This window comes from Clostridioides sp. LIBA-7602 (assembly GCF_056688945.1).
This window is the reverse complement of record NZ_CP196993.1, coordinates 57,672-115,111: the sequence shown is the minus strand read 5'-3', so window position 1 is coordinate 115,111 and position 57,440 is coordinate 57,672. Positions and strand designations below refer to the sequence as shown.

Annotated in this window: 75 protein-coding genes and 4 pseudogenes (2 of these 79 cut by a window edge); 16 read left to right on the top strand and 63 right to left on the bottom strand. The window is 25.5% G+C overall.

Going from position 1 to position 57,440, the window contains the following annotated elements:
* From ACTG45_RS21240 to ACTG45_RS21080, 33 genes and pseudogenes are all read right to left on the bottom strand, one after another.
* A protein-coding gene (locus tag ACTG45_RS21240; RefSeq protein WP_479920364.1) for an NERD domain-containing protein crosses the window boundary here: on the bottom strand, positions 1–41 show its beginning. It extends 709 nt beyond the left edge of the window; the window shows 41 of its 750 coding nt (coding positions 1–41); it begins with the start codon at positions 39–41; the stop codon falls past the left edge of the window.
* 151 nt (positions 42–192) lie between these two features.
* Positions 193–1,608, bottom strand: coding sequence for a cell wall-binding repeat-containing protein (locus ACTG45_RS21235; RefSeq protein ID WP_479920363.1), 1,416 nt, complete (start codon positions 1,606–1,608; stop codon positions 193–195).
* A gap of 96 nt (positions 1,609–1,704) precedes the next feature.
* Entirely contained in the window at positions 1,705–1,878 is a 174-nt protein-coding gene (locus tag ACTG45_RS21230) for a hypothetical protein (protein ID WP_479920362.1), read from the bottom strand.
* Between the two features lie 156 nt (positions 1,879–2,034).
* On the bottom strand, positions 2,035–2,568 hold the full coding sequence (locus tag ACTG45_RS21225; protein ID WP_479920361.1) for a dUTP diphosphatase: 534 nt from the start codon (positions 2,566–2,568) through the stop codon (positions 2,035–2,037).
* Positions 2,569–2,583: 15 nt separating this feature from the next.
* A complete protein-coding gene (locus ACTG45_RS21220) occupies positions 2,584–3,075 on the bottom strand; it encodes a crossover junction endodeoxyribonuclease RuvC (protein WP_227866550.1) in 492 nt (163 codons plus the stop codon).
* Positions 3,066–3,647, bottom strand: coding sequence for a guanylate kinase (locus ACTG45_RS21215; protein WP_479920360.1), 582 nt, complete (start codon positions 3,645–3,647; stop codon positions 3,066–3,068). The genes ACTG45_RS21220 and ACTG45_RS21215 overlap by 10 nt, the downstream gene beginning before the upstream one ends.
* A 2-nt stretch (positions 3,648–3,649) precedes the next feature.
* Complete coding sequence (locus tag ACTG45_RS21210) at positions 3,650–3,964, bottom strand: hypothetical protein (protein WP_021383081.1); 315 nt, start codon at positions 3,962–3,964, stop codon at positions 3,650–3,652.
* 33 nt (positions 3,965–3,997) lie between these two features.
* On the bottom strand, positions 3,998–4,840 hold the full coding sequence (locus ACTG45_RS21205) for a PD-(D/E)XK nuclease family protein (protein ID WP_479920359.1): 843 nt from the start codon (positions 4,838–4,840) through the stop codon (positions 3,998–4,000).
* Positions 4,841–5,176, bottom strand: coding sequence for a hypothetical protein (locus ACTG45_RS21200; RefSeq protein ID WP_479920358.1), 336 nt, complete (start codon positions 5,174–5,176; stop codon positions 4,841–4,843).
* Entirely contained in the window at positions 5,169–5,414 is a 246-nt protein-coding gene (locus ACTG45_RS21195) for a hypothetical protein (RefSeq protein WP_021383104.1), read from the bottom strand. Before ACTG45_RS21195 ends, ACTG45_RS21200 begins: the two co-directional genes overlap by 8 nt.
* Before the next feature lie 33 nt (positions 5,415–5,447).
* Positions 5,448–6,509 carry a CHC2 zinc finger domain-containing protein gene (locus ACTG45_RS21190; protein WP_479920357.1) on the bottom strand — a complete coding sequence of 354 codons (1,062 nt, stop codon included), beginning with the start codon at positions 6,507–6,509 and terminating at the stop codon, positions 5,448–5,450.
* Positions 6,510–6,518: 9 nt separating this feature from the next.
* A complete protein-coding gene (locus ACTG45_RS21185; protein ID WP_479920356.1) occupies positions 6,519–8,093 on the bottom strand; it encodes a DnaB-like helicase C-terminal domain-containing protein in 1,575 nt (524 codons plus the stop codon).
* Positions 8,093–8,626 (bottom strand): hypothetical protein, encoded by a 534-nt coding sequence (locus tag ACTG45_RS21180; RefSeq protein WP_479920355.1) that lies wholly within the window; start codon positions 8,624–8,626, stop codon positions 8,093–8,095. Before ACTG45_RS21180 ends, ACTG45_RS21185 begins: the two co-directional genes overlap by 1 nt.
* Before the next feature lie 63 nt (positions 8,627–8,689).
* On the bottom strand, positions 8,690–9,247 hold the full coding sequence (locus ACTG45_RS21175; RefSeq protein WP_167641153.1) for an ERF family protein: 558 nt from the start codon (positions 9,245–9,247) through the stop codon (positions 8,690–8,692).
* A gap of 37 nt (positions 9,248–9,284) precedes the next feature.
* Positions 9,285–10,178, bottom strand: a complete 894-nt coding sequence (locus ACTG45_RS21170; protein ID WP_479920354.1) for a hypothetical protein — start codon at positions 10,176–10,178, stop codon at positions 9,285–9,287.
* Positions 10,179–10,224: 46 nt separating this feature from the next.
* Entirely contained in the window at positions 10,225–10,893 is a 669-nt protein-coding gene (locus tag ACTG45_RS21165; protein ID WP_021383055.1) for a hypothetical protein, read from the bottom strand.
* 11 nt (positions 10,894–10,904) lie between these two features.
* Positions 10,905–11,156 carry a hypothetical protein gene (locus ACTG45_RS21160; protein WP_021383145.1) on the bottom strand — a complete coding sequence of 84 codons (252 nt, stop codon included), beginning with the start codon at positions 11,154–11,156 and terminating at the stop codon, positions 10,905–10,907.
* Positions 11,157–11,207: 51 nt separating this feature from the next.
* Entirely contained in the window at positions 11,208–11,465 is a 258-nt protein-coding gene (locus ACTG45_RS21155) for a hypothetical protein (RefSeq protein WP_479920353.1), read from the bottom strand.
* Between the two features lie 119 nt (positions 11,466–11,584).
* The gene (locus ACTG45_RS21150; RefSeq protein WP_021383026.1) at positions 11,585–11,902 is read right to left on the bottom strand and encodes a hypothetical protein; all 318 of its coding nucleotides are present in this window, start codon (positions 11,900–11,902) and stop codon (positions 11,585–11,587) included.
* A complete protein-coding gene (locus ACTG45_RS21145; RefSeq protein WP_479920352.1) occupies positions 11,902–12,153 on the bottom strand; it encodes a hypothetical protein in 252 nt (83 codons plus the stop codon). The genes ACTG45_RS21150 and ACTG45_RS21145 overlap by 1 nt, the downstream gene beginning before the upstream one ends.
* Before the next feature lie 102 nt (positions 12,154–12,255).
* Positions 12,256–15,327, bottom strand: a complete 3,072-nt coding sequence (locus ACTG45_RS21140) for a PHP domain-containing protein (RefSeq protein WP_479920351.1) — start codon at positions 15,325–15,327, stop codon at positions 12,256–12,258.
* Between the two features lie 56 nt (positions 15,328–15,383).
* Positions 15,384–15,515, bottom strand: coding sequence for a hypothetical protein (locus tag ACTG45_RS21135; RefSeq protein WP_021383042.1), 132 nt, complete (start codon positions 15,513–15,515; stop codon positions 15,384–15,386).
* Positions 15,516–15,549: 34 nt separating this feature from the next.
* Positions 15,550–16,047, bottom strand: a complete 498-nt coding sequence (gene nrdG, locus ACTG45_RS21130) for an anaerobic ribonucleoside-triphosphate reductase activating protein (protein WP_021383028.1) — start codon at positions 16,045–16,047, stop codon at positions 15,550–15,552.
* 15 nt (positions 16,048–16,062) lie between these two features.
* Positions 16,063–17,082, bottom strand: a pseudogene (gene nrdD, locus ACTG45_RS21125) (anaerobic ribonucleoside-triphosphate reductase); the annotation flags it as partial.
* A gap of 141 nt (positions 17,083–17,223) precedes the next feature.
* The gene (locus ACTG45_RS21120) at positions 17,224–17,922 is read right to left on the bottom strand and encodes a hypothetical protein (RefSeq protein WP_021383031.1); all 699 of its coding nucleotides are present in this window, start codon (positions 17,920–17,922) and stop codon (positions 17,224–17,226) included.
* 211 nt (positions 17,923–18,133) lie between these two features.
* Positions 18,134–18,382: pseudogene (gene nrdD / locus ACTG45_RS21115) on the bottom strand (anaerobic ribonucleoside-triphosphate reductase); the annotation flags it as partial.
* Positions 18,383–18,588: 206 nt separating this feature from the next.
* On the bottom strand, positions 18,589–19,320 hold the full coding sequence (locus ACTG45_RS21110; protein ID WP_479920350.1) for a GIY-YIG nuclease family protein: 732 nt from the start codon (positions 19,318–19,320) through the stop codon (positions 18,589–18,591).
* 113 nt (positions 19,321–19,433) lie between these two features.
* A pseudogene (nrdD, locus tag ACTG45_RS21105) lies at positions 19,434–20,288 on the bottom strand (anaerobic ribonucleoside-triphosphate reductase); the annotation flags it as partial.
* A gap of 289 nt (positions 20,289–20,577) precedes the next feature.
* Positions 20,578–21,096 carry a hypothetical protein gene (locus ACTG45_RS21100; RefSeq protein ID WP_021383058.1) on the bottom strand — a complete coding sequence of 173 codons (519 nt, stop codon included), beginning with the start codon at positions 21,094–21,096 and terminating at the stop codon, positions 20,578–20,580.
* Between the two features lie 53 nt (positions 21,097–21,149).
* The gene (locus ACTG45_RS21095; protein WP_021383054.1) at positions 21,150–21,557 is read right to left on the bottom strand and encodes a hypothetical protein; all 408 of its coding nucleotides are present in this window, start codon (positions 21,555–21,557) and stop codon (positions 21,150–21,152) included.
* 218 nt (positions 21,558–21,775) lie between these two features.
* A complete protein-coding gene (locus ACTG45_RS21090; protein WP_223153065.1) occupies positions 21,776–22,012 on the bottom strand; it encodes a hypothetical protein in 237 nt (78 codons plus the stop codon).
* A 37-nt stretch (positions 22,013–22,049) separates the two neighbouring features.
* Positions 22,050–22,274 carry a hypothetical protein gene (locus ACTG45_RS21085; protein WP_021383150.1) on the bottom strand — a complete coding sequence of 75 codons (225 nt, stop codon included), beginning with the start codon at positions 22,272–22,274 and terminating at the stop codon, positions 22,050–22,052.
* A 36-nt stretch (positions 22,275–22,310) separates the two neighbouring features.
* Positions 22,311–22,484, bottom strand: coding sequence for a hypothetical protein (locus ACTG45_RS21080; protein ID WP_021383053.1), 174 nt, complete (start codon positions 22,482–22,484; stop codon positions 22,311–22,313).
* A gap of 180 nt (positions 22,485–22,664) precedes the next feature.
* Between ACTG45_RS21080 and ACTG45_RS21075 the strand changes: the two genes are divergently transcribed.
* Positions 22,665–23,018 (top strand): helix-turn-helix domain-containing protein, encoded by a 354-nt coding sequence (locus ACTG45_RS21075; protein WP_044212557.1) that lies wholly within the window; start codon positions 22,665–22,667, stop codon positions 23,016–23,018.
* A 487-nt stretch (positions 23,019–23,505) separates the two neighbouring features.
* On the opposite strand, the gene ACTG45_RS21070 is transcribed toward ACTG45_RS21075, so the two are convergent.
* The 30 genes and pseudogenes from ACTG45_RS21070 to ACTG45_RS20925 form a co-directional block, all read right to left on the bottom strand.
* Entirely contained in the window at positions 23,506–24,219 is a 714-nt protein-coding gene (locus tag ACTG45_RS21070) for a LytR/AlgR family response regulator transcription factor (protein WP_021383099.1), read from the bottom strand.
* Positions 24,220–24,430: 211 nt separating this feature from the next.
* Positions 24,431–24,787: a hypothetical protein gene (locus ACTG45_RS21065; RefSeq protein WP_223153063.1), complete on the bottom strand. Its 357-nt coding sequence runs from the start codon at positions 24,785–24,787 to the stop codon at positions 24,431–24,433.
* 31 nt (positions 24,788–24,818) lie between these two features.
* The gene (locus ACTG45_RS21060) at positions 24,819–26,588 is read right to left on the bottom strand and encodes an RCC1 domain-containing protein (RefSeq protein WP_479920349.1); all 1,770 of its coding nucleotides are present in this window, start codon (positions 26,586–26,588) and stop codon (positions 24,819–24,821) included.
* Between the two features lie 506 nt (positions 26,589–27,094).
* On the bottom strand, positions 27,095–28,273 hold the full coding sequence (locus ACTG45_RS21055; protein ID WP_479920348.1) for a hypothetical protein: 1,179 nt from the start codon (positions 28,271–28,273) through the stop codon (positions 27,095–27,097).
* An 80-nt stretch (positions 28,274–28,353) separates the two neighbouring features.
* Positions 28,354–28,620 carry a helix-turn-helix domain containing protein gene (locus ACTG45_RS21050; RefSeq protein ID WP_479920347.1) on the bottom strand — a complete coding sequence of 89 codons (267 nt, stop codon included), beginning with the start codon at positions 28,618–28,620 and terminating at the stop codon, positions 28,354–28,356.
* A gap of 29 nt (positions 28,621–28,649) precedes the next feature.
* Positions 28,650–29,036: a retropepsin-like aspartic protease gene (locus ACTG45_RS21045; RefSeq protein ID WP_021383052.1), complete on the bottom strand. Its 387-nt coding sequence runs from the start codon at positions 29,034–29,036 to the stop codon at positions 28,650–28,652.
* Position 29,037: 1 nt separating this feature from the next.
* Positions 29,038–29,283 carry a hypothetical protein gene (locus ACTG45_RS21040; protein WP_479920346.1) on the bottom strand — a complete coding sequence of 82 codons (246 nt, stop codon included), beginning with the start codon at positions 29,281–29,283 and terminating at the stop codon, positions 29,038–29,040.
* A 68-nt stretch (positions 29,284–29,351) separates the two neighbouring features.
* A complete protein-coding gene (locus ACTG45_RS21035) occupies positions 29,352–29,618 on the bottom strand; it encodes a helix-turn-helix domain containing protein (RefSeq protein ID WP_227825339.1) in 267 nt (88 codons plus the stop codon).
* 504 nt (positions 29,619–30,122) lie between these two features.
* On the bottom strand, positions 30,123–31,658 hold the full coding sequence (locus tag ACTG45_RS21030; RefSeq protein WP_479920345.1) for a hypothetical protein: 1,536 nt from the start codon (positions 31,656–31,658) through the stop codon (positions 30,123–30,125).
* Between the two features lie 3 nt (positions 31,659–31,661).
* Entirely contained in the window at positions 31,662–32,591 is a 930-nt protein-coding gene (locus ACTG45_RS21025; RefSeq protein ID WP_479918877.1) for a hypothetical protein, read from the bottom strand.
* Between the two features lie 129 nt (positions 32,592–32,720).
* Positions 32,721–33,341, bottom strand: a complete 621-nt coding sequence (locus tag ACTG45_RS21020; RefSeq protein WP_479920344.1) for an integrase — start codon at positions 33,339–33,341, stop codon at positions 32,721–32,723.
* A gap of 350 nt (positions 33,342–33,691) precedes the next feature.
* Positions 33,692–34,312: a hypothetical protein gene (locus ACTG45_RS21015; RefSeq protein ID WP_223153059.1), complete on the bottom strand. Its 621-nt coding sequence runs from the start codon at positions 34,310–34,312 to the stop codon at positions 33,692–33,694.
* Positions 34,312–34,821: a hypothetical protein gene (locus ACTG45_RS21010; RefSeq protein ID WP_284182611.1), complete on the bottom strand. Its 510-nt coding sequence runs from the start codon at positions 34,819–34,821 to the stop codon at positions 34,312–34,314. Before ACTG45_RS21010 ends, ACTG45_RS21015 begins: the two co-directional genes overlap by 1 nt.
* Positions 34,822–34,912: 91 nt before the next feature.
* The gene (locus ACTG45_RS21005) at positions 34,913–35,290 is read right to left on the bottom strand and encodes a hypothetical protein (RefSeq protein WP_479920343.1); all 378 of its coding nucleotides are present in this window, start codon (positions 35,288–35,290) and stop codon (positions 34,913–34,915) included.
* Positions 35,291–35,309: 19 nt separating this feature from the next.
* Positions 35,310–36,026 (bottom strand): Fic family protein, encoded by a 717-nt coding sequence (locus tag ACTG45_RS21000; protein WP_479920366.1) that lies wholly within the window; start codon positions 36,024–36,026, stop codon positions 35,310–35,312.
* A gap of 277 nt (positions 36,027–36,303) precedes the next feature.
* Positions 36,304–37,113, bottom strand: coding sequence for an ORF6C domain-containing protein (locus tag ACTG45_RS20995; protein WP_479920342.1), 810 nt, complete (start codon positions 37,111–37,113; stop codon positions 36,304–36,306).
* Between the two features lie 170 nt (positions 37,114–37,283).
* Entirely contained in the window at positions 37,284–37,514 is a 231-nt protein-coding gene (locus ACTG45_RS20990) for a hypothetical protein (protein ID WP_479920341.1), read from the bottom strand.
* Positions 37,507–38,031: a hypothetical protein gene (locus ACTG45_RS20985; RefSeq protein ID WP_479920340.1), complete on the bottom strand. Its 525-nt coding sequence runs from the start codon at positions 38,029–38,031 to the stop codon at positions 37,507–37,509. The genes ACTG45_RS20990 and ACTG45_RS20985 overlap by 8 nt, the downstream gene beginning before the upstream one ends.
* Positions 38,032–38,238: 207 nt before the next feature.
* Positions 38,239–38,385 carry a hypothetical protein gene (locus tag ACTG45_RS20980; protein WP_479920339.1) on the bottom strand — a complete coding sequence of 49 codons (147 nt, stop codon included), beginning with the start codon at positions 38,383–38,385 and terminating at the stop codon, positions 38,239–38,241.
* A gap of 229 nt (positions 38,386–38,614) precedes the next feature.
* The gene (locus tag ACTG45_RS20975; RefSeq protein ID WP_167640929.1) at positions 38,615–38,803 is read right to left on the bottom strand and encodes an AbrB/MazE/SpoVT family DNA-binding domain-containing protein; all 189 of its coding nucleotides are present in this window, start codon (positions 38,801–38,803) and stop codon (positions 38,615–38,617) included.
* Between the two features lie 94 nt (positions 38,804–38,897).
* Positions 38,898–39,170 (bottom strand): annotated as a pseudogene (locus ACTG45_RS20970) (plasmid stabilization protein); the annotation flags it as partial.
* 314 nt (positions 39,171–39,484) lie between these two features.
* Positions 39,485–39,688 carry a helix-turn-helix transcriptional regulator gene (locus ACTG45_RS20965; protein WP_479920338.1) on the bottom strand — a complete coding sequence of 68 codons (204 nt, stop codon included), beginning with the start codon at positions 39,686–39,688 and terminating at the stop codon, positions 39,485–39,487.
* A gap of 241 nt (positions 39,689–39,929) precedes the next feature.
* Positions 39,930–40,136, bottom strand: coding sequence for a helix-turn-helix domain-containing protein (locus ACTG45_RS20960; protein ID WP_021383090.1), 207 nt, complete (start codon positions 40,134–40,136; stop codon positions 39,930–39,932).
* An 83-nt stretch (positions 40,137–40,219) separates the two neighbouring features.
* Positions 40,220–40,375: a hypothetical protein gene (locus tag ACTG45_RS20955; protein WP_154106815.1), complete on the bottom strand. Its 156-nt coding sequence runs from the start codon at positions 40,373–40,375 to the stop codon at positions 40,220–40,222.
* A 101-nt stretch (positions 40,376–40,476) separates the two neighbouring features.
* Entirely contained in the window at positions 40,477–40,791 is a 315-nt protein-coding gene (locus tag ACTG45_RS20950) for a hypothetical protein (RefSeq protein ID WP_021383066.1), read from the bottom strand.
* A gap of 128 nt (positions 40,792–40,919) precedes the next feature.
* On the bottom strand, positions 40,920–41,108 hold the full coding sequence (locus ACTG45_RS20945) for a helix-turn-helix domain-containing protein (protein WP_022620714.1): 189 nt from the start codon (positions 41,106–41,108) through the stop codon (positions 40,920–40,922).
* Between the two features lie 204 nt (positions 41,109–41,312).
* Positions 41,313–41,471: a hypothetical protein gene (locus ACTG45_RS20940; RefSeq protein WP_022620715.1), complete on the bottom strand. Its 159-nt coding sequence runs from the start codon at positions 41,469–41,471 to the stop codon at positions 41,313–41,315.
* A 152-nt stretch (positions 41,472–41,623) separates the two neighbouring features.
* Positions 41,624–41,833, bottom strand: coding sequence for a helix-turn-helix transcriptional regulator (locus ACTG45_RS20935; RefSeq protein WP_227831842.1), 210 nt, complete (start codon positions 41,831–41,833; stop codon positions 41,624–41,626).
* Positions 41,834–42,308: 475 nt separating this feature from the next.
* Entirely contained in the window at positions 42,309–42,509 is a 201-nt protein-coding gene (locus tag ACTG45_RS20930) for an AbrB/MazE/SpoVT family DNA-binding domain-containing protein (RefSeq protein WP_479920337.1), read from the bottom strand.
* A gap of 193 nt (positions 42,510–42,702) precedes the next feature.
* Positions 42,703–42,846 (bottom strand): hypothetical protein, encoded by a 144-nt coding sequence (locus ACTG45_RS20925; protein ID WP_227831932.1) that lies wholly within the window; start codon positions 42,844–42,846, stop codon positions 42,703–42,705.
* Positions 42,847–43,961: 1,115 nt separating this feature from the next.
* Here ACTG45_RS20925 and ACTG45_RS20920 point away from each other — a divergent pair.
* The 15 genes from ACTG45_RS20920 to ACTG45_RS20850 form a co-directional block, all read left to right on the top strand.
* Positions 43,962–44,876: a ParM/StbA family protein gene (locus tag ACTG45_RS20920; RefSeq protein ID WP_021383103.1), complete on the top strand. Its 915-nt coding sequence runs from the start codon at positions 43,962–43,964 to the stop codon at positions 44,874–44,876.
* Positions 44,877–44,889: 13 nt separating this feature from the next.
* Entirely contained in the window at positions 44,890–45,159 is a 270-nt protein-coding gene (locus ACTG45_RS20915) for a hypothetical protein (protein ID WP_021383071.1), read from the top strand.
* Between the two features lie 189 nt (positions 45,160–45,348).
* On the top strand, positions 45,349–46,290 hold the full coding sequence (locus ACTG45_RS20910; RefSeq protein WP_223153134.1) for a hypothetical protein: 942 nt from the start codon (positions 45,349–45,351) through the stop codon (positions 46,288–46,290).
* Between the two features lie 179 nt (positions 46,291–46,469).
* The gene (locus ACTG45_RS20905) at positions 46,470–46,718 is read left to right on the top strand and encodes a hypothetical protein (protein WP_223153133.1); all 249 of its coding nucleotides are present in this window, start codon (positions 46,470–46,472) and stop codon (positions 46,716–46,718) included.
* 8 nt (positions 46,719–46,726) lie between these two features.
* Positions 46,727–48,166 carry a hypothetical protein gene (locus tag ACTG45_RS20900; protein ID WP_479918866.1) on the top strand — a complete coding sequence of 480 codons (1,440 nt, stop codon included), beginning with the start codon at positions 46,727–46,729 and terminating at the stop codon, positions 48,164–48,166.
* Positions 48,167–48,284: 118 nt separating this feature from the next.
* Entirely contained in the window at positions 48,285–48,563 is a 279-nt protein-coding gene (locus ACTG45_RS20895) for an HU family DNA-binding protein (protein ID WP_021383106.1), read from the top strand.
* Positions 48,564–48,722: 159 nt separating this feature from the next.
* Entirely contained in the window at positions 48,723–48,908 is a 186-nt protein-coding gene (locus ACTG45_RS20890) for a hypothetical protein (protein WP_021383067.1), read from the top strand.
* 80 nt (positions 48,909–48,988) lie between these two features.
* Positions 48,989–50,188: a metallophosphoesterase family protein gene (locus tag ACTG45_RS20885; RefSeq protein WP_167640917.1), complete on the top strand. Its 1,200-nt coding sequence runs from the start codon at positions 48,989–48,991 to the stop codon at positions 50,186–50,188.
* Between the two features lie 131 nt (positions 50,189–50,319).
* On the top strand, positions 50,320–51,147 hold the full coding sequence (locus tag ACTG45_RS20880; protein ID WP_021383133.1) for a hypothetical protein: 828 nt from the start codon (positions 50,320–50,322) through the stop codon (positions 51,145–51,147).
* Positions 51,137–51,910 (top strand): terminase large subunit domain-containing protein, encoded by a 774-nt coding sequence (locus tag ACTG45_RS20875; protein ID WP_021383135.1) that lies wholly within the window; start codon positions 51,137–51,139, stop codon positions 51,908–51,910. The genes ACTG45_RS20880 and ACTG45_RS20875 overlap by 11 nt, the downstream gene beginning before the upstream one ends.
* A 663-nt stretch (positions 51,911–52,573) precedes the next feature.
* Positions 52,574–53,683, top strand: coding sequence for an IS200/IS605 family element RNA-guided endonuclease TnpB (gene tnpB, locus ACTG45_RS20870; RefSeq protein WP_479920336.1), 1,110 nt, complete (start codon positions 52,574–52,576; stop codon positions 53,681–53,683).
* Between the two features lie 144 nt (positions 53,684–53,827).
* Positions 53,828–54,814, top strand: coding sequence for a terminase-like family protein (locus ACTG45_RS20865; protein ID WP_021383019.1), 987 nt, complete (start codon positions 53,828–53,830; stop codon positions 54,812–54,814).
* Positions 54,783–56,267 carry a hypothetical protein gene (locus tag ACTG45_RS20860; protein WP_479920335.1) on the top strand — a complete coding sequence of 495 codons (1,485 nt, stop codon included), beginning with the start codon at positions 54,783–54,785 and terminating at the stop codon, positions 56,265–56,267. The genes ACTG45_RS20865 and ACTG45_RS20860 overlap by 32 nt, the downstream gene beginning before the upstream one ends.
* Complete coding sequence (locus ACTG45_RS20855) at positions 56,230–56,457, top strand: hypothetical protein (RefSeq protein ID WP_236877256.1); 228 nt, start codon at positions 56,230–56,232, stop codon at positions 56,455–56,457. The genes ACTG45_RS20860 and ACTG45_RS20855 overlap by 38 nt, the downstream gene beginning before the upstream one ends.
* 12 nt (positions 56,458–56,469) lie before the next feature.
* On the top strand, positions 56,470–57,440 hold the 5' portion of the coding sequence (locus tag ACTG45_RS20850) for a hypothetical protein (protein WP_021383059.1). Its footprint extends 412 nt past the window's final position; only the first 971 of its 1,383 coding nucleotides appear in the window; it begins with the start codon at positions 56,470–56,472; its stop codon lies off the right edge, out of view.

Sequence of the window (57,440 nt, the reverse complement as noted above, 5' to 3'; positions counted from 1 at the left end):
TCTTCTGACATAAATACTTTTTCAAATATTTCCTTAAACATCCTCACCATCTACCTTTCGACATATACTTTAATTATAGCAGCTATATATGCCTTAAGTGATAGTGTTAAACTAATTTATATTATTTAAAAAGTTACTTAAGCAAATATATAGAAAAAATCAACTACTCTAATAAGCAGTTGATTAATTGGATTATTCAGTATACGTATATTCTGATATTTCACCTGTATAAATGTTTACTAAATATGGTTTATAACCACCTGCATTATGTTCCATACCATTCATATCTATATATGTATTAAATGGACGAACATATATTTGCGTATTATTTTCCATATACTGAGCTTCTATATGGTTTGGTAAAAATCCATGTTCTTTCATAAATAAGTCTCTTACTAAATCTTCAGCATTTTTGAATGATACCACTTTTTCAATATGTAAATCTTCATATAAAAGTTTAAACTCTGATATATTATTTTTATTTATACATAGACGTTCAGAATATTCTTGACCATCAGATACATAACTAAAAACATAATAATAATTATTTCCATATTTATAATTATCATCAACTAGGTATGCTCCATCGTATGGTATATTATTTATATCATCAATTTCATAACATTTATACCATTTTTTTGCTAATACTTCCGCTTCTTCAAGTCTAGTTTTTTTAACTACACCTGTGTTAATATCTCCAATTCCATTAGTAATATTTAAACATTCTTCAACTAAATCTTGTCCTACCTCTCCAAAAGTTGTAATTTTAGTTGCATTTTTTAAAATTGATTTATTGCTATTATTATCAACTATAACTACAGGATTTTTTAAAGAAGATGCTAAAAGTGCATTAGTTAAATTTTTAGAATTAGCTACATAAAATTCTTTAACCCCACTGTAAAATTTATTTATTATTTTTTTATTTGTATCAAATCTATCACTTCCACCTAATCTAGTAGCATTTGTATTTTTAACTACTTCATCATTTATTGATGCAGTACCACCAATAGCATATGTTTTTACTCCACTAGTTGAAAATGGAACATTCTTACCATCTGTTAATATTATTGCTGCTTTATCTCTTGCTGCTACTGAAGCTATACTTATTGCATCTGGCTCTCCTTTATATGCATTTGTCAACATAACAGTACTAACTTTTTGTTTAGAATTTATTTCTCTCGCAACATTATAACTTGTATCTATTCTGTCTTTCCCTTCTATTCTTATTACCTTAAATCCTTTAGATATAAGCATGTCCTCTACCGATTTATTTATAGATTTTACCCCACCTATTAAATAAACTTTTTTTATTTTATTTAGTCTATTCATTGTTGCATCTGGAATACTATCATCTTCAGATAAAAGAATTGGTGCATTTAATACTCCAGATAATCCACTTGAACTTAATCCATCTGCTATAGAGTCACTTAGATTAACAAGTATAGCAGTATCATAATTTTGTTTATCTGCTATTAAACCTGCTGTTTCATAAACTGAAGATATAGAAAATTCTTCAACTGAATCAAGTGCATAAGATTGTTTTGGAGAACTAACTATTAACATTGTTATAAATAACCCCACTGATAATAATTTTTTTGGTAATTTCATTATAATATCCCCCTCATTTGTTTAAATTAACCTTTATCTAAATAGTAGTACATAAATACAAAAAAGTCATCTAAATTAATAGATGACTCAATTATTTTATGCTACTTTTTCAATATATTTTTCATTAATTACATAAGTCTTAAACTTATATACTACTATAATATCCTGCATGTTCTCTAGTGTCATTATAACTCTAACACATTTATTCCTAATTTCTTTTGGTAATTCTAAGTCATTTATTAAATTTACATAATCATCATATCTGTACATTTAATATTCCTCCCAAAGTCAGTCTAGCATATATTATAGTACTCTAACTTCACTTTTTCAATAGAAAATCTTAATCCTGTATAGATATTTTCTAAATGATATAAAGTATGACACTTGTCATCATAGTAATAATTATATTTTTCCAATATTATATATTTATTCATATTTCTTTATACCAGTACTTCCAAATCCATCATTTCCTCTTTCAGAAATGTTCAATTCATCTACAACTTTTAAAATAGCTCTTGGTACTTGTTGAAATACACCTTGAGCTAATTTAGTATGTTTAGGAATTAAAATATCAAATTGTTCTTCATTATATGTAATTATTTTAATTTCACCTCTATAGCCTGAATCCACTGTACCAAATCTTATGGTTGGATATACTCTATTATTTTCTCCTTCATTGAAAATAATAATATCGTTTTTTATTTTATTTCCAGTACAAGATACTTTCTCATCTTTTATATATTCTATACCATTTAAACTTATGCCACTTCTTGGTCTAACTTGCATTTCATATCCATATGGAATTTCTAGTGCTATACCTGTAGAAATTGCTACTGCTGATTTAGCATAAATTATTGTATCTTCTATCGTATATAAATCAATACCACTATCACCATTTTTTGCATAAGATGGGACTATTGAATTTTGACTTAATTTTTTTATTTTGATATTTATACTCATCAATTACTTCTCCTTTTATTTAAAATTTATTTTATTTAAATAAGCTATTCCAAGAGCTATAGCATCATATATATCGCTTGTCTTTACCTTACAATTCCTATCAATGTATTCTCCAACATCAATTATATTTTTTCTTATATATGTAGCCACTTCTTCTTTTTTAGCCTTACCATTATTCATAAGATATTTTCTAATAGAAACTGGATACATATATTCAATCTCTATATTATTTAATTTAACAGTTCTCATTATTGCTCCTAAGAGTTTTCTTAAACTAAGAATTGTTTTAGAATTTCTGGAAGTGAATTGGTCTTCAACTAAGACTATTTGAATATTATAAGTTATAATTAACTCTTGAATAGTATTACAGATATAGCACATTCGCTCATCTTCAGACTTGAATTTATCCTTTTTGGTTGTTATTTTTCCATATTCTAATACTTTTTTATTTCTATTTATAACTGCCCATCCAGTTGAGGACATGGATACATCTAAGGCTAAAACCATTCGATTCCCTCTTTCATATGTATTTTAACTTGCTCTACTGCATTAATTAGGTTAGTATTGTTTGGTATTGCAATATAATTTTCATTATTTAGAAAGTCTTTAAATTTAAATTTATCATCTTTTAATCTTCTCTCAATTTCCTTAAAATTATCACCTCTACTAATAAGCCTTTTTCTTAATGCAATTTCATCTGTATTTATAAAAAATGGTGCTAACTTAGTTTTTGTTCCCATAAAATATTTTTCTAGTGCCTTATATCCACTTGCATCTACTATAGTCAAAGCATATTTTTTATTCTTTAATTCAGACTTATGTATACCATATAACCAAGTGCTGCCATCATGAACTATATATTTTCTCATTTCAATAAAGTTACTTTTTTCTTCCTTAAAGAAATTATTATCTACAAAATGATATGCTTTATTGATGATTTCTAAGTAATTACGAGGAGGTCTTGTTGTATGTGATATTAGAATTGGAATATTGAATTGCTTTGAGATTTCACTTACTATACTGTCTTTGCCTGAACCTGAATATCCTAAAAATACAAACATATTTTTTAATTTTTTCATATTTATAGTTCTACCTTACATTCAAACACATTAGGATTATCAATAATCACTTGATGAAGCCCTTTACTTAATACATCTACTAAATATTCCTCATCTTCACTCTCTATACATCTATCTCTAAATATACAATGAAATAGCTCATGTAAAAATGTAGCTTCTTTTACTCTTTGTGATTGTAGATTATTAGATAACTTTATTGTTTCAGTTCCATAATCTGCTAATCCATAACATAATTGATTGTTTACTAGAATAGGCTCTTCAGTCTCCTCTATTTTATAAAACAATCCCCCTACTTTTACTTCTTTTGGTATATTCATTGAGTACTCTCCAATCTTATTAAAATTCATATTTTATTGTGATTTAGATTTTCTAAAACCTTTATTTACATTATATTTGCAACCTTTTCCATAATGAGAACATAGGGTTTTACAAAAAAACTGATTACTTTTGTCATCGTTTTTGCACCAAACACTCTCATCGTTGAAATCTAGCTGTTTTATCTGTTTAACTGTATCAGTAACAAAGGCAATTAATTGTTGTTCTAATGCTTTAGTATATTTAATTTTCACTATAGCTCTTTCGTAATTTCTTATATTATCAATCTTATTTCTTTCAATTAATACTCCTTTTTCATTTTTAATGTACTTGCACATATCAAAGGCTACATATTCAATTATTTTATCTGGATATTTTTCTTTAAGATACATTGCGTATAAGATAAGCTGCATTGATTTTTTATGTAAGTCTTTTTTAGAAAATTTACTACTGGATTTGTAATCTATAACATAAACTTTATTACCTATTATATAATATAAATCTATGTATCCCCTCATTGTAATTCCATTAATATAATACTCAAAGTATTCTTCTATACAGTATTTATCACACTCAATTGGTACAAAATATTCTAGATAATGTAAGATACATTCTAAATAATTAATTCTTGAATTTGGTGTAGGAAAGTTGTAATCCATTAGATTTGCATATTCTATAACTTCATTATATTTTTGAATAGCTTCTTGATTTGTCATTTTTCTTTGTTGTAATTCTTCTAGTAATCTATGTAATTCATTACCATAATAACCATAGCAATTTTGTTCTCGATCTAAATTTTTAATATATGTAAGATAATATTGAAATGGACATGTATAGAATGTATTTAATTTACTAAAACTATATAATTCTCTAGACATCTATTTTACCTTTCTAGTTTCCTTTTCTATCTGACTTTTAATTTCTTTATATAATTCATCAGATATGCTAGCATTTATATCTATACTTTCTTCTTTTATAGCTTCTTTGAACTTATTTATAAATTTATTAGTTATATCAAATCCTGCCAACATCATAGAAAAGAAAATCCCCACAGAAATTATTATTTTCATTACATTTTCAAATATACAATATGAATTTAAGTAATATTCAATATTGACATTTTTTGCAAAATATACATTACAAATAAAATTAAGAATTAAAAAAAGAGTTAATAAATACAATGCCCTATACTTATTATTAATCATACTATTCATTTTTATCACTTATCCTTCCAATTGACTTTAACTCCCAAGAATATATCATTATTTCAGATGCTTTATATCTCTTACTTGTATCTAATTTAATGAATAGTTCTTCTACATCCTTAATTTTTCCTGTACAACATTTCATTTTTTCATCTTCATCCAACTTATACTCTATTTTTACTAAATCACCTGTATATAATATCTCACCATTTTTTAATAATATTTCTTGCCTAACTTCTTGTATCATATAATCATCTCCTATTAATATAATTTGCTATTTTCATTTACTAATAAAGTTATCTATATCAATCCTACTCTTTAATAATTTTTCAAATATATATTTTCCCAAATCACTAGGACTATCTTTATAATCCAATATATTATCTTCATCCCAAATTACACTTATTTTCATCACATCCCTAATATCTTGAACTAACTTATATATCTTAGCTCTCCATGCAATATATTCTTCATCTCCTTTAATTTTAAATTGCCTATCAAAAGCTATGATTAATTCTTCAATACCTAAATCTATTAACATCTTTTTTTGCTCTCTACTAAAATTACTTCCACATATAGCTACAGAAGGATTATTTTTATAAATAGTTGCCATCTGCAATACTGATTTTTCACCTTCAAATACTATTACTTTTTTAGCTTGTTTAATAGCTTGTTTATTTATATTTAGCCCATACAAGTTAAGACTTAACCTATGATTATAGCACTTATTGTCATACCATAATGGAATATATTTACCAAAACTTTTAGCTTTATCTTCATCTAAATTTCTAACTCTAATACCAATTGGTCTACCTTTGTCATGCCAACAGAAATGTGGAATTACTATTTGATTTTCATATGGATTATAATGTATTTGATATGTTTTAAGAACCTCAAAAGATATGTTTTCATTTTCCCACTCTTCGATTGGGACTTGTTGAAAAGTTTTATATATATATGGCTTTTTAGGGGTAGGAAGTAATTCTATTTGTATATCTCTAATATTATCTATTTGTTTTACTTTTTTCCTTATTCTAAATCCTTTTCTTAGCATTGGTTGATTTGAAATACCAAAGAAATCTTTTATTTCATTAATAGCGTCTTTAAATTCATATTTATTTATATGTATCAATAAATCTATTAAGCTACCTATATGACCACAAGAACTATAGCAATGAAATGTTTTGCTTTCTGTATAATAAAATAATTTATATGAATCACCATTATGACATAAACAAGTATTAAATATTAACTGTCTATCATTGCTTTTAGGAGATAAGTCCGAACCTAAATATTCCATAAAACTTATCACCTCTTCATTAGTCAAATCCTTTATTTCCATAGTCATCACCTAGTATGACAATTGTCCTCTATAGACTTTTTCACACCTTCCTATTTCTTCAAATCTACCAGTCTTACCATAAAATCTTAGTAGAATCACATCTCCATCTTGACCTCTTCTTGACTTATTTAAAAATAATAATCTGTATTCTTTTTGTAAATCTTTTATATCAAACTGAATATACTCTCTTTCAGTAGTCTTTTTTAGCTTATTATATTTTAGTCTATATGGTTTTAAAAAGAATTTTTTATTATTTGAATCTAATTCTAAATCATTAACTACTTTTCTCATAAGCATTAATAATCCACACACATTCTTTACCGCTTTAGCTTCTGCTAAATCTGAAGCTGATAAGTAAGAACTTTTATTCTCTTGAGCCGTTACTAATTGCATAGATAGAAGTGTTATTACATTGTATTTATTTCCAAAGTTATCTAGTAATTTGGAGTTTTCTATTAACCTTCCTGTATAATTTGCATCTGATGAATTTTCTGACTTGAATGTATCAACTGCTATTACAGTAAATCCCTCATGTGCTACAAGTTCTTTACTTTTTCTTAATATCTCAGATATCTCAAACTCTTCCATATATATAAATTTTAAACTTTCTTCAAATCCTCTGTCTTTTAAGAACATTTCTATCTTTTCCATAAGCTCTTCTTCAAACTCTGTGAAGTCTCCATTGTCAATTTTATTTCTATCTAAATCATGATAATTAAATATGTTGTATGCTATAAATGACACTAACATACTTTTAAAATATTGAGATTTTTGTTCATTCGCAAATATAACTACTTTTTCACCCTGATATATCATAGCTAATATATAATTAAAGAACAATAATGTAGTTTTTCCTATTCCTGAAAATCCAGATATTATATTTATACCCCCACCTTTACCAAGTCCATTAGTTCTATTTGATAATATTGGTAAACTATATATATACTTAAGTTCTTCATTATAACTTAACCCTATTTCTTTTTCATTATATTCAAAGATGATATTATAAGACGTTCCTGCTTCAGTTTTTTGTTTTAATTTTTCTCTATCATCTTTGGTAAGTAAAAGATTTTCTACCTTCATATTATTTTTTATGGAATTTACACTACATGAAGATATTAGCCCCTCATAAAATTCTTCAACTTCTCTACAACTCATAGGTTGGAATAATTCAAATGGAATAAATTTTAATTCATTATGATCCATCTCTTTTGTTATATTAAAACCTCTTTTATCTAAAGCAATTAATAGATTATTTTTAGCTAAATCATCAATATATGCTGATATATTAGTTTCTTTTCCATACTCCATAGCAGATGATAAGCTATTCCAACCACCATATTTTTCATATTCAGATTTAAGTTTATTTGAAGATATAAATTTAGCTACACTCGCTTCATCAAGCTCACTATGAGTTTTAGACATTGTTCTTCCTAATGAGAAAAAGAATTTTACTTTATCTATTATGAAGTCATTTTCACTAATTTTATATTCACTAAAAAGAGTTAATGATTTTAGCATTGTTCCTAAAACTAAAGTTTCTATAATACCTCTATCCTTTGTTATTTTTTCATATGCACTCATTAAGTCACCTCTTTAATTTTTTCAAATAGACTTTTTCTTTTATTAGTAAGTACCTTTTTCGGAGCAATTACTTCATAATATTTTTCACTTTCTTTGTATATCTTTTCATTTTCTCTTTCATCTTTTATTTGCTTATTTCTAATTGTTATATCTCTAATACAACCTTTTAATATAGTAAATACATAGCATAATTTAGGATATTCTTCTTCTATATCTTTTCTGTAGTTAAGCAATTCTATGATTTCATCTTTTTTTTCAAGCATACAGTCATATAATTCTTCTCTTGTATAACCACTTTTTATTATCTCTTGTAACATCTTATTTTTTTGATTACTTATAACTGTATAGCCGATAATATAATCTATACCAAGCTGACATTGTTTCCAGAAATATATGTCCTGCTGTTCTTCTCTATATTCCTGTTCATTACAGTAATATCTATTCTGCTTATTTCCACCAGATGTAATATGTTCTACTTTATAAGCATCTTTTGTATCTAATTTTTTCTTACAAACCTTACACTTACAATTCAAACTTTCCCCTCCTTATGCTATGTATTTATTGCTACCTCATTTAAGAGGTAGCATTTTTTTTACTTACACTCTACTTTTCTTAACTGTTGTATTTTCTTCTTCAGATTTGCCTTTTGATTTGTTTGTTAGAGAATTACCATCATCGTCTTCCTCAAATGATAATGCTAGTACTGATTGAACTGCATATCTTCTTAAGTAAGTTTCTAATGCCCCTCTAGCTTGTATATCATTAGTCTTAGCTGGTTTAAATGGTGCAGAATTTGATTCTATGTATTCTCCTGATGAATGTTTAAGTTTAGTTTTTATATAGACTTTATCATTACCTGCATCTTCTGCTGACTGCATTAGTATTAAATCATGTTTTGCTAATAATGGATTTACTACTTTAAGAATTGTATCCAGATTTGCATATTTAGACCTAAAAAATGGATTTGTATTGTCTTTTTGAATTGACTCTATCTCTAAATGGAAAGCTATTAATGCTTTTGTTATTTCAATTTGGCTATCACTTTCTTTTAATCCTTCAATCTTATCTGAATATAAATTTGATATATTCTTTTTTATTTCCTCATTCACTACTTTTTTAATATCATCCATAATTGTAGTTTCTTTATTTTCCATTCAATCTCTCCTTTTAATAGTTTATTTAATTTATAATTTAGAATGGTACATCATCATCACTTATTTCAACTGTCTTACCATTTTTATCAATATCTCTTTGTTTTTCTTTTTCATCTTTTTCTTTTATTTTTTCTTTCATTGCTTCTATGTTTTTATCTGTAAATGGATAATTTTTATCGCTTAATATTTCATCTCTTTCTTTCAAAGGTTCGTCTCCACCTTCTATTTCTAAAAATGTAAAAGCACTTTTTTTGATTCTTGAACCGAAGCCAGCCGATTTACTTGTAATTATAGATTTTACTGTACCTTCAAGAAGACCAACATCTCCCACCTTATATAAACTTTTAAATCCTTCTATCATATCTTTGTTATGTATTCTAAATGTCAGATTGCAACCTTGCTTACCATACTTATTAATTAGACCCTTAATCTCTAAGTACTCACCTAAGTCATCTTTTTTTTCTTCTATATTTTCAATTAATGTATATACTCTCCAAACTTGACTTGCCTTTATTGGTTTTACTATTTCTCCCTTGTCATCAAGTGGATTACCTTTGTCATCATATTTTTCTCTGTTGCAAAAAGTTCCTGATATCTGGAATCTCTCTTTCTTTTCACCATCTTTATAGTATAAGTTATTATCTAATGAACAAACACATCTAACTATATCTCCTTTTCCATTTTCTGCTCTAGTTTTTATTTCATTAGCGATTGTCTCTATCCCTAAAAACATTTGATTTGGTGAGCCATCTGACTTAAACATTGATGTAAAGTAGTCTACATTCACTGATTCATTTGGTGCCGTTTCAACTTTTAAAGTAAATCTTATTACTTCTTGGCCAGTTCCTTCATTCATTCTAGCTATATTTAATATATCTAAAACTTCTCCTGATACAAATACTTGATTATAGTTTATTCTTTTTTCTGCCATTCACACTTCTCCTTTATATTTAAAATTTAATTGCTAACAAAACTTATTACATCATTAAGTCTTTATATTTTGGTAATGTTTTAAAAAAATCACATAAGAATCTCCATTCTTCCATTTTATGATTTTCTCTTTGACTTATCATAGATTTTATTTGTAGATAATTTAATGTAACTCTTGCAGTTAACATTAAACCAGATGGACAATTTGATATTATTATTTTCCAAAGATTTTCTTTTGTGGCTTCGACTTTTTCTCCATTTCTGAGAATAATATTATTAGAGTTATTCAATTTCAATTCTTCAAAGTTATTATACTCATGAATTAACTCACTTAGAAAACTTATTGTATTTTTATCAACATATTTATTACACATATCATTAAGATTAAATTTAGATAATCTATGCATTTTACTTTGACTTGAAACATAATCGTTATGATGATATCTGTCCCATTGTCTCCACATATATTCTGACCATTGTAAATCCATTTGGACTATTATCCCTTTAGAAAAGCAATCATGACCTGAACCTTGTTTTGATTTGCCTAATTGATTTGCTCGTTTTAAATCTTTTTCTGAAATGTTTACTTTTTTCATATCTATTACCTGTTGTTCATACATCGGATAACCACTTGCAATTATACTTTCTTTAATTCCATAAACATACACGTTTGAAACATCAATAATTCCTGGCATTTTTATTCCACTTACATTCAATTTATCAACTCCTAACTTTCTACTATAATATAGCCTTCTTTGTAATGTCTTCCCATATTGTTCACCCTTTTATAATACTTATAATTATTCTCTCCATCTAATCTTGGTACAAATACATCTATAGCATTAGAGTTGCTAAAATATTTGTTAGAGCCTCTATCTTTAACAAGTTTTAAATTTCCATCAACTAATATTTTAGTTCCAAATTTAAGATGATTATTGGCCACAAAACCATATTGTAAATTTTCTCCTGTAGCCGTCACAGCTCCATACTTACTATTTTCACAATTTAAAGAAGTATAATAACTTACTTCTCATGTCACAGGAATTAGTTTTTCTATTTTTATTCCTAGTTCTTTTTCTAAATTAATTCTTTTAATTTCTAATTTATATTCAGAACTATTCTTATATTTCTCCCATTCATTTTTATACATTAAATTAATATTCCTTGCTGTACCTGCCATAAGTTCCTTATTCATGTTATTATTAACAACATCTTCTGCATTGGCAAATACATGTATTGTACTACCAGCTATTAAAGCTCCTGTTATTAGCATGTTCTTACACCTCATAGATACCCCCTAATCATATTAAAATTATCATTTTAATTACTTTTTTATCCAACAATAATATCTTTTCTTTATTTTTACCTTCTCTATTTTATCTGTAGCTATATTGTATAATATACCTTCTAAGTTCTCAATAGTTTTTTTACATTTTTAGAATTTATATATTTCTCTTTTAACCCTTTATTATTTCTTATATTCATAATATCATTTATATACTGTATATCATTAGATATTCTCATCAAACTCGTAAGAAAATAAACAGAATAGCTTCTAGGAATTCTTCTCCTAATAACTAAATCTATAGCTGTTTTAGCAGCATTATAACTTTTTAAATGAGTATGACCTTCTTCAAATTTTTTATTTGTATTGTAGACAATATATCCAGTTTTAGATTTGATAATAATATATTCTTTTTTCTCATATATTTTATTTGTATCCATTATAAATCCTCGATTTTACGCCATATCATTTCTAACTTTCCATGTTTTCTATTTAATCTTCTTCTAATTTCATATGCAGATTTAATTTCTTCTTTTACATTTTGCCACTTCTCTAAAACTTCTTCACACTCCTTATTCTCTTTTTGCAAAAAGAGTATTTCTTCATTTAATTCATCAATTTTCATACTTAATTCTCTATTTTTTTCTAATAAATCATAGTGTCTTTGTTCATCTATAATTATTGAAATCACTACCTTTCACCTGCCTCTTATATGCCATTTTGAGATTGTAATGTACAAATATAAACAGTATTTTATACAAAGCCTTAGGAAGCCATATACGAGGTCATATTTTTAATTTTCTATTTTCCAATATTCTTGAATCCACCATTCTGTCTCTGTATGACTTTTAATCCATTTTCCATTTACTTTTTTACTTTTAGCTTTTTCTTTAGTTGATTTTAAATATATTAAATCATAAATGCCAATTTTATTATCCTCGAAAATAGCTTTATTTACTTTGAAAATTTTTGTATTACTTGAATTTATATTATACAATGTGACTTTAGGAGAGTATTTAGTATCTATATCTATTACTAAACAATATCTTGGATTTGAATTACTATCTTTTATGTCACACGAACCCACAAATTCAAAATAAGCTTGTATTTTTTCATTGATTGGTATATCAGTATTTTCAATTTGACTTTCGAGATATGAACATAATTTTTTTGTATCAACTTCTTTAAATATTTTTTCTGTTTCTTTATTAGAATATTTCCTCATAATTTCCATTTTGCATGGTAAACTATCTTTTTTAAATTGTTTTTTACTATATATTGAGTTATAGATATCATAAGTTTCTAAAAGTTTGTTGGACTTTCCAAATTCCTCAAATAAATCTAATTTAATTAGTATAGATAATTGTTTAGAGTTTATATGTCCTTGTAAGTCATTCAATAGCTCTAAAAATGAATCATATTTATTATCTTTAAGAGAATATAGATATTCTCCTATATCAGAATTTAAAAATTTAATGGATTCAATTCCCTTGTAAATACTATTTTTATCTCTATTAAAGAAGTATTCAGATTTTGAGAATCTAAATTTAGGATTTTCTAACTTAATACCAAAATACTTTATTTCATCTGTTAATTTTCTTGTTCTTTCTGTATCTTCATTATATAAGTTGAATGCTACAGTATAATATTCTAATGGATAATGTGACTTAAGGTATGCACAATATAAGCTGTCATATGCGTATGAAAGACTATGTGAAGCATTAAAGGAATACGAGGCGGCATCATTTACAACTTGCCATGTGTCCTCGAAATTATTTTCAGTTCTGACTTTTTTAATCCAGTTATTTTTTAGTTTAGTATGCAATTCTTTTAACTCTTTTTCTTTAAATTTCTTTTTTGCTATTTTCTTTATAATATCATAGCTCTCAGATTCCTCTATCCCTAACCATATTAGATACTTCATTATAGACTCTTGATACATAAGGTAATGGTAACTATCCTCTAATAATATATCTAGTTCTTTAACATTAGTTGTATATGGATTTCTATTAATAAAATTATCTAATAAAGATGCAAACCCTGGTCTAATACTAGCTACAAATGCACTTGTTTCAGCCACACTTGATATTTTGTATTTAGATGCTAGACTTGTAGCATAGTCTGAGTCTACTTGATTTATAGTACAAGTTAATTTATTCTTATATATCTCATAGGTTTTACTATCTAATAAACTATTCAGCTCTTCAATTGTAGGAATATTAATATTTGCCAATTCACAAGTTTTTCTAATTAGTGACCATACTTTAACTGTTAAATAATCATTTTTTAAGTACTTATATTTATCACAATAATATCCATCTATATTACAACATATGCCATCCTTAGTTTTTAATAGCCCTACTTCTTCATCTATTGGTTTATCATATATAAGCATAGAACAGGGTGAGAAGGAAATGCTTTCTACAACTCCTACAAATACCTTTGATTCCTTTATTATATCTCTCCAAGAATTATCATTTATATATTTATCTAGGTTTTTAGCCACTTCATCATACTCTGATAATTTCATATCATTTGCTTTACACCATAATCTAAATGCTGATGCATCTTGTAACGGCTTATAACTTATCATCCAAGCACAATTTTCTTCTCCCAGCAAGTCTCTAGTTGCTTGTATAAATGGTTCTGCATCTTCAGCATTTAAATCTATATCTGGTAAAGATTTTGCTAATAGTATTCTTTCAACACTCATAAATCTAGTAGGGAATAATGGTACTGGAGCATTTAATCTATCTATTTCAGTAAGCCCTAAAAGGTTAGTTATTATGAATGAAGGTGCTGAACCTCTCCCCGTTTTAGTAAGAAGACCATTATATTCTTGTTTGGCTCTTTGAACTATTTTATAATCTATAATAAAGTAATCCTCCATATGAGTTTTCTCTATAATATCAAATTCATATCTTATAGCATTTAAGTATTCATTCCATCTATTTTTAGGTATATTTTTTCTTTTCTTTAACCATTCTTTATTTAAAATTTCTTTTAGTTCTTTATTTGGATTTTTAGATATTGATGGCAATTTTATATCTTCATTTATCAGTGTGACTTCTTCGCATTCATCAAATATTAGAGTATTTTTTAATGCTATTTCAACTTCTTGCTTTGTTAATACATTTTGTTTTTCATATCTTTTAAATATATCATCTGAACTTGGATAATCTAAAATAAATCCATCTTCTTCAGGATAATTTATACCTTTAGCTTTAAGAAATTTAGTTCTATATTTTGATTCTTCTGGATAAATATAATGGCTATCATTGGCATGTATTATATCTATATTATATTTGTTACTTAACGCTAAAACATCTTTGTTATGTAAAGCTTGAGTTTTATGAGGGTGGGATTGCACTTCAAGAAAGAAATTACCTTTGAAATGGCTCTTTAGTTTTATTATTAGTTCTTCTCTATTTTCAAGTTTTAATACTCCAGCTACACATGCAGTAGTAATAACCACATCCTCTGGTTTAAATATCTCAAATAGTATCTTTTCATCTATTCTAGGTTTATAGTAATACCCATTTGTATTAGCTAAACTTAAAGCTTTATTTATTTGCTTATAGCCATTATTATTTTTAGCAATTATTATTAGATGATAATTTCCTCTATCTTTCTCATTTATATTATTTACATAGTAAAATTCTGCTCCAACAATCATTTTTAAATTGCTTTTATCACATAAAGTTTTTGCTTCATGTACATTTCCTTGATATCCATGTTCTGTTGTAAAATATGTAGTATGGCCAAGCTCTATTGCCCTATCTATATATTGTTGTGGCTTGGTAATTACATCTAAGGTTCTAATATTTGAGTATATTTTATGGCTATGATAATTATTATATCTCAATTAATCACCTCTACCTCAAAGTCTCTTTTAACAAATTCTATCTCCACTTAAATATTTTAATGTTTTTTATTCTTTTTCCATTCACTAAATCTTCTATTCATTTTGAAATTTTCAAATTCATAATCTAAAAATTTCTTTTTTTTGAATTGCTCCTTTAGAAATTTATTTGTGAATTCTTTTTTAGTCAAATCAATCACCTCCAAAGAGGGAAAGATATCCCTCTTATTTATATAATACTATCTGATTTTCTTTTAATGATTTTTGAACCTCTATAACTCTTTGATTTGATGAGCCTCTATATTTTAATGAAATGTCTCTTTTTGAAATGTCAAATTTACCATCTATTAAAACATCAATATAATCTAAAAATATTTTTCTTGATAGATCTCTTAATATTTCTTCAAACAAGTAACCTGACCAAAGCCAGATATTTTTATTCGTCTCTATTTTAACTCTTTTTAAAAAATCAATTAAATCATTATCCTTTATTTGTTGCAATGGTTCTCCACCTAATATATTTAAACCTACTATATTATCATTTTTTAGATATAAAATAATCTTATCTTCCACTTTATTAGACCATACATCTCCGTAATTAAAATCTTGTAAATCTTTATTAAAACATCCCTTACAATTATGGGTACATCCAGATACAAAGAGTGTTGTTCTTACTCCTGGTGCATTTGATACATCAAACTTTCTTATTTCAGCATATTTCATATTCATAACCCTTTCTTATAAATGAAGTACTCTGTCTCCTATTTCTTGAGTACGACCTTTATTCCAAAAGTTAGTTCCTATATAACCACAAGTCCTTCTCATAACCTGCATTTCAGTCTCATCTCTATTTCCGCATGATGGACAATACCAAGTTAAATTTTCATCTAGTTTTATTTCTCCAGTGTATCCACACTTATAACATATGTCTGGCTTTGTATTTATCTCTGCATATTGAATATTATGATATATGTAATTTATGATTTGTTCAACTGCTTCAAGATTTCTGCTCATATCAGGAACTTCCACATATGAAATACATCCCCCTGAACTTATACTATGAAACTGAGATTCAAATTTTAATTTACTAAAAGCATCTATTTCTTCACAAACATGAACATGATAACTATTTGTATAATATAATTTATCTGTTACATTTTTTATCTCACCAAACTTTTGTTTATCTATCCTGCAAAATCTATATACTAAATTTTCTGCGGGAGACCCATATAAACCAAATCCTAATTTAGTTTCCTCTTTCCATTCCTCACATTTATTTTTCATGTATTTCATAACATCTAATGCAAATTTTTCTCCTTCTTCTTCTGTATGACTTATACATAACATAGCTTGAACCATTTCATATATTCCTACATATCCAAGGCTTAAAGTTGAGTATCCATTTTCTAAAAGTCTATCTATCTTCTCTCCTTTTTCAAGTCTAGCTATAGCTCCGTGTTGCCAATGTATAGGTGATACATCTGAGAGTGTTCCTTTTAGCATGTTATGTCTAGTTAAAAGAGCTTCTTTGCACAATTCTAATCTTTGGTCTAATATCTTCCAAAATAAATCCATATTCTTATCAGCTACTATTGCAATTTGAGGTAAATTTAAAGATATTACACCTTGATTGAATCTTCCATACCATTTATAATTTTCATTTTTATCTTTATATGTGCTAAGATGACTTCTACAACCCATAGGTGGGAATGTATTTCCTTCATAATTAGTACGCATAATTTTAGCTGATTGATAATCCAAGTAATCCTATATTTCTATAGGCTCTGACTATATTATATTCTTATATTCTATTAACAAATATAAGAACCCTCGCACTTCCAGTCGGGATTTCCACCCATTTACCTGTACTCTACTTGCTTCTCCCCATAGATATTTCTTCTATGTTCTGCTTTCGATAGTCGATTGAGTTTTTATTGTATAAAATATCTTCCATGTATTTAAGTAAAGTCTATTTTCTTGAACTGATTGATATAATGAAGTTGATTTTCCTTCAAAATATTCGTTAGCTAATTGTACTAAAGAGTCACACTCTATTATTGTTTTATCAAATATATTAACAGCCATAACTGGATATATGTCATCTTTGTTTTTAGCATTTATATTCATAGGAACGAATCTAACATTCCCTATCTCATACCCTTTAGAATTATCTATCCTATCTATGCTAAGATTATTTTCTCCATATATTTTATATGATTGTTTATACTCTTCAAAGCAAAATCTAGCATATTCTGTATAGTCTTTAAATTTAAATTTACCATTATATCTTTCATAATCTTTTGAGTTTGGATTGCAGCATCTTTCTTTTGCATATCTATAAAAACTTCTAAACTGTCTAAGATTTTTATCCCCTATTTCTTCTCTTATAATATCATTATAATATTTAGAACAAGCCTCAGTATGTAATGTTTTACCTTCATTTAGCTGTCTTCTTATAGAATTCAATATATTAGTTTTTATAGCCCCACATTCACAACATTTATAAGTACATTCATATTCATCTATACTTATTATTTCAATTCCATACTCTTGATATTTTTCTTTTAAATCTTTATACATGGTCTTATTTTTTCTCACTTTAATATCCTCCAAACTATATTTTAGAAGATATATTACACAATAACTTACCACAGGATTAGCATATCTAATTTTAGACTTAGCTTTCCCTGTTAGCACAATCATTAGTCATCATTTACTATGACTACTATACGTTGATTGCACACCCTATGTTTATAGGTTCACGAGGTTATTCGAAATACATTTCTGTATTAAGTCCCAATTATCTCTTAGGAACTAACCTTTTGGTTGTGCATTCAGCAGCTAATTTTGTGATGTAGTCATATTTGCCACCTTCTAAACAATTATCCTCATCAAGAAGATAAACTAGTTTAGGGAAAGCCTCCCCTATTTCTTGTCCTTTGTAATTTTTCATTCCTTCTAATCTTTGTTTTATCATTTCCTCACAAATAAGAGCCATCTCTTCTTCGTATTCATTTCCACTTTCTACTTCAAGATAAATTGTTGCAAATGGTGCTTGCACACCCAAATTATATTTCTATAACCACAGACTATCTCTTTACCATATTAGTTAAACTAACTTAGGTAGATGGCACTTCCCATATAAGAATTTCACTTATATAGTACATTCTTCATAATCCCAAAAGGATTGTATGAATTAGTCGTTACACCTTCAAAGAAATTTCTTTCTAAGCTTGGCTCGGTATTGACATAGTTAAAATAGTTTTATAAATACTTCCATCTAAATCCTGCAAATTTCTTTCGTTGGCCTTTACAAACTTTATTTAAATTTCCACTTTTCTTTCCTTTATAAAAAATCTCTGCTTCTGCAACACTATTAAAAATTTCTCCAGTATCAATATTTTTTACAGGTATGTTTTTAATTCTACTTACTGAATTTGGCTCTATAATCTCTCCTTTAGCATCTAGATATCTATAAATATTATTGTTCGTTGAGCCTCTTGAACCCCTACATACTGCACAAATGTGAGATAAATTAATGTTCTCTTTTAATGCACAAAGACTAGCACTTTCATATATATTTCCAGTTGTAATATTTTTAACTCTTTTAGAGGTTTTATTAAGAACTCCTTTTTTCCCATACATATGATTTAATTTGCCCATTTGAGAATTTGATATTTTCATCTTAACATCTTCAGTCAAAAACGAATTTTTCCCTCCGCCTTTTAAATTATATCCATTTTGAGTAGTAAGACTTTTATATTTTTTTATATAATAACTTTCTCTTTCATTTAAATCTTCAATATTAGAGGCTACATATAAAATTTCCCACTTGAAATTTTCTTTTCCATACTTATTTATAGCATTAGAAAAAGCATACCTATATCCATACTTATAACTATTTTCATGTTGTCTTTTTCTTGTTTTTAAATCTAATATAGTTTGACCTATATATATTTTATTGTTTATCAAATTAGTAACTTTATATATTATCATAAAACACCTATCTTAACCTTAGTTTTCACCGATAGCAGCTTATTTAAGCCACACCCTGTATTTACAGGTTCACCACCTCATAATCTATAATGTTTCCACTATAGACGGCCAAGTCGACCATTCGTTGTCATCAAAGTTGAAAGCTGATATCTAATCGTTTGAACTCCTGCTTTTAAATCATCTAATTTTCTATCATCAGCCAATTCTTTAGCTAAATTTTCGTCTTTATATTTATCTAAATATTTCTTATAGTATTTATCATATGTTTTTCTTAGATAGGGTGCTAAATGCTTTACTGTGATACTCTGCCCACCATATTGATTACTAGCAACTTGAGCCATTATTTGAGTAGTTACAGTACAAGCAGTACTAAATGACTTTGGAGATTCTACTAATTTTTCATTTATTACTGTTCCATTATCTAACATATCTTGAATATTTATTAAGCAACAATTAAATATTGATTGTAATGTATAATCCATGTCATGCCAGTGTATAACTCCTTCATCATGAGCTTGAACTATATGAGGTGGTATCAATTTTCTTCTAGTTATATCTTTAGAAACCTCTCCAGCAATTAAATCTCTTTGAGTTGATGCGATTATTGAATTTTTATTTGAATTTTCTCTTAAAATATCCTCATTCGTCTTGCTTATTAAACCTAATATGCTTTCATCTGTTGTATTAATCTGTTTTTTGAACGATTGAACAGCTCTATAACCTTCATATGCTTTAGCTGTATCTTTTTGACCATAATGTATAAGTCTATCATATACAAAATCTTCTATTTGATGAATCGTAGGAATATTTTTCTTATTATTAAATTCAAATTCAGCATCATTTGCTATTAATTTTGAGATATCCTCTATGTAAATTCCACTTCCATTTTTCATTGCCTTTTCTATCGCAATCTGTATCTTTGTATTATCAAAAGGTACCTTGCTCCCATCCCTTTTAATTATTTCCATTAAATCACTCTCTTTCTAATATTTATTTTCAACCTTTAAATAATACCCTTTTTACATACATGTTATCAATAATATTCTGTTTCCATAAGTGGTAAATATTTGACTATATAAAAATTATATTATACTGGTAAGATTCTTTGAGTTGAAATTTGATATGTACTTGATTCTTTTCCTGTTGTAAACAATATAATTGCTAAAATAATACATAATGCTAAATAAATCACTTTTTTTATTATTTAATCCTCCTTACTTAAAAATTAATTTATAATATATCAATATACTGAACCATCTAAAAATTTATATCACTTTCCTTCAATATGTATTTATTAATTATTTTTATTATTGTAATCAGACCTTTATTAGTTATATCAATCTTAGTTGATATTGAGTTTTTATATGAAAAAATATGAAGTAAATGTTTATTTTCACTTTTATATATTGATATTTCTGTGTCATCTACATATTTTGTAAATTTATTTTTATTATAATTAAATCTACATATCCTTAAATAATCATCTATTTCTTTACTGATCATAAGTTCAGATTGTTTTATACACATATCTTTAAACTCATTTTTTACTCTGTCATTTTCTTTTTTTACAATTTCTTTATATCTATTTAAATCAATTTTTTGAAAAGCTATGTCTTTTATATAGTCTTCACATTTATCTATAAACCTCTTAAATATAGCTATTTTCATTGTTCCATTCACAAATGCAACTACTTCATTTCCTTCTTCTAGTTTTTTAATTTCTGTTCTAAAAATCATTTCCTCTTCATCTACACTAGCTACTATTATCATACTCATATATACACTCTCCCTTCCATTGCAAAATCTACTTTATTTTTTAATTAACATTTTTAATGTTCCTTTATTAAACCTGGCATAATTTTATTTACAGTTTTACAAGAAATCCCTAATTTAATTGTTTTTGTAGCTATACCAATTATAAATTCTTCAAGTTCTTTATTTTTTTCTAAAAATAATTGTATTGTTTTTATATCAACATCTCTTCCAGAATTATTTTCAGATAGATAATCAATCATATCATATATGCTATATATTTTTTTACACTCAATATTCCCTATTTTTTTAGATAGTTTCTTTTTAGATAGCCCAGTTAAAATACCTGCATCTAAAAGAAATTGTAAACAGGTTACAAACATACCATTATTTTTATTTTTTTCTAATATATTTATTTTTTCTTTTCTGCTTGATGTACTTTTTAGTTTTTTGAAGATGTTTTTTACAAATAATGCTTCTTGCATTTTTTCCTCCTTAAATCTACTGGGTATATTATTCGTCATATCATCTATTTTATTTATTTTTTTATTACTTGAAATTTTTATTTGTACATTTCTCCACATTTTTTACATTGATAAATAAATCCTATTTTCGTACTTAATTTAAATATATCTCCACCACATTCACATTTTTTTATTCTTATCATTTTCTTCTTCATATTTATACTCCTCAAAAGAAATTGTTAGCTAAATGTTGTATCTAATAATCTTGATACTTTTTTTATTTTCCAATCTACAGGCAATATTCCATTATCAATTAATTCTGATAGTAAGCAATTATATTCATCAATTTTTACCATATGTCCAATTGGACAGTTTTTGCAGTGCTTAGACTTGATACAAACATATTTTATAGTATTTAAAGCAACTATAGTATTTTTTATATCATCTTGTGTTAATTCTATTTCTTTATTATCCATTTTTCATCATTCCTTTAAATTTATTAAATTTTAATATTTACAAGGCTTCTACCGCTTCTTGAAATTTTAAATCTAATACATATTTTAATAACTCTTTATCATATTTATAATTTAAATACTCATCTATAGAGGCTGTATAAGCATTTTCTTTTTTATATTTTTTTATATACCATTTTTGAAATTTAATATAATCTTGCTCTGTGAGATATTCACTTGATAAGTTCAAAAGACTTCCTTTTTTATTTAATATTTCTCTGATCATATGATTCTCCTATTTTTGATATATTCATTTCATTTACTAATGAATCTTTTTATTCTGGCACTTAATCTTATTATACTTATGACATTCTATATTTTTTCTATTTGATATAATTTCCAAAGATAATTTATAAACCAAATTTTGATTTATATTTTTCAATTTTTTAAATAAAGACAACATTTTTATTAATTCTTTATGTTTTTCATCAACCATAACTCGCCTCTTCCTTGACTTTGTATATTTTTATATTTACTTTGTTATAATTACATTGTATATCTTATACTGTACAATGTCAATATATTTTATACTTTGTTTACCTAATACACTGAATATATTGACTTTGTCAATACCGAATTGTATAATTTAATTAATGGAGGTGATATATTGAACACAATGATATATAATCTAAAAAAATTAAGAAAAGAATTAGGATTATCACAAAAAGAATTTGGTGATAAATTAAAATTAACATCTGCGTCAATATCAAAACTTGAAAATGGAGAGAGAAATATCACTGAAAGACATATTTACCAAATATGTGAGGTTTTTAATGTAAATGAAGATTGGTTACGAAATGGAAATGGAAAAATATTTAAAAATATAGATGATATTGAATTAGCAGCAATGATGGGTAAGACATTTTCAAGTAATGATGAATTCTTGAAAAAAGTCTTTTTAACATTTGCAGAACTTACAGATGATGAAAGAGAAGTTGTACAAAAAATAATAAATAAACTAAGTAAATAGCCCTAGAAGGGCTATTTTATTTTAGATATAAAACTTTTAATTATGAGTAAAGAAGATAAATCCATTTTTTTGAGCATCTTAAGTATTTCTTCTGTAACTTGCTTTTTCATTAAATCCCCCCATATAATAAATAAAATAATTATAAAGTTAATACTTTTTACCCAATCATCTCCTCACTCTATTCCCATTTCAGGAACATTTGTTCTTAAAGAAACTAAAATCCCTCAGCATTTAGTAAAATTGAAGTTATCTGCATCTGAAATGAATATTTCATATATGTATTTTTTTAATAAATACCTACTCTATTAAAGTAGATTGCTTGATTAAATAATAAGATTTTTTTTAGAAAAGTTCAATACTAAAATCGCAAATGATAACAAAAAATACAAAAATATTAATTTTTTTCCTATTTTCCTACATAATAATATTATAACTCTTTCTCTATAAATCATCAAGAACATACATTCGATTCTTTTAAACAAATTATTTACCAAATTCTATCTCTCAATATATTTGATAAATAAAATTTTAATTCTTTTGCTTTTCTAGGAGCTACCTTAATTTTTATATTATTTTCTGTTAAATATACAAAATTATAGTTCAAATTATTAACTTGTAACAAATTTATAAGATAGCTTTTGTGACATCTAAAAAAAATCCCTTCTTTTAGCTTTTCTTCAAATATATCAAGTTTTTCATTTATTATATATTCATCTGTTTTTGTTATAACCTTTAATTTTCTTTTAACAATCTCTGCAAATAAAATATCTCTTTCTTCTATTATTATGATTTTTTTCTTTTTTTTTATATAAATAACAGCCTCTCTTTTTCTCCAATCAATAGCAAAATCAATCATTATTTTTTCAAAATTTTTGTAGTATATTGGTTTTATTAGGTATCTAAATGCATTTATTTCATATTCTTTAACAACATCTTCATTAGATTCAGTAGTAAATATAATCTTAACATTTTTATTTCTTTTTCTAATTTCTTTTGATATTTCAAATTCATTTTTATCTTCTAAGTTTAGATCCATTAAAACTAAATCTACTTTTTTAGAATCTTTTTCTAAAAGTTCTTCTACATTTTTAAATAATAAAACTTCATATTGTTTTATTTTTATTTTCTTTAAAAAAATCTTAATAAAGTCATGAATGATATCTCTTTGCATATCATCATTTTCACAAATAATTATTACCATAATAATCACTCCTCAAAATATATATTTAATAAATATTATATATTTTTGATATCTGAGTTTTGGTAATTATTGTAATTTGTTGTATTATAAATACTTTTTTTATCATTTTGTGTCTGTAGAACTAATTTTTATATTAATATAATTTATCGTTATATAAAAAATACTCAGTACTGATTAAAGTACTGAGTATTAGCATATAAGTTTAAATATTTTATAATTTTGGTAATTCCTCATTTGTAAATTGTTGTTCAATTTTAACTTCATTGATTTTTTCACTTATATTATTATTTTTTAACAACATTAATATTTCTTTTTGATATTGTGTTTGGTCTGTGGAATTTTCAACTAGCTCTGCTAATCCTTTTAAAACTAAACATATAACGATTCCACTTACTATAACCCCAGCACCAATACCAATCATAGTAGAACTATATTGTTCATAAGTATCTGATAGGTAATCATATGGAACTTCTACTTTTTGACACATGATTATTATACCTGATAATACTTGTATACCTGCTAATAAGACGCCCATATTTGATAAACATCTTGCTATGTAATTTTTCATTTTTTATACCCCCAAATTAAAATATCTATTTTTATATTTCTTCATTGTATTCTTCATCTATCGTATTATTTATTCCTCTTATAAAAATCACATTATCTTTTCTTATACCTACTAAAAAATTATCAATAGGGTCATCAAAATTTATATATTCCACATCTTTTAAATTTTTTATATTATCCAGATTTTGGCCTCTACTAGATGTTAAAATATCTCCATTTGAATTAATCCCTATAATAGAAATTCCTTCATGATTATCTATTATTTCAGCAGAAATAATGTCTTTCCAATCTTTAATGATTTCATTAAATTCTTCATCTGTACTTATTATTGTTCCATCTTCTTTTATACCTACTATCCCACATAATCCAATATGTATATCCTTTATATCCTTCCAACTTTTAATATCATAAGGACCACCTGATACAACTACTGTTCCATCATTCTTTATTCCAAAGATACTATAAGACCCACATTTTATTTTTGATATTCCTTTCCATTTATCTGTTTCTTTTCTATGAGTTGAACTATCATATCCTGTAAGTAATACTTTTCCATCTTTTTTTATTCCTATTACTGTTGTATTTTTCATATACTCAATAGTTGATTTTGTTATTTCTATACTTACTATATCAGACCAATTTTTCACATCGCATTGACCATATTCATTATTTCCAGTGGCAACAACAGTACCATCTTTTTTTAATCCTACAAAAGTTCCACTATCACATTCTATATCTAATATATCTATCCATTTACTAATATTATCTGAATCTGAATCTTCAAGTCCTTTAGAAACAACAGTACCATCTTTTTTTAATCCTATTATTGAATCCTCATATGATGCTATAGATATTATATCTTCCCAACCAGATATAGAACTGCTTTCACCATTCACTTTTCTATGTGTTACTTTTCCATTATGTTTTAGCATATATACATTATTTTTTTCTGCAGATATTTTTTTATTATATTCATTTTTATATTTTATTTCATTAAAAAAAACATGCTTATTAATAATATCTTTACCAATAAAGATAATAAAAATTAATAATATGCTGATTAGTAACATTGACTTTTTTTTATTATTTTTATTTATATTCTTTAATTTATGTTTTTTACATTTATTATCTTTCTCAAGCTTGATTTCTATTTCTTTTTTCTTTTTTAAGCTTTTTGTGTGAAGAGACTCTAAATAATTTTTATTTATCTTTTTTATTTGTAGTGTTTTACTTCTCTTACAATTATCACATCTATCTTTTTCTATTTTATTTATTTTTCCGCAACAACAATTCCATGCTTTTTTTTCTATTATATTAGGCATATACTTAATTTCATATTCAAAATCATATTCCTCATAATCTTTTTTAAGTTCTCCTAATAATTCTATTTTTAACAATCCTATTTTATCTAATTCAGCTATAATTAAACCTTCTTCTCTTTCGTATTTATGAACTTCATTATTTAAAAATACTACTTTTTCTAATATAACATTTATTGTTCTTGTTTTATTATCATTTATTCTTATAGCAATGTCATCACCAAGACATTCATGAGGTTTAATGTTTATATCTTGATAAACATGCTTTAAATTACCATCTATCAAATCTCCTGCATCATTAAAACATTCTATTTTAAAATATGCAGACTTTATCTCCTTATCAGATATATTACACAATTTTAGTTGTAATAATAAATCACCAGTAGCATTATCCTTTGTTATAGCCCCTTTGATAAGTTCTAATGGCCATTCTGAATGCCAAACATCAAATTCCAAATATTTTAATATTTCAAATCTATTCATTCCCCAATTTCTCCCTCTATATGATTATTTTCCTCAAGATAATTATAGTATACTTACAGAAGACTTTGTAAATAAAAATAAATAAAAAACAACTTAAACTATTATTTCTATCCTTATTCAGTAAGTTAAAACAAAAATTAACATCAATAATTAAAATCATAAATTGAATTCAATAATTAGGAAATAATTAAAAGGCTTATAATTAAGTAATTGTAATAAACACAATAAAAATTAATTTTTAGTAATAATATATTGTTGATTTATTATTATTATTTTTGAATAACTTTTTTATTAAATTGTATAATTATATTTATATAATGGAAAATTAAGTTATTATTATGTATAAAAAACTTTCTATTGTGTATATAATTTCATTAAAATAAGCATAAAAAAATAGAGCTAATAGAGATTTCACACTCTTTATAGCTCTATTTAAGTATTTTATTATTTGAATACAAACACTAATAGGAGTAGTCAAAATCAATTTTTTTGAACTACTCCATATATTAAATTGCTATTGCTAAACTTCCATTCTTATTTATGTTCTGAACAATCAATGTTCTTATAAATGCTCCTGGATTACGTATCTCATTATAGTTTGTATCTTCTTCGTCAACTGTATATTTATTAAACATATAATCTAATGCTGCTAGTACTCTATTAACTCCATATTGTACTGCTAATCCGACTAAGTCATTTATAATAATATCTTTTTCCATTTCTAATTTATTTCTTAAATCTTCTTCAAATAAATTATATCTATCTAAATTTATCTGAGATAATACTTTACTATAATTAGAACTCAAGGAACATCCTGTATCATCAAAGAATTTTAATATTTTTATTTTTACAGATTCTGTATATTTCTCTGAGATGCTTTCTTTCGTCTCATAACGTTTTGTATCTATTGTATCATTACTTACATCGAATAAAGTTTTAGTGCTTCTTAGAAAGGTATCTATACGCTTGTTTGATTTCTTTATGTACTCTGGAAGTATAGAGATAAGATTATCTTTTTTAAATCGTATTCTTTTACCTAATTTACTTCCTTTAGCATCAGCCCAAACTAACTTTTTAATTTCAAGTTTTAACTCATTTACATTTTCAAAACTTAATAGGTGATTTAAAGTATCTAATGACATAGTCAAGTAACCTTTTCCACCATCTTCTTTTTTAAGATGATTTTTATATTCTCCATCTATAACTATATCAAACTTACCTCTTTTTACTTCTGTAGAGTAAATTAATCCAACTTGCAATAATACATTATGATTATGTCTAGCTGTAATAATAGAGATATTGCATATATCAGCTATATTTTGAAATGATATTGATTTTCTAACATAGTTTTTATTAGATACTATAAAATGATATGCTAGATATTGCTTTATAGCACTCTTACTTAAAGTAATACATTTATTTACGTTAGTTACAATCTCTATTGTACCAATTTCTGTTTCTTTTTCTGTAACATAAGAAAACTCTGATATAGTGTTTAATTTAGGACAATTTGAGCAGAAGTCATTTAATTTATTACTATCAAAAGAAGGATTATTTTTTATTGTACAAGAATTACAAGCAGAATAATCTATTTTTTCTACTTTTCTTATAGAAGTTTTAAAAACGCCTAAGATATCTTTTAGTTTTGATTTTGATATTCTAGCAACTGGTTTTAATTCTTGCATATTATAATCCTCCTTTCTTAGTAATATTTCTATAAAATTATTATAACACATATGGTTACATGTTGTAAGAATGTGTAACATTAGTACTCGTTTTTTTTGATTTTCATGATAGTATTTCTGCCGCAGTTATACTTTTGCTCTGCTTTTCTTATACTCAATCCATTATCTAAATCATTTTTTATTTTTTTTACCTGCTCATCATTAAATCTTTTGCTTCTCTTACCTTGCTGGACTACATAATAATTTTCATTTTCTAAAGTCTCATATTCAATTCCAGCTTTATCTAGCTTCTCTTTTTTCGAACTATCTACAATAAAGACTACTTTATCTTTATATTTAATACTCATATTGTGATAACCCCTTATATAAATATGTTTTATTTTTGTATTAATAAATTATCTACCAAATCAATAATTAAATTAGCATTTATTAAAAAGTCTAATCCTAATAAACCATTTACTTTTTCTTCTGGGTCAATCTCTCCAAAATCTAATTTTATATTTTCAAGAGTTATATCACCACAAGCAACCTTATTAACTAATTTCCTTACTGAATATTGAACAGTCCCACCATAACCAGAAGCCTTTACAATTGTATCATCATCATTAAATCCAATATCTGATTCCTCTAAATAAGAAGAAGATATTATAGTATGAGATGCTCCAGTATCAATGATCATATCTTTTACAAGGATACTTTTATTTTCAATTAAGATTTCTATATCTGTATATAATAGTCCATTTTTATATTTGAAATTTTTCATACTACAAACCTCTTCTTATACCAATATGTTTTATGATATCTATTACAAATTCTTTATTCTTGGTGTTATATACAATTTCTTTATCTTTACATCTGTTGAATTCTTTTAAAGCCTCTTTATTGTTAGGAATAACTTTTATAAGAGCTACTTCATCTACATACTCCTTTTCATTTTGTATATGCGATTTCAAAATTTCTAATTTTACAAATGAATTAGGATATAAGTTTCTAACCTCTGACCATTTCATAGAAATCAACTCCTTTATAGTATAAGAATATTATAATATTAGTGAGGTAAAATGTAAATGCTACCTCATTAGTACTTATTTTGTTTTATATCTTGTATGGTTCTTGTACTACAATTCCATTTCTCAGCACATTTTCTTAAACTCATACCATTATTTAAGTCTTTTTTTATTTCACTCACATCTTCATTATTAAATCTCTTACTTCTTCTACCTTGTGTAACTACATAGTACTGCTTGTCCTTCAGGTCAATATATTTTATATTAGAGTTGTCTAATTCATTTACATTCTTTTTTTCTACAAGCACAAATTCTTTATCTTTATATTTAATACTCATAATTCTCTCCTTATATAAGATTAATTACTACGGAGTAGAGACCATTATTTTTTTATGGATTATTATTAAAAATATATTATTATAAAAATAATCTAAAAATTTTACATTTATATAAACTTATCTTAACCAAATTAAAAGTTTTTGTCTATTTGAATTACTACGGAGCACAGACCATTATTCATATTGGAGAATAGTAATTTCAATACTTCTAAATTACTACGGAGCTGAGACCATTATTCATATTAGAGAGCAGCAATTTCAAGGGATGTAAAAGCTGAATTTTAGAATAAAAAAAATTTTTCGACATTATTCTCATACCAAAAAACAGCTTTTTTAGTGGTTTTTTGAATTACTACGGAGTACAGACCATTATTCATGTTTTTTGAAAAATACCAAAAAACAATTACTACGGAGTACAGACCATTATTCATGTTTTTAAATTTTTAAATTTGATTAATAAGAAATACATAAGATTAATTACTACGGGGTACAGACCATTATTTTTTAATCTACTATATAAGATGGTAAAGATAAAACTGTATTATTTATTAAACATTTTCTTTTTTCAACGTCTTCATAGAACCAAATATCAAAATATCCATATCCTACATCATATTTTTTTATTATAAATTGATTTTCCATAATTTCTTTAAGTCCATCTTCAATATATTTCATATTATCTTTTAGTTTATTTTTATTATTTAAATGTACATACCATTTTAGTTGTTCTATATCAAATGTATATTTTTTATCTACTATGTTTACTCCCTGACTAATTTCAAAACTTCTTCTACCTTCAAGTAAGTAAGCTAAGTTTATAGACTGTGGTAGTTTTAATTTTTTTAATTCATTTTTATACATTAATTCAGTTGAGACTCTTTCAATTTCTTCAACAAATGCTTTTGTAACTTGAACAGCATTTCTTCCATTTATTTCTTCTATATGAATTCTTGAAAATAGGTTGAAACTTGTTTGAGATTTTAAGCTACCATCTTTTTCATATGTCTCAGTATAAAAAGTATAAAATGGTAACTTCATTAATTTATCTCTTACTTTCTGATAATTTGCCTTAGCATCTGTCAATCCTAAATACTTTAATAAATCTGATAAGAAAAAAGTATACGAATTTAAATAACTATATGAATAAGCGAATCTGATTATATCTAAATCTTGTTTGTCTAAAAATAATTTACTAATAGCTTTTTTTTCTGTTGTTTGATTAGTAAGTTCTAATTTTAATCCATCAATGTTTTTAATATCACTTGAATTAGGGTCTAAATTAAATTCATAAAACATATCTATCTGTGTACCAGAATCATTTATAGCATCATATGGATGTGATTGATATAAATTCTCATCTTTTCTTGCCACATTTAAATGATTTATTTTTCTGCCTCTAGTGTGAGGTATAAATATGCCAGGAGCTAATTGTGATGGACTTTTAATAATTATCTTGTTAATATCAAATTCATATTCATCTTGTAAGATTTTAGTGACACATAGAATCAAATCATGTGAAAAGGCTGAATTAATTTTACTATCACTTAGTTCTTCAAGATAAATATAGTCAGATATTTTATAAGATAAATTTGAAGACCATTGTTCAAGAAAATCTTTTCTTATTTCAAGTAATTCTTCAGGACTATCCACGGCAGCAGTAATAATCCTACCAGTTTTTATAAATTCACCCTTAACAATTCCATATTCCTTTTTCAATAATTTATTTGCTGTTTTATTCATAGATTCTAATGTCATTCTCATCCATCTTTTTTTTAAGTCCCATGCATTTTTACTATGTTTTTTTCGCAATCTTTTAGCTTTAGTAGGAGTTTCCAATTCATCAATCTTATCAGCAATTGTAGAATATACAAAATCTTCAAAAATAGGCTTTACTTTTTCAGTAGGTAAATCATTTCGTATCCTAAAGATTTCAAAAAACTTTTTTGTTAATAATTTAAATGTCTCTGTATCATAAATAGCATGTATGATTAAATCTATTTTGTTTAGATTTATGTTATTCTCTTTCACATCTTTACTCATAGCTTACTCCTTTTTAGCATATTTTTGCTTATAAATAGATAAAACTTCTTGTATCTTAAAGTTCAAATCATTGTCTTCTTTGAACTCTTTTAAGCTTTTATTAGTCCAATAGCCAGATTTAGTATATTTTTTTTCATTTAGTTGCATTTGATGCATAATACCAGAAATTTTTAAATTAGTGAAATTCAACTGTACTTTATTATCTAAATAAGCAGTAATTATAAGTAATCTTTTACGAATTGTTGAATATCCTATCTCTTTTAATCCATTTCCATATCGGGCATCTGGCTTAGTTTTAATCAGATATTCCGAATTAGAATTAAATAGATAAAATTCAGCCGCATTACTATCTTGCTCTAGATATTGTTTGTATTCTTTCTGCTCTAATGTTTCTTTTGTAAAATCAGATAAGAGTTTGTCCAATTTAAACTCTGTATCCTTTAATTTTATTAACCTTTTTTCTAAATCTATGTCTTTTATTTTTATACCCCTTATGTCTTCAGCATCTTTACCAATGAGTCCACAAAAAGCTGCGTAAATTATAAACTTATCTTGTGCATTAGTTAACTTATTACATACTTGAAGGACTTCATCTTTTGTTAGGTATTTTGATAAATCAAATTCAGCAACTAAATCTTTTGGCTTAGAAAAGTGAATATCATAGTTTAAAGTTTTAAATATCTTGTTAATCTTGAAAATTATAGCCATTATAGCATTGTATGTTTTATCCTGACTCATATCTCTTACAATTTTTTCTTTATCATTACCTACTATCTCAACAATATAGTCATTTTCCTTTTCAATAAGCTTTCCTTCTTTAGCAAACCAAAATATTAAAACTTTATAAACTTTGAGTATGCCGATCCTTGTTTTTTCATCTTCATTTTGTAATAGCTCTGATAATATATTTTCATTTTTTAAATTATAATTCATATGCTTAAACATCCTTTTTTTTAGTTATATATATTATAACACTTACCTTCTCCGTTTTAAATGGAAAATAAAAAATAACCTCAAAATAATAAGGTTATTTGCATTAAAACTACAATTTTATTGTCATTTTTATTTATCATACTTTTTTATGTATTCTAATAATGCCATACTCATTAAATCAGACTTATTAAACTCTCTATATTTTTCACAAAACTCATCAAATAAATTCCAAGCGTCTTTATTTAATCTAACAGTAGTCCTTATAGCGTCTTTAGATGGTAAATCAATTTTAATTCCATCTTGTATAACTTCTATAACATTTGTATCATCTTTTTTATCAAACCAATTCAAAACATCTTGTATCTTGTCATAGTCTTTTGCTAAAGAAATAATATTATTTTTAAATTGATTGTCAATTACTATGTTGTGACTGTTGTCATCTTCTATTGTCATATTAAATATAGTATCATTGTTACTCTGTGATTTATTATTTACTACATTTGTCATACCATTGTCACCAATAAATATATACTCATCATTTATACGCTTATAACCTCTTTTAGTGAGATATTTTCTTATACTACTTTCAGACACGACAAGCTCTATTGCAACTTTAGTCAAACTCTTATTATCATTTAACTTATTATTAATATATTCAACTATATATGTTATATCATTATTTTTCAAATCGTTCCAAGTCATTCTAATCACCTCTAAATCAAGTATACTATATGAGATTACGATTGTCATACTATGTTCATCTTTTAATTCTATCTTTTATCTACATATATTTCTGGATTCTATCATTTTTTTACAATATTATATCTATCAAACAATAGATAATTAAACTTAGAATACATAAAATTATCCACCCAATAAAACTCTCCTTTTTATTATCAAACATATTTAAAAACTTTAATGAGTCTTTAAATATCAAAATAGATAATTTAATAATTATACAAATCCCTAATGAAATAAATAATATTTTAAGCATTTTTTTCTCCTTATTAATATAGGTTATATTTAAAATTATAACTAAAAAATATCCTAAAATATATCATATATTTTAGGACATTTTTTTAGTATTATATATTTTTAAATTAATTATTTCTTAAATAAAGACCTTCAATAGAACAAATTTTTTCTATTGTATTTATAAAATCTGTACTATTTTCTATGTATATCATTACAGCCAAACTATTTATATCAAAAGATATTTCTAAATCTAATAAAAATATATTTATAAATATCTTTTCTCTAAATGCTAATTTCAATAATGAATTAATAGCAAAGTAATCATTTTTAATATCTTTAAATTGAAATAGGTTATTCTTAATAATTTTTAAATTTTCAATATCTTCTTCTGCTATTATATCTTCAATATTTTCACACTCTTTTTTATAATCAATATAATTTGTACTTATAATAATATCGTTACTATAGTTAAGTAATAATAGTGTTGTTTTTAAAAATTTATATTCTTCTAAAAGATAGTTAGATTTGTCAGAATATAAATCAAAAAAGATTTCTAAAACATTATGTGGAGAATCTACATTCATTCTTTTAGGGAATCTATCTATAAATTTAATATTTTTTTCCAATAAATCTGGTGACATAAGTTCAGTATCTATCCATAATGAATGTTCTTCTATGTTCTCAGCACAGTCACTACTTATAATTAAATTTTTAAAATGCTTATGTATTTTTTTTTCTAAATCCACTACTTACCAACAACCCTTCCTTCAGAATCTAATGAACCAATTCTATTACCTTTTTTATCTTTTAATTTCCACTTGCTACCTTTATGACCATCTCTATCTGGGTCTATTTTCCAACCTGTTTTTGAATTTTCTCTAACTCCATTTTTCAATCTTTTATCAAACTTCCCAATGCCAACTGTTCCATCTGCATCCTTTAGCTTCTGTGGTATCTTTTTCCACGCGTTGTCAATTTCATTTGCAGTACTTTTTGATACACGATATATATCATATATTGTAAGTCCTGTAGCAGCAGTTATTCCTAAAGCAGCAAAAACCGATGGAGCTATTGCTATAGCAGGAATAGCAAAAATTATTCTTTCTTGAGGATTGTTAGATTGTTCCTCTTGAATTTCTTGTTGGTTTGTATAATTATCTTCGTCTAGTGCATATGTGGTTCTCATCAAAGGTATACCCAACATTATAGCTGTTAGAGCAATAGCAATTGATTTTTTTAAGTTTTTTAATTTCATAAAACAACCTCCTTATATATTCAACTTTAAATATATAACGAATGGAAATTGCATTTTTGGACACTTATTCATAATAATTTAAAAATATGGATTAACCTCTTTGATGATATTCTCTCCAATCAAAATTATCACCTTCTTTTTTTAGCCACCAATAATCTTCATGTGAACAACCATGACATTTTTTACATATCTCCCAAGGGTCATAAAAATCTAATCCAAGACCTTCTAGTATACTATTTAACCCATGTCTTTCTTCTGGCATGACTCTATCACCTATAAAATCTCTTATATTCTTATCATTAGGTTGATAATCAAGCCTTAAATCTGTGTAGTCATATAGTAGTGGTGGCAAATAATTTATATTATCTACTGTATCATACAATTTAAAACTAAATTTATCTTTATCTTCATCATAAATAAAATCACCTATGGGAATATCTTTAAACATTAGTGTATATTTGTGTAACATAATATAATTCCTCCTACAATTAAAAATTCCACAAATCTTTATTTCTTTCTTTGTAGTCATCTAAACTTTCAAAATATTGTTCTAGAGGTTTATAATATTCATTATAGCAACCTTTTAAAGCCTGTCTATAATCATCTACAGTATCACTTGATACTATAACTAATTTCAAATTATTCTCAAGTATTTGTTTAAGTAATAGAAATCTTCCTATTCTTCCATTACCATCTTGAAAAGGATGAATGATTTCAAATTTATAATGAAATTCTGCTAAATCTTTTAATGTAATATCTTTTAGATTATTATACCATTCAAGAAGTTCTAATATCTTTGCTTCTACTTCAAATGGCTGAGCTAATACACTATTAGTTCCTATTATTCTATTTGGTATTTTTTTATATACACCAGATAGTCCCATATTATGGATACTTGAGTTGTACATAAGTTGATGATGTAAATCTTTTATATACTTTTCTGTCAAACATTCTCCTAAAGTATCTATTACAGTTTCAAATACATAACTTGAATTTACTGTTGTTATAACATCATCTAAAGTATGGTCACCTTTTACAATGTTGTACTCAATCAAATCTTGTAAACTTTCACTTGTAAATGTACTTCCTTCTATCTTATTTGAATGAAATAAAAAGTTATGTCTTAAGTCTTTATATAAAGAGTTTGGTATGTTTTTAGTATATTTTAATTTTTCTATAAATTTATTTTCAATCAATATATTCATCTCCATTTTTAACTTTATTTTATATTAATAATATTAACAAAAAGTATTATCTTTTACACTATCTTTTGAACTTTATTTGTTAATAATGATATTTAATTGAGAAAAGAATGTTATCATAATTCTCTTCTCAATTATTTAGTTACATTGTAAAACCTTTAAATTTACCAGCTTTAATAATGAATGACAATCCCATTGTATGCCATCTAAAAGCATCATATAGACTTATAGTATGTATATCTTTTATATAATATATCATAATAATCTCCAATCATTATTCTTATATATTTTTAACTTTTTGAAACATATATATTTCATTGCTTAAATCATAATTAGGTTCCCAATTTTCTATGAATTTAATTGCATTGTCATAGTTCTTTTTAGCAGTGTTTTTATAGCTATTAACACCCAATTTTTTTCTATAATCTTTCCATAGTGAAAAGTATACTCTTTTTCTTAATTTAGCATCTTCATAAGCTGAAAAATTTAAACATTGATATATTTGTATTACCTTTCTATTCACTAAACTTCTAATAGTTTCTTGTTGATTGTAATCTATGGTAGAAAAATCATATAGTACATTGACTTTTTCTTCAAGATTATGTTGTCCCACTTCAAGTTCTGATTGTCTTTGCTCTAATTTGATTATAACTTTTAACTCTGGAGATAAATTTTCAAAAGGGTCATTTAACTTTTCTTTCATAATAAAGTATTCATCCATTATTTTATCATGTATCTCCCAAGCCAAATCAGTATCCATTATCTTAATTAACTTTGAGTAACCTCTTTCAGATAATAAAAATATATTATCAGCTTTTGATATTTGCATTTTACTATATCCAAGTGTTTGTAATAGTTCTAAATTGTCATCCGTGTCACGGATAACTTTTAAATCTATAATATCTATATCTTCTCTAAATCTTTTTATATTATCTTTTATCCTCTCTCTTATCTTAAAATTAGGTTGATTATGTATTTCTCCTATAGTCTTATCCGTCATACATTTTTTATCTTCACCAAAACCACCTTCTATAACTGGTATTTCTAAATTCATAAACTTTTGTTTTCCTTTAACTTTTAATTCATTCACTTTTTCCATCTCCCTTTTTAAATTATTAAATGTAGTTATTATGAGTTTTAAAATAGTAACTACATTTTTATGTTAAATTACAATTTAATTAAAAATTGGCATAATAACTTTGTGTTGACTAAATGAATCCCTTTTACACTCAGTAGACATTGTTATGTCTAGTAATGTTCTTATTTATTTCCATTATCTACCATATTCTTCAAAATATCTAAACTATCATATATATATCTAATACCATTTAAGAATTGAGTTTGTTGTTTTATATATCTTCTTATATCTCTACTCTTTGGATATTTGACCAATAAGTCCTTAAATTTTTCAATCATTTCATTTCTTGCATCAATATCATTTTCTATGTATTCCAATTGATTTAATATGGATAACTTATCATTATTATTCATTTGTGCCACCTCCAGTTGACAAGGAATAATAATATTCTATATAAGTATTAATACAATTAGTTAAATCAATTTTACTATCTAATGTTAAACACCAATCACCCATACAAGAAGGATAAAAGTAATATTTATTATCCTGTTTTATATAAACAATTAAACTTCCATCACTTAAAAATATCTTGATGTTTCCATTGTTATTTAACTTATTAACCATATATGTTTTACTTGAATGACTTATATTGCTAGATAATTCTTTGTAAGTATTAACTGCTCTGTCCAACTCTTTTTTATTTTTAAAGCTATAGTTCCAATCATCTAGACATGCAGGATAAAAGTTATAAACTTTCTCTTTAGTATCGTATAAGATTATACTTTCATCTTCTAAAACTTCTACAACTCTATCTGTAGGCTCTACATAAAAATTATCTAATTCGGCAGCCTTAACTTCTTTTGCTCCAACTATTCCTACAATAATTAAACCTAACAACATTCCTATAATCATACTTTTTAAATTTTTCATCTCAATACCCTCCTAGTTTATAATTACGAACTCGTACAAGCTCGTATAAGCTCTTTTAATAACGTCTTAATGATTTATACCTTTGCATTTTTATACTTTTTAAAATCGTTTTATCAAATTACTATCATTATTAATTAATCTATAGTAATATGCATATAATAATAGAGATTTGATAATTTAAATATCTTATTAAAATTAATATTTTAATTAATCTTGTTTAGTTATTATTGACTCCCAGTTATCTTGAATTTTAACTAACATATCGTAAAAATCTTCTATATCCACATTTTCTATACTTTCCTCATACTCTATTAAAAGTTTACACATTTCATCATATACTATATTTTTCATCATCTCATACACTCTCCATATATTTTACTTATTAAAAGTTGAATTTTATTTACTTATATTGAATTTTATTTTCATTATCTAAATGCATCATATTATTAATTTTTTCATAATTCATTCCCTTTTCATTTGTTCTGTCCGAATAATTTGTTAAATTTTTTTATCTGTTTGGATATTTTTATTATAATGCATTCTGTCCGAATGAGTCAAGTGTTTTTTTGAGTAGATTTTACATCTACTCAGTTATTTTTTCTATTATTATTTTTTCCCCATCAAAAGTTAGTGTAACTTCCCTATCTAATTTAGTTATATCCATTTGTTTAATCCAATTAGTAGGAATTGTTATTCTATTTGTGACTGAACCTTTACTTGCAGTTCCTCCACTTGTAGTAAATAATACTTTTGCTTTTCTCTGTTCATACATTCATCGTACCTCCAATGGTATTATTATTTAATAATACCATACTAAGAGCTTGTAGAAAAGACACTCAATAGCTCAAGTGTCTTTTTATGTACTACTATTTAATTGATTTAAGTTTAGCTATGTCTGTCCAATTACTTGATGTAACTATCTCAACCTTATTTAAGTCCTTTTTAATATCTGTTGTATCTTCTACTAATTTAGATGTATGTTTAATAACTGCGTCTAATGTATTTCTATTAATTTTTACATCTGTCTTAATTTCTGTAATATCTTTTTGCATTTCAACTTGTCCAGTTTTTAAGTCCTTAATATCGCCTTCGATACCATCTAGTCTAGTATTAATTCCTTTTATTTCTCCTTGCATTTCTTGTAACAATTCTAATATTTTTTCATCCATACCGTTCACACTCCTATTATTATTATATCATAATTCTAAGTACTATATTCAAGTACTTAATAAAACAATCCGTAAATTATTTTACTAAATACTTGATGTGTTTTTGATAACGCAGTACCTCATAACTGTTATGTCATATTAAGTTTTCAAGGTACTATTGTATCCGAATTTTAAAATGGTTTTTTTCGTATTTAATTCTATATTCATTTTGATATTTTAATTATATATTCTTATACGGATATTGTCAACGTATTTTTCGGATTTTTATTTCTTATTTTGCTCGATTAGTCTAAGTCGAGTAATTCAAATATTTCTTCTTTACTGAATTTAAGCAATTTAGCTATTTTTTCAAGTTCTTCAATTTTAAATGATGTTTTACCCTTTTCTTTATCATTATAAGTTGAAGTCGACATATTAATGTATGTGCTTAACATTTGTTGTGTGTATCCTCTGCTTTCTCTTAATTCTTTTAATTTATCAAGTTTCATTTTATCACTCCTTTTTACTACATATATTATATAATATTTTAAGAATAGTATTTTGTCAAATTTGACAATATTGTAAGAATAAACAAATTACTATAAATTAGAATTATATATTTTAGCTTATTTTTCATATTCGATTCTAAAAACTAAATGTATAAACAAGGAGAGTGTATTGAAACGTGCTTAGAATGGATTTAAATGGCTTGCACAATATATTGTTGTAATAAAATAGACTAGCTATAAACTAGTCCATTTTTCTATGTGGTTCTAATAATTCATTTGCATTTATATCTAAATAATATAGTATTTGTTCTAGTTCCTCTACTGAAAAATCTCTATGACCATTTTCCTTATAAGCATATGCTCTTATGCTCATACCCATTTTAGTACTTAATGTTTGTTGAGTATAACCCTTTTGTTCTCTTAATTCTTTTAACTTATTAAGTTTCATTATATCACCTCTTGTACTTTTAATATTGGGTGTGTTACAATATACCTATAATATACTACTTATAAGTATATTGTATCTTGTTATTAGTTATTAATCATGTTCATTAATATGTATAACAAGCCTATAAATGAGATTAAAGCAAAAACTATTTGTTCAGCCGATTTAATCATCTGAACTACGAGCTTTTCAAGTTGTGCGACCAACTCGATTAGCTCTTTTATTTTGTCTTTGGTTATCATTTAAGACACCCCCAATATTAAATTGTATAAGGTAGTGTTAAGTACTACCTTAATTATATTATACTATTATGAGTAAAAATATGCAAGTAAAAAATTGCTTATTATTCAAAACCTTTAAGTTCAAGAAGTTCCTTCCAATTATTTATAATTATACTTTCTAAAATAGATAACTTATTATTGAATTTATTTGTATTACTTTCCATTTTTAATATAGCCGTTTCAACTGATTTCATACTAATACTATCATCTGAATTACTAGTACTTTGAACAAGTTTCAATAAGTCAATTTGATTTACTATTTTATCTTGATTACTTTTTAATTCAATAATATCTGTACTTATTTTATTTTGTGAGGTTTTAATTTCTTTAATATCAGTTTTTAATTCTTCTAATAAATTGATTATACCAGTATCCATGCTTAACCCTCTTTTCTGTATATTTTAGTTATGTTTTAATATTATAACATGGATTCCTGTGGATAACTTATACAAAAAAAGAACTACTATATGTCAAGTAGCTCTTTTAAATTTATTATATCTCTATTCTAATCAAGTAATTCTAAAGGGTTTATATCTAAATATTTATATATCTTTTCAAATTCTTCAATCGTAAATGATGTTTTACCATTTTCTTTATTCTGATAAGTTCTTTCTTTTATTCCCAACATTTGGCTCATATCATACTGTGTAATTTTCTTAGATGTTCTTAAATCTTTTAACTTATTAATTTTCATATTATCACCTCATTAATTTTAAAAATAAACAATATACATTGCTTTAAGTGCAAAATATAAGAAGAACAATAAACCTAGTATCTTTACTATTTGTATAGTAGTTTTAATATGTTGACTCATATAATCACCTCATTTACTTTTGATATTAGGTGTGTTACAATATACCTATAAAAATATATCTATATAGGTATATTGTATTGGCTATTAATGTTTAATTATGTAGATAAGTATTAATAACCAACCGATACAAGAACATAAAACAATCAAAATATGTTCAAGTGATTTAAATACTTGGACAAGGAGCTTTTCAAGTTGTCCTACCAACTCGATAAGCTCTTTTATTTTGTCTTTTGTTATTCTCATAACGTCACCCCCTAATATTAAGTTGTATAGATAAGATTAATTCTTATCTTAAATCTATTATAATACACGAAATAAAATTAGTCAATATAAAAATACGAATTAAATATAAAAATAGACTAGATATGTTACAACCTAGTCTATTGAGTGTTATACTATACATTTTTTCTATCTAACAAACTTAATATTTCTTCATCACTTAAATTCAATACATCAAATATCTTTTCTAAATCTCCAATATAAAAAGGATTCTTACCACTTTCCTTACTTGAGTAAGTTCGATATGACATATTAATATAAGTAGACAACTGTTGTTGTGTTAGTCCTCTTTCAAGTCTATATTGTTTTAATAAATCTAGTTTCATTAATCAGTACCCACCTCCTAAAATAAACGTTTAATGTTTATTATTAATGCAATAATAACTATTAAACAACCAATACCATATAATATACATGTCTTTGTATCTCTTTTCATAGCTTGTTTAAATGTGTTATAATATATAGTAGACGTATCACCCATACAAGAGTCGGTACACTCTTGTATAGGTTTATTGTTTTACTTATTAATAAAACAATAGATAGTTATTAAAGAGCTTACTACACTCACTATGTTAAAGATGATAATAAGAACATTCTTTAACAATAAAACTTTGTTGATACGTCTACTATGCTTACCCACATTATTGTACCTCCTTTCTGTTAAATTTTGGTACAAGTTTATTATACCATTAGCTACTATAATATTGCAAGTTGAATTACAGAAAGTATTATGGTAGAGTTGTTCTAAATGTTAAAACAACTAAAAAAGGTAGTAGATTATACAATCCACTACCTTAATAATTAAAGTTCGTTGTCTGCAAACTCATCATATTTTTTAATTGTTATAGTTTGATTGTGTTCGTCATATTCAACTACAACAGTTTTGTCCTCTTGAGTTAATCCCATATCACGAATCCATGTAATAGGTAAACTTATCCTTGTATACATTGAGCCTGAACCACTTTTTGAAAACGACATGTTTAATTTTCTTTTATTATCCATTTTAAAAACTCCTTTATTATTTATTTATTTTAATGAATATATATATAATTAATATTAAAAATATAATTTTTATTAATAACTTTGTAATATTTAGAAAAAGTTTCAATATTTTATTTTTCATTGTATAATTAGTCACAAAAATGATATAATTTAGTTACTAGAAGGTAGGTCTGAACTACCTTCTAGTAAAGAATTAAAATAGTTTGTTTAATAATGTTATTAATGCAACTATTTTAACAAGAAGTTTAATAGTTGAGGTAACCATTTTATTAAGCTTCTCGATTAAGTTGTTAAGTTCGTCAAGTATCTTGGCGAACTTTTCAAGTTTTTGTGACATCTCATCACCTCCTATAATTATATTATATACATCGTGATGACTAAAGTCAATATAAAAATGGAAAATAAAGTTATTTTTTTGTTTTTTCTTATCATATTTGCAACTTCAATCCTTGTAATATCATAAAAATTCTACTCATTAAAAAATATTGTTTATCATGTTTATTTAAAAGGCTTACCTATCCATAATTAAAAATTTATAAGTGACTGAAAAAAATAATTATAAAAAGTAAAACGTTTAATTATACAATGGTATGTACTAAAATATATCATAAATTATATTATTAACTGACGTATTGCTGACAAAAATATAGAATATGTTATTGTAAATCTTGGAAATGCTGGTATATATAAAAATGGCATAGAATAGTTTGTTTTATGCTATATATAATAGTAGTACTTAAAAGTTTAGTGAAAAGTAATATTTTATTAAAAAAAATAATATTTATATGATTTTAATTAATAAAGTAAAGTAAAAATAGCATAGGGGTATTTTTAGGAAAGGCTTTGTGTTGTCAGTGAAAATTTTCGACTAGTTCTTTCATTTCCACATTTAAATATTTATATAAATTACAGACGACTTTACAGAATAAATGACTCCATAGATTTCATGCAAAATTAAAACACATAAAATCTTTTTATTGAAACTTCTTATTCTAAAATTAAGTTTTAATATAGAAAATATAAAATAAAAATGTATGTATTGATTATTATAAAAACTACTAGAATAAATAAAAATAATATTATAAGTAATAACTTTAGATATACAGGATAATTTACTCTATTATATCAAAGTATTGTCTGTAAGAAAATGAATTTCAAAAGAGTATTAAAAGTTTACTATTACATTGTAAATAATCATGAAAAATAGACTTAAATACTATGAAAAAAATAAACTATATTTAAACTAAAAACAAGTTAAATATAAACTAATAAAAGTTTATGTAAATGTAATAGTGTATATTTAAACTAAAAATGAATTAAAATAAGTTCTAATTTAAACTTAAAAACAAAAAATGTCAATTTATAGTTGAATTTTTGTTTATAATTAATTCAAATATTAATTAATTATATGATATAATATAATTAGCAAATATTTACTTAGGAGGAATTAAAATGGAAGAAAATTACCAAGTTATAGGGTTAGATATAGGAAGAGGTTATGTAAAAGGATTTAGTAAGTATAATGGTATGGTTAAAGAATGTTTATTTAAATCTGTATTTGGTGATGGCAGAAATATAGATTTTGAAAAATATACAGACCCTATATATATAGATTTTGAAAGTGTTAGTTACTTTGTAGGATCTCTAGCAGAAAAAGAAAGTATAACTCCTATTAGAAATTCTGATGATTCAAAAACATCTTTTACAATGAGAATATTAGTTGCAGCCGCTCTTAATGAAATAGCTGTAGCCGATGAAGTAAAAATAATGATGGGTGTTCCATATAAATCATTTAGAAAAACTACATTAAAAGAAGTAATAGATACATATAAAGGTAAAACATTTAAAGTAAAAGATAAAATAAAAGGTGGACACAAAGAAATAAAAATATCTGATATATCAATTTTTAGAGAAGGAGATGCTGCACTATTTCATACATTAGAAGGAAAAGTAAATGAAGATAAAGCTGTGGGTATGGTTTCTATAGGTTTTAGAAGTACTGAAATGTCTTTCTTTGAAAAAGGTTTTGTATTTAACGATAAACTATCTGATACATTAGAAGCTGGAAATCAAGATGCATTAACAATGGTTCAGAAGCAACTAAAGGATAGAGGCATAATAAGAGAACTTAATGAAATAGATAGTTCTAATGATTATGATGAACTTAAAAAGGTTGCTTATATAATGGCTTCTGAAAGCACTGCTCAAAGAATTGCCTCTAAATGGAAGAACATTGATGAAATGGATGTATATGTATCTGGTGGTACTGCATTGCATATGAAATTTGATAATAGATTTAAAGTATCTGAAGATGCTCAAATGGCAACTTCTAAAGGCTTATTTGAAGTGGGTATCGAACAATTCTAGGAGTGATATAAATATGAAGAAATCATCTAGCTTTTATTTGGAAGAAGATATATTTGATGAAATAGAAAGATATCAGAATGATAGAAAAATAAGTAGTAGAAACACAGCTTTAGAAAGAATTATATTAGAATGGAAAAATTTATTAGAAGAAAATAAATTATTAAAACAATGTTTAGGCAATAGTACATTTAAAGATAATAAAGAAATTTCAATTACAGAAGAGAAAATTATAAAAAAAGAAAATCCAATTATTAAAAATATATTTAATAATATGCCAGATTAATGACAAATATCTGCTCTTTAATTTAAGGAGTAGATATTTAACAAGACACTTGAGAACGGAGAGTTTATATGTTATAATGAAAATATACTATAAACAAAGATATTATTATTCATAAAGCTTTAATTTATAATAATTTTAACATAGTTTTATATAAACATTGTATTAGATTAATAAATAAAGAGGAAGGGTGTGATACTTATAAATAAAGGTAATGAATTTGTAAAAAGTGTAATTGTAACAGACAATAGAACTGGAGAAATAGTGGAACATCGAGGAATGAAAAGAGGCGAAATAGTTGAGATTAACAAAAGAAAAGTATGTTTTACACCAGAACAAAAAGCTATTATGAATAATAAAAAAGAATTACCATCTCACAATTTTAAGCTAGGGGGCTTTGTATTCTGTGCTTATGTGAAAAATGAATTGTTATTTAATGAAATAAGTATAAGTAGAGCAAATATCAGTAGATTAATATATCTTACAACATATTTAAATTACAATACAGGAGAAGAAAACTTATTAGTGAAATATTCTAAATATAAAGAAATAGTCCCTATAGATAGAAAGAATATGAGAGAAATATTAAATCTTAAAGACAGAGCATTTAGAGAGTTTCTAACAGATGTAAAGAAAAACAATTTATTATATGAAAGTAATGGAAAATTTTATATAAGTACAGAGTATTTTACAAAAGGCATTTCTAAATTTAAAGATAAAGACTATACAAGAATATATATAAACACAAGTAGGTTCCTCTATGAACACAGCACTCCAAGACAACATAAACAATTAAGCTATATATATCAACTCATACCATATATACATTTCGAAAGTAATATATTATGTTTAAATCCAAATGAATTAGATATATCAAAATTAGAAAAAATGAGTTTACACACAATTTGTGAATTATTAAATGTTAGTACAATAAAACAAGACATGAATAGATTTAAAAAAGAATTGCTAAAATTTTATATAAAGTTAGATGAAAATAGGTTTTATGTTTTTAAATATGTAATAGTAGAAGGAACTTATAAAAGTATGGATTACTTTATTATAAATCCTTATGTTGTTTGGAGAGGTAATAATTTAAACATTGCTAAAAGAGCAATTAATTTATGCTTTTTCTAAATAAGTTTCTAAGATATAAGAGGTAATAAACCTTAAAAAATTGAAAAAGTTCAGTAAAAACAGCTGAAAAATAAAATTTATAGGTGGCATAGAAATGTGACTAAAATACAAAAAACTGGCATAAAAATGTTACTTATAGATAATAACATTTAATATTGTTAGCAAGATAAAGGTGAAATATGGAAAAAGAAGAATTAAAGGTAATATACTTAGAAGATTTATGTGAGATAGAAAAAACAAGTATACATAGAAATACATATCAGATTTTTGATGAAGAATATGAAGGTGAAATAGATAGATACTATGAATTAAGCCAAAGATCTTCATATGAAATAATTAATAGAAAACACAAAGAAGATTTCAAAGATGAGTTATGGGATTATGATGATACAAATTATAATGACAGATTACAAGGAAGGGAGATATAATCTTTTTAATGTACAATAATAACAATTTTTATGAAAATATAAATGGTAGATATGTTCAAGATTACATAAAGAATTTGGATTATAGTATAGGTGATTGTGAAGATAGAATTACGTATGTAGAAGAAATATTAGAAATTAAACATACTTGGTTTGAAGAAGTAAGTAGAAATTATACAGATAAATACTATAATTCTGTTTCAAAAAGAAACGAAGAGGTTATTACAAAAGTAAAGTATCAAGAGAAAAAACAGTTTAATAATGAATTTTGGGAAGAAATATTTGAACAAACTTCAGATAGCCCTTTAAATAAAGATGGTATATATTATGTAGACAAAAATGGTGAAGAAGTAGCAATGGAGTATAAGAGATTTATTAAGTGGTGTAAATTAAAAGATATAAGTCCAACTGAATATGTAGGTGCAGTTAATCCATTTAGTAGTAGCGAAGGAACATGGGATTATAACAATAATGATACTTCTAAAGTTAAATTAATATTAAATAAAAATGATAGCACATATTCAACATCAAATATAGCTAAAAGCTTAGAAATATTAGCTAGTTACATATTAGCAGTAGATGATAAAAGTAAAGAAACTAAAATAAAAATGTACAATTCAAAAGAACTTTTCAAAAGAGCATGTCAAGAAGAGGCTCTTCTAAATAAAATAGCTACAGTCAATGGTGAAAATACATATTCAAAAGCTTCAAATAAAGATGAACTCAAAGAAGATAATTCATTTGCAATTTTCCAGATACCCAAAAACTATAAAAAAATAAAAGATATTAAAATAAAATCTAAAGATATTAAAAAATATCCTATGTTAAAAATGTATTCAGATACTTATGAATGGTATAAAAGCAAATATAAGGAACTAGGATATAGAGAATTAAATAAGGAAGACTTGAAGATAAAAAGGGTAGTTAGAAAGAATTTGAAATTATTAAAAAATGACATGATTGATGCTAAAAATTCAATAGAAAGACCTATTGTTTGGAAGGCACCATTAAAAGACTCTGGTAACCCTGATTGGAATTATTTAAATATGTTTGATAAAACCCATGTCAAAGAACTTTTAAGAGTTCAGAAAGGAAATGATTTACAGGATGATTTATCATGTATTGTTATGGATTTAAATAACATTATTTCCAAGATTGAATTTACTAAAATACAAATAGATATATTAAGCATGTATAGGAGAGATAAATCTTTGGAGTATATTTCTGATATTATGAATATAACTTCTCCAGCAGTAAGCAAACAAATTGATAAAATAGTAAATAAAATAATTAGTACTTATGAAAAAGAGTATGAAGAAAATTACTATTATATGTCTGTTTGCAAAGGAAAGTACAAGAAGTGTAGCAGATGTGGGGAAATCAAATTATTATCTAAATTCGATAAGAATGGGAAAAAAGGATATAGGTCAAACTGTAAGAATTGCAACTAGTTGGTGGGGAAAAGTGGTTAAGAAAATGCTTGTTTAAAACATATTAATAGTGTAAGGGGATAAAAATAAGACCTCTTATTATCAAATGAAAATTACATGAAAAAGGGAGATTGGAAATATGAAGACTAAAGAATTTATAAAAATAATAGCAGATGGGCTAGAGATATCACAGATAAAAGCAAGAGAAATACTTGATGTGATAGAAGAAAAAAGAAATGAAGTATTAAAAAGCGGTGATGAGTTGACTCTTATGGGAGTAAAATATTTAACTAAGGTACAAAAAGGTAGAGAGGGTGAAATAACCCTTGAAAATGGAACTAAAAAGCTTTGGAAATCAGAAGATAAGATAATACCTAAATTAAAAGCAGTTAAATCCTTAAAAGATGCAGTAAAATAATGTATAGTACTATATATACTTAATATAATAGGAGTTAGAGGCTTATCTAGCTCCTTAATTTAAATCATTTTTATAATTGATTTAAACCCTGGGAAATAAATAATTCCCAGTAGATTTTATAATGAAAACATATAAAAAATAAATTTAAGGAAGATATTTATGAAAAATAATAAAGGAACTGTTTTAGAAAAATGTGAAATAGTAAAAGAAGAAGATGGAACAATAAAGATTGTAGAACATTTAAAAGACGGAGATCATGAAGTATTACTTAGTGATATTTTAGATAAATATGCTGGTGATACAGATTTAAATATAACAATTAGATTAAGTGAAACAATAGTCTAAGATTAGTATCTTAGACTATTTATTTTTTTACTAATATATTGATAATGATATTTATTTAATAAAATAGGGAGATATTAAATATGGAAGATATATTAAAGAGAAAAGAAAAAGAGACATTAGAAGATTATAGATTCAGAATTAGACTAGCAAAAGTTAATAAAGAAGTAGATTTAGATTGGGGTGAAATAGTTGAACTATTGGGTTTAGAATGTTCACCAGATCATTGTAGAAAAATCTCATATGGTTTAAAAGAGGCACATGATTATATTAATTCAAACATTCCAAAATATTTTAATGAAGAAAAGTTAAATGATATAGAAGAAAAGATATTAGAATTAAAAAAGATTAGAGTACAAATATCTGATGAAAGAGCTTTAGTTAATAGAAAAATAAGGGAATATTCAAGGCTAGATAGTATAATTAATTTATTTAATAAAAAAATAAATGAGAAATCACATTATAAGCCACTTTTAGAAACTTATAATTACAAAAGATATGAGCCTTTAAATCAAGAAGCTATTATTCTTATTTCTGATATTCATTATGGATTGGAAGTAATTAATTCATTTAATAGATATAATACTAAAATATTTAAAGTACGAATAAATTATTTGAAAAGTAGGATTGTAGAATATTGTGAACTTCATAAAATTAAGAGATTGCATATAATGCTACTTGGAGACTTAATTTCTGGTCATATACATAATTCTATAAGATTAGAAAATAGAGAGAATATAGTTGAACAAATTATAGAAGTATCTGAAATAATCAGTGACTTTATATATGAGCTATCTCAGAGAATTGATGAAGTTGTAGTTTATTCAGTAGGAGGAAATCATGATAGAGTTCTTCCAAAGAAAGATGAAAATTTAGATAAAGATAATTTTACACTATTAATAGATGAATACATAAAATTAAGAATTAATAATATAAATAATGTTATATTTCAAAACAATGTACAAGACAATGATATAATAATAGCCAAAATATGTGGAAATACATGTCTAGGAGTCCATGGAGATAAAGATAAAATATCAACTGCAATTCCTAAGCTTACATCTCTAATAAAAGTCATTCCTGATTATATCTTCATGGCTCATCTACATAATTGTAAAGAAGATAGTTTTGGAGAAAGTGAAATATGTGTAAATGGAAGTTTCTGCGGAACAGATACATACGCTAAAAATCTAAGATTAAGTTCATATGCAATGCAAAAATTTATGATATTTAATGAAAATGGAAGATTGTGTACTTATAATATAAATTTAAGTAAACTATAAACTATTTATTAAGAGCTGAGTTAAGTTTATAGTTGTAGACTTATCTCAGCTCTTAATTGAACTGAATCTCCCTATTAACCACTAGGGAGTTAATTCTCTAGTGGTTTTTTTTATGGTGGTGATAATAATATATGGCAGTAAATAAGAAAAAATGTTCTTGCTGTAAACAAGAAAAATATGAAGAAAGATATTTCTGGAAAAGTTATAGTTATATATATTTAGATAGTGGAAGATTACCTGTGTGCAAAGAATGTTTTAAAAACATCTTTGATAGACTAGAAAATAAATATAATAGCAATATAAAAGCATTAAAACATACATGTCTTAATTTTGATATTTATTTTGATGATAAGTTAGCAAGTGAATTGAGAAATAAAAAAATTGAAGATTTTATTGATGAATATATGAAGATTATTAATCGAAATTCAAGATATCGAGGAAAGACATCAATTGATAATTCTATAGAAGATAAGATTAATTGTGCTTTTGAAGCAAATGAAGTAAAAATAAACAATGATATGGTTGAAAGATGGGGAGCTGGGCTAAGAGAAGAAGATTATATGTTCTTAGAAAATAAGTTTAATGAGTTTTCTACTGCATATCAATGTAAAAGACCTGCTGAAAAGATGCTATTAGAACAAATATCTAAATGTTTATTAAGAAGTGATGAGGCACTAAGAAATGGTGATGCTACAGGATTTGAGAAAATGAATACCTTAATATCAAAACTTATGAATGATGCAAATATAAAGCCTATTCAAGAAGCAAGTTTAGCGGAAAATGAAACTATTACATGGGGTACATGGATTGATAAGATAGAGAATTATAGACCTATAGGAGAGCCTTCAGAGCAATTTAAAGATGTAGATAAAATAAAAACATATATTAATAAGTGGTTTATAGGGCAAATGAGAAAAGTATTTGACTTAGCCAGTGAGGACAATCCAAATGACAACTAAAACTAGAAAGTTAGATAATCATGAGATTAATTCAGATAAAACTAAAGCTTTTGAAGAAGGTATAATTGAATGGACTAAGTTCTATAGAGAAAATCCTCATAGATTTTGTATAGATTATTTTGGACTCAATTTGTATTTAGTTCAAAGCATTTTAATATATATGTTTGACAAAGTTAACTATGCAATGCTTATATGTGCTAGAGGATTTGCAAAGAGTTGGATTGCTGCCGTATATGCATGTTGTAGGGCTGTTTTATACCCAAATTCTAAAATTGGTATAGCTGCATTTACTAAATCGCAGGCAGAACTTATTATAAGAGAAAAAATAGAAAAAGAATTAGTAAAACAATCTCCTATGTTAGCTAGAGAGATTAAAAAGATAGAATATAATAATAAATTTTCTAAAGTAACATTTCACAATGGAAGTACTATAGAAGCTATAGTCTCAAATGAGCAATCAAGAGGTTTCCGTTTCAATATTCTTATTGTAGATGAGTTTAGATTGGTAAAAAAAGAGATACAAGATAGAATTCTTAAACCATTTCTAAATGTAAGTAGAAATTTGAAGTTTAAAAAAGATGGAAAATATGAAGATTATCCTCCAGAACCTAATAAAGAATTGTACTTAAGTAGTGCATGGTTTAGGATGCATGAAGCATATGATAAATTTAAATTGTATGTGAAAGATATGATAGATGGTAGAGATAAATTTGTACTTAATTGTAATTATAAACTTTCTCTTCATCATGGGATACTTGATTAAAAAATAGCTACGCACACTTGTGACTTTAGTCGTGAGTTAGTAGCTAAAATAGTCAGCATATAGGGAAACTTATATGTAGAGATAGGATATAACCTATCCAATACTACCTGAATTGCTGGAAACCCCTAAAGCTAACCAAACTAAAACACAAGGATGAAATAAACCTAAGTGTGAAAGTTACGAAAGTAGAAAAAATTGGTTAGATAGTATAAGGTTAAACCCTAAGTACTTTAAAATGGGCAATCAGCAGGTAAGCTCCGAATAGGAGAAACTTCAACGACTATTCCTCTTGAGGGAAGTACACTACAAGCTATTGGTAGTGGAAGTGGGTAGACCTTAACGGATAACGCCGAAGGATAAGATATAGTCTGTGCTTACATGAAAGTGTAAGAAGTTCATAAGAGAACTGCATAGGTAGTAGCGAACTTATGCGAACGACAACCTCAAAAATGATAAAAGTTAGGACTTACGGTTCTTACATATGTTATTTAAAAATAAATATAAAAACCTTCAAAATACTTGTTTAAAAAAATTTACCTTGTTAATATTAGGATGGGTGAGTAAAATTTGAAGTAGCTCAGATATGTATAAATACCATATAGTATGGTGTGTAAAATATGGATATCGAGTATTAACATAATCATAAAAAACAAGTAAAGTGAGGTGATAGCAGTGGAAAAAGCATATAAGTTTAGAATGTATCCAAATAAAAAACAGCAAGAGTTAATTAACAAAACTTTTGGATGTTGTAGATTTGTATATAATAAATATCTTGCTAAAAAAATAGAAGTTTATGAAAATGATAAAGAAACTTTTACTTATAAACAGTGCAGTTCTGATTTGACCAATTTAAAAAGAGAGTTAGAGTGGCTTAAAGAACCTGACAAATTTTCACTACAAAACACCTTAAAAGATTTAGAAAACGCATATAAAAAATTCTTTAAAGAAAATACAGGATTTCCTAAATTTAAATCAAAGAAAACTAATAGGTTTTCATATAGAACTAACTTTACAAATGGAAATATTATGCACCTTGGTCAATATATAAAATTACCTAAACTTGGTATGGTTAAAGTAAGGGATAAACAAGTACCTCAAGGGAGAATACTTAATGCTACTATATCCAAAGAACCAAGTGGTAAATATTATGTATCATTATGCTGTACTGATATAGATATTAAAGCATTTGAAAATACTAATAGTCAGATAGGTTTAGATTTAGGAATTAAAGAATTTTGTATCTCAAGTTGTGGACAATTTATAGAAAATCCTAAATATCTTCAGAAGTCATTAAACAAACTTGCTAAATTACAAAGAGAATTATCGAGAAAAACAATTGGTAGTTTAAATAGAAATAAGGCAAGATTAAAAGTCGCAAGACTTCAAGAACATATAGCTAATCAAAGGAAGGATTTTCTACAAAAACTATCTACTAAATTAATAAGAGAGAATGATATTATTTGCATAGAGGATTTACAAGTAAAGAATATGACTAGAAATAGTAAACTATCTCTTTCTATTTCTGATGTGTCATGGTCAGAATTTGTTCGTCAATTAGAATACAAGGCTAATTGGTATGGTAGACAAATTGTAAAGGTAGGTAAATTCTTTGCAAGTTCACAAATATGCAATAAATGTGGGTACAAAAAAGAGGAAATGAAGAATTTAAATATAAGAGAATGGATTTGTCCTTGTTGTAATGTAACTCACGATAGAGATATAAATGCAAGTATAAATATACTAAAAGAAGGATTAAGACTAATAACAGTTTAAAATAGATAACGTATGTAAGAACCGTAGGAACTACGGGGATAGCCTGTGGAGAATTGGTAAGACATATTTTAGTATGCGAAATTCTATGAAGCAGGAACTCTGTGACTTTAGTCATGGGAGGTTCAGAAGGAAAGAGCAGATGAAATGAAAAGAGAAATGGATGCTGTTTCTTGGATTATGGAAATGGAATCACTTTTCTTTGGAGAAAATGAAGATGCAATATTTAAATCATCTTATGTAAATCCATGTAGGACATTAAAAAATCCATTTTATCCTCCAACAGATTTGGAAGTGTTATCTGCTAAAAACGGAAAAATAAAGTGTAATCTACAAAAAAGAAAAGGTGAACTAAGGATAATTTCTGCTGACATTGCTATCGCAGAAGGAGACAATAATGATAACTCAGTATATACATGCTGGAGATTATTGCCCGAGAAAGATTATTATGAAAGAATGGTTGTTCATATAGAATCTCATAATGGTATGAAGCCAGATAAACAAGCAATAAGATTAAAGCAATTGTTCTTTGATTTTGAAGCAGATTTCTTAGTTATAGACACTCAAGGAGTAGGGCAAAGTGTTTTATCTGATTTACTTAGAGTTAATTATGATGATGCTAGAAATAAAGAATATAATGCATTTTCTCACACTAATACAAATCATTTACATAATAATTTTATTACGAAAGAGAATTATCCAGTTATATTTGAGATTAAGGCATATGGACAAATAAATCATGATTGTATAATTGGTTTACTGGATGTATTTCTAAAAAATAGAATAAAATTACCTATAAATGATGTAGAAGCAAATGATATGTTAAGTAGTACATCTGGGTATGCAAAGAAAAATTATACAGACCAAGCAAGAATGATATTACCATATAAACAAACTACACTACTTGTAAACGAATTAATTAACTTAGAAACTGTTAAAAATGATGGTCAAAAGTGGCTTAAAGTTAAAGAAAAAGGGAAAGCACGAAAAGACAGATATTCTTCTTTAGCATATGGAAATTATCTAGCAAATTTACTGGATATAGAATTAAAAAAGAGAAATAGTAAAGAAAATGGACAAATAATTTCATTCTGGTCAGGAGGTGGAAACCATAATAGAACTCAAAGGAGATAAAAAAGATTATACTTTAGACCAAATAAAATACTTAAATGAGCAACTAAGGCAAAGAAATTATGCAATGATAGAAAATACTATAAATCTGTCAAATGAAATGTACAAGATAAGAAATATAAGTAGAGACCAAGTAAGAAAAGCTATGATAGACCCTTACAAAAACGTAGAATTACTACAAAAGGTAAGTCTTTTACTTAAAGAAACATCTGGTACATATAAAAGAATTCTAAATATGATTTCAACCATGAATACATTTGACCATTATATAATACCAGCAAATATTTCTAAATTCAAAGATAAAGATGATTATATCAACTCTTTTTTTAAGTCAGCTACATTTCTAAAAAAATATCAACTTAAACATATTTGTCCTTGGATAACTGAAAAAGTATTAGAGCAAGGGGAAATATACTTATATAAAATTGAAGATTCAAAATGTATAATGATGCAACAAATACCAGCTTCTTATTGCACAATAACATCCAAAGTAAATGGAGTATTAAGGTATGGCATTGATTTAAGGAAAATAAGTAGAAGAACTTTATCAGCATTTCCAGTAGAAGTTCAAGACGCATATAAAAAATTAAATGATGGAAGATTAAAAAAAGAAGACTTAATAGAAAATAAGTATTATGAATTAAGTGATAATGCTGTAGCATTCAACATAGATATTGATTCCACAAAAGGAATACCATTTTTTAGCTTTTTATTTGATGATATTTTAGAGCTTGAAGATATGAAAGATTTAAAGGGTTCTAATGCAATTATTGAAAGTATTAAGCTAATACATGGAAAAGTACCTTATGGTAAAAATGATGAACCATTAGTTGCTTTTGATTTATTAAGTGCATACTACCATGATATAAAATCCAATTTACCAGCAGGGACATCTGTAGCAGTAACTCCACTAGATATGGAGGGGATTAATCTAAGTGATGGAAAATCAAAGATTAATGATTATGTTAAAGAAGCAAAAGAATTTATATTTGATAATGCTGGAATTAACACAGCACTTTTTAATTCAGATAAAATAAATACAGAATCTATTGCAGATGGTGTTATAGCAGATAGTTTAATACCAATGAGAATTCAAAATGAAATAGAGACATGGATAAATTATGAATTAAATAAAAAGAACTCATCTAAAGCATTCCAACTTTACTTTGTTGGTACAACTCATTTTAACCAATCTAAGATATCACAACAACTTAGAGAAAATATAAATAGTGTAGGAGATAGTAGGCTAGTATATTTAGCTAGTACTGGAAAAGAACCAATTGAAATTGCTAATTTATATAAAGCAGAACAACTAATGGAAATAGATGATTTGTTGCCAGTTAAACAAGCTTCATATACATTTTCAAATAATGATGCTGGAAGACCTACTAATGAAGACAAAGGTGATGGTGGTACAAATGGAAATAAAACAGATAGAAAAGATGAAAACAAATAATAAAAGATTTATTATTGCATTTACGAGTGATAAAAAAGACGAATTAATGAAAAAAGGATTTACTTTTATTAATGAAAATAAATGTGGTGAAGAATCATTTTATTTATTTGAAAATAAGCCTGATGAGATACTTAATTTTAATAAGGCAGATTTTAAAGATATAAGTTTTAGCGATGTAATGTTTATTTAAGGAGGTGAGACGTTGAAAGTAGTTAGTATTCCATGTGGATTTGAGACATTTTCTAATGAAGAAGATGATAGAAAATTAAATGTAAAACTAAAAATTTTACATGAAGGTAAAAATTTAAATAAAACTAAGTTTGATTTGTCAACTATAAATGAAGCAGAATCAACTTTATCAGATATACCAATACTTGGATACATAAAATATGACGAAGAAGAAAATGCAGTAGATTTTGACGAGCATAATATGATAACTAAAGTTGTAAAGGATGATGATGGTTATTCTATAGAATATAAATTCTTAGAAAGACCGCTTGGTGTGATTCCAAATAATACAGAAATAACTTATACAGAAGAAGATGGAAAGACATATCTGAACTGTACAGGACTTATATGGAAACACTATTCTAATTCAGCATATCAATTATTGACAGAGTCAAAATCAAAAAGTGTAAGTATGGAAATAGCAGTTGAAGATGGAGAAGTTGATAAAGCTGATGGATATTATAATATTAAAAAATTTAGTTTTTTAGGAATTACTATTTTAGGAGATGATGTTGTTCCTGGAATTGAGGGAGCATCTATAAATACATATAGTAATTTTTCAAAATATAAAAAAGCAATTTATGATATTTGTAAAGAAATGCATTCATTTAAAGGGAAGGAGGAAAATGTATTGGATAAAAAGAAAAATGATTTATTATCAATAGAAGATATAGATATTTCTATTAATAGTCAATTAAAAAATAAGATGGTTGAGGTTGAAGACCCTTATTGGGGAGGTAAATACACAGCAAGAGAATATTATTTAAAAACTATTCTACCTGAAGAAAAAATAGCTATATTAGAAGATAATATAAATTATTGTAATTATTATGGTGTACCATATTCTATAGATGGAGATGATGTTGTTTTAGATTATGAAAACAGAAAATCATATATAGAAGAATGGAGAGAGAAAAAAGAAGGAGAAGTTATAGAAACTTTTTC

What these genes read in the sequence shown, in the direction of transcription:
- ACTG45_RS21235 (WP_479920363.1), bottom strand. Translation starts at nt 1,608, where the DNA reads ATGAAATTACCAAAAAAATTATTATCAGTGGGGTTATTTATAACAATG.
- ACTG45_RS21230 (WP_479920362.1), bottom strand. Translation starts at nt 1,878, where the DNA reads ATGTACAGATATGATGATTATGTAAATTTAATAAATGACTTAGAATTA.
- ACTG45_RS21225 (WP_479920361.1), bottom strand. Translation starts at nt 2,568, where the DNA reads ATGAGTATAAATATCAAAATAAAAAAATTAAGTCAAAATTCAATAGTC.
- ACTG45_RS21220 (WP_227866550.1), bottom strand. Translation starts at nt 3,075, where the DNA reads ATGGTTTTAGCCTTAGATGTATCCATGTCCTCAACTGGATGGGCAGTT.
- ACTG45_RS21215 (WP_479920360.1), bottom strand. Translation starts at nt 3,647, where the DNA reads ATGAAAAAATTAAAAAATATGTTTGTATTTTTAGGATATTCAGGTTCA.
- ACTG45_RS21210 (WP_021383081.1), bottom strand. Translation starts at nt 3,964, where the DNA reads ATGAATATACCAAAAGAAGTAAAAGTAGGGGGATTGTTTTATAAAATA.
- ACTG45_RS21205 (WP_479920359.1), bottom strand. Translation starts at nt 4,840, where the DNA reads ATGTCTAGAGAATTATATAGTTTTAGTAAATTAAATACATTCTATACA.
- ACTG45_RS21200 (WP_479920358.1), bottom strand. Translation starts at nt 5,176, where the DNA reads ATGAATAGTATGATTAATAATAAGTATAGGGCATTGTATTTATTAACT.
- ACTG45_RS21195 (WP_021383104.1), bottom strand. Translation starts at nt 5,414, where the DNA reads ATGATACAAGAAGTTAGGCAAGAAATATTATTAAAAAATGGTGAGATA.
- ACTG45_RS21190 (WP_479920357.1), bottom strand. Translation starts at nt 6,509, where the DNA reads ATGGAAATAAAGGATTTGACTAATGAAGAGGTGATAAGTTTTATGGAA.
- ACTG45_RS21185 (WP_479920356.1), bottom strand. Translation starts at nt 8,093, where the DNA reads ATGAGTGCATATGAAAAAATAACAAAGGATAGAGGTATTATAGAAACT.
- ACTG45_RS21175 (WP_167641153.1), bottom strand. Translation starts at nt 9,247, where the DNA reads ATGGAAAATAAAGAAACTACAATTATGGATGATATTAAAAAAGTAGTG.
- ACTG45_RS21170 (WP_479920354.1), bottom strand. Translation starts at nt 10,178, where the DNA reads ATGGCAGAAAAAAGAATAAACTATAATCAAGTATTTGTATCAGGAGAA.
- ACTG45_RS21155 (WP_479920353.1), bottom strand. Translation starts at nt 11,465, where the DNA reads ATGAGGTGTAAGAACATGCTAATAACAGGAGCTTTAATAGCTGGTAGT.
- ACTG45_RS21150 (WP_021383026.1), bottom strand. Translation starts at nt 11,902, where the DNA reads ATGGATACAAATAAAATATATGAGAAAAAAGAATATATTATTATCAAA.
- nrdG (WP_021383028.1), bottom strand. Translation starts at nt 16,047, where the DNA reads ATGAAATATGCTGAAATAAGAAAGTTTGATGTATCAAATGCACCAGGA.
- ACTG45_RS21110 (WP_479920350.1), bottom strand. Translation starts at nt 19,320, where the DNA reads ATGATAATATATAAAGTTACTAATTTGATAAACAATAAAATATATATA.
- ACTG45_RS21100 (WP_021383058.1), bottom strand. Translation starts at nt 21,096, where the DNA reads ATGAGTATGATAATAGTAGCTAGTGTAGATGAAGAGGAAATGATTTTT.
- ACTG45_RS21095 (WP_021383054.1), bottom strand. Translation starts at nt 21,557, where the DNA reads ATGCAAGAAGCATTATTTGTAAAAAACATCTTCAAAAAACTAAAAAGT.
- ACTG45_RS21090 (WP_223153065.1), bottom strand. Translation starts at nt 22,012, where the DNA reads ATGGATAATAAAGAAATAGAATTAACACAAGATGATATAAAAAATACT.
- ACTG45_RS21085 (WP_021383150.1), bottom strand. Translation starts at nt 22,274, where the DNA reads ATGATCAGAGAAATATTAAATAAAAAAGGAAGTCTTTTGAACTTATCA.
- ACTG45_RS21080 (WP_021383053.1), bottom strand. Translation starts at nt 22,484, where the DNA reads ATGGTTGATGAAAAACATAAAGAATTAATAAAAATGTTGTCTTTATTT.
- ACTG45_RS21075 (WP_044212557.1), top strand. Translation starts at nt 22,665, where the DNA reads ATGATATATAATCTAAAAAAATTAAGAAAAGAATTAGGATTATCACAA.
- ACTG45_RS21070 (WP_021383099.1), bottom strand. Translation starts at nt 24,219, where the DNA reads ATGGTAATAATTATTTGTGAAAATGATGATATGCAAAGAGATATCATT.
- ACTG45_RS21065 (WP_223153063.1), bottom strand. Translation starts at nt 24,787, where the DNA reads ATGAAAAATTACATAGCAAGATGTTTATCAAATATGGGCGTCTTATTA.
- ACTG45_RS21060 (WP_479920349.1), bottom strand. Translation starts at nt 26,588, where the DNA reads ATGAATAGATTTGAAATATTAAAATATTTGGAATTTGATGTTTGGCAT.
- ACTG45_RS21055 (WP_479920348.1), bottom strand. Translation starts at nt 28,273, where the DNA reads ATGCAAGAATTAAAACCAGTTGCTAGAATATCAAAATCAAAACTAAAA.
- ACTG45_RS21050 (WP_479920347.1), bottom strand. Translation starts at nt 28,620, where the DNA reads ATGAGTATTAAATATAAAGATAAAGTAGTCTTTATTGTAGATAGTTCG.
- ACTG45_RS21045 (WP_021383052.1), bottom strand. Translation starts at nt 29,036, where the DNA reads ATGAAAAATTTCAAATATAAAAATGGACTATTATATACAGATATAGAA.
- ACTG45_RS21040 (WP_479920346.1), bottom strand. Translation starts at nt 29,283, where the DNA reads ATGAAATGGTCAGAGGTTAGAAACTTATATCCTAATTCATTTGTAAAA.
- ACTG45_RS21035 (WP_227825339.1), bottom strand. Translation starts at nt 29,618, where the DNA reads ATGAGTATTAAATATAAAGATAAAGAATTTGTGCTTGTAGAAAAAAAG.
- ACTG45_RS21030 (WP_479920345.1), bottom strand. Translation starts at nt 31,658, where the DNA reads ATGAGTAAAGATGTGAAAGAGAATAACATAAATCTAAACAAAATAGAT.
- ACTG45_RS21025 (WP_479918877.1), bottom strand. Translation starts at nt 32,591, where the DNA reads ATGAATTATAATTTAAAAAATGAAAATATATTATCAGAGCTATTACAA.
- ACTG45_RS21020 (WP_479920344.1), bottom strand. Translation starts at nt 33,341, where the DNA reads ATGACAATCGTAATCTCATATAGTATACTTGATTTAGAGGTGATTAGA.
- ACTG45_RS21010 (WP_284182611.1), bottom strand. Translation starts at nt 34,821, where the DNA reads ATGAAATTAAAAAACTTAAAAAAATCAATTGCTATTGCTCTAACAGCT.
- ACTG45_RS21005 (WP_479920343.1), bottom strand. Translation starts at nt 35,290, where the DNA reads ATGTTACACAAATATACACTAATGTTTAAAGATATTCCCATAGGTGAT.
- ACTG45_RS21000 (WP_479920366.1), bottom strand. Translation starts at nt 36,026, where the DNA reads ATGAATATATTGATTGAAAATAAATTTATAGAAAAATTAAAATATACT.
- ACTG45_RS20990 (WP_479920341.1), bottom strand. Translation starts at nt 37,514, where the DNA reads ATGAATAATAATGATAAGTTATCCATATTAAATCAATTGGAATACATA.
- ACTG45_RS20985 (WP_479920340.1), bottom strand. Translation starts at nt 38,031, where the DNA reads ATGAAAAATTTAAAAAGTATGATTATAGGAATGTTGTTAGGTTTAATT.
- ACTG45_RS20980 (WP_479920339.1), bottom strand. Translation starts at nt 38,385, where the DNA reads ATGATGAAAAATATAGTATATGATGAAATGTGTAAACTTTTAATAGAG.
- ACTG45_RS20975 (WP_167640929.1), bottom strand. Translation starts at nt 38,803, where the DNA reads ATGTATGAACAGAGAAAAGCAAAAGTATTATTTACTACAAGTGGAGGA.
- ACTG45_RS20965 (WP_479920338.1), bottom strand. Translation starts at nt 39,688, where the DNA reads ATGAAACTTGATAAATTAAAAGAATTAAGAGAAAGCAGAGGATACACA.
- ACTG45_RS20960 (WP_021383090.1), bottom strand. Translation starts at nt 40,136, where the DNA reads ATGAAACTTAATAAGTTAAAAGAATTAAGAGAACAAAAGGGTTATACT.
- ACTG45_RS20955 (WP_154106815.1), bottom strand. Translation starts at nt 40,375, where the DNA reads ATGATAACCAAAGACAAAATAAAAGAGCTAATCGAGTTGGTCGCACAA.
- ACTG45_RS20950 (WP_021383066.1), bottom strand. Translation starts at nt 40,791, where the DNA reads ATGGATACTGGTATAATCAATTTATTAGAAGAATTAAAAACTGATATT.
- ACTG45_RS20945 (WP_022620714.1), bottom strand. Translation starts at nt 41,108, where the DNA reads ATGAAAATTAATAAGTTAAAAGATTTAAGAACATCTAAGAAAATTACA.
- ACTG45_RS20940 (WP_022620715.1), bottom strand. Translation starts at nt 41,471, where the DNA reads ATGAGAATAACAAAAGACAAAATAAAAGAGCTTATCGAGTTGGTAGGA.
- ACTG45_RS20935 (WP_227831842.1), bottom strand. Translation starts at nt 41,833, where the DNA reads ATGAAACTAGATTTATTAAAACAATATAGACTTGAAAGAGGACTAACA.
- ACTG45_RS20930 (WP_479920337.1), bottom strand. Translation starts at nt 42,509, where the DNA reads ATGGATAATAAAAGAAAATTAAACATGTCGTTTTCAAAAAGTGGTTCA.
- ACTG45_RS20925 (WP_227831932.1), bottom strand. Translation starts at nt 42,846, where the DNA reads ATGTCACAAAAACTTGAAAAGTTCGCCAAGATACTTGACGAACTTAAC.
- ACTG45_RS20920 (WP_021383103.1), top strand. Translation starts at nt 43,962, where the DNA reads ATGGAAGAAAATTACCAAGTTATAGGGTTAGATATAGGAAGAGGTTAT.
- ACTG45_RS20915 (WP_021383071.1), top strand. Translation starts at nt 44,890, where the DNA reads ATGAAGAAATCATCTAGCTTTTATTTGGAAGAAGATATATTTGATGAA.
- ACTG45_RS20905 (WP_223153133.1), top strand. Translation starts at nt 46,470, where the DNA reads ATGGAAAAAGAAGAATTAAAGGTAATATACTTAGAAGATTTATGTGAG.
- ACTG45_RS20900 (WP_479918866.1), top strand. Translation starts at nt 46,727, where the DNA reads ATGTACAATAATAACAATTTTTATGAAAATATAAATGGTAGATATGTT.
- ACTG45_RS20895 (WP_021383106.1), top strand. Translation starts at nt 48,285, where the DNA reads ATGAAGACTAAAGAATTTATAAAAATAATAGCAGATGGGCTAGAGATA.
- ACTG45_RS20890 (WP_021383067.1), top strand. Translation starts at nt 48,723, where the DNA reads ATGAAAAATAATAAAGGAACTGTTTTAGAAAAATGTGAAATAGTAAAA.
- ACTG45_RS20885 (WP_167640917.1), top strand. Translation starts at nt 48,989, where the DNA reads ATGGAAGATATATTAAAGAGAAAAGAAAAAGAGACATTAGAAGATTAT.
- ACTG45_RS20880 (WP_021383133.1), top strand. Translation starts at nt 50,320, where the DNA reads ATGGCAGTAAATAAGAAAAAATGTTCTTGCTGTAAACAAGAAAAATAT.
- ACTG45_RS20875 (WP_021383135.1), top strand. Translation starts at nt 51,137, where the DNA reads ATGACAACTAAAACTAGAAAGTTAGATAATCATGAGATTAATTCAGAT.
- ACTG45_RS20865 (WP_021383019.1), top strand. Translation starts at nt 53,828, where the DNA reads ATGAAAAGAGAAATGGATGCTGTTTCTTGGATTATGGAAATGGAATCA.
- ACTG45_RS20855 (WP_236877256.1), top strand. Translation starts at nt 56,230, where the DNA reads ATGGAAATAAAACAGATAGAAAAGATGAAAACAAATAATAAAAGATTT.